The sequence below is a fragment of the Vibrio sp. B172a genome (assembly GCF_030248355.1).
Classification (GTDB): Bacteria; Pseudomonadota; Gammaproteobacteria; order Enterobacterales; family Vibrionaceae; genus Vibrio; species Vibrio owensii.
Genome location: NZ_JAHGAC010000029.1, coordinates 1 through 57,671 on the forward strand (window position 1 = coordinate 1; position 57,671 = coordinate 57,671).

Here is a 57,671-nt window from a genome sequence, read left to right on the forward strand (position 1 = left end):
ACCAGGGCAACGCAATTAATGCGATGGTAACACCATCTGTTCTAACGACCTTCGCCGTGAGAACGAGGCGTACTTTAACGGATTAAGATTTCAGGTCAACAATAAATTTATTCTTTTTGATTCAGATGGTTAAAAACACAACTGAACGTATGGGAGTTGAGCAATTCGATTAAAACTCAAACGGCTTATTCCACTATTTCTTGATAAAAAAAGAGCTTCTTGATAAAAAAAGAGCCACTGTTTAAGCGACTCTCCACATCATATCGGTTTAGTGCTTAAGCACAGCAGTTACAGTTGCGCTTGTAGCGATCCATTTTACCTATGCCTGGGTTAAAGGTGTTGGTTGGATCAAGTTGATGGTAGAACTTTTGCAGCGAGTTCTCCGCTTCGTACAGGTGCCCTACGTTGTGTTCTGCTGGGTATTTAGCGCCGCGACTGTTCAGGTGTTCCAACATTAGCTTCTTCATCAGCTTGGTGTCGGTGCCCTTTTTGAAAACATAGTCTTGGTGGAATACATAACACATAAAGTGACCGTAATAGAGGGATTTAACGAGGTTCTTACTTACTTCCTCAGGTAATGTTTCTAACCACTCTTCATCGTTACGTCGTAACGCAATATCGAGAGCCACAATGTCTTCTACTTCCTTGCGGTGAATGGTTTCGTAACGAATTGCTGCACCTGCCGCTGCAAAACGGTGTAGATACGCTTTCTTACCCTCTTCTGGAGTGCATTCGAAGAAGTCACTATCGTGCTCAGCTGCCCACACCTCTTTGAGGTATTTCTGCGCTTCGGCAATACCGCCGTCACTCATTTTAAGTACAAGATGGTGCTCGTACTTATCACGGTACTCCAACATGCGCTTAGGAAGGTGCTGCGGGAATAACTTGCTCGCATAGTAGAGAATAGTATCTGGCAGGTACTTGCTGACCAACGGAACACGCTCTAAGAAGTTTTCAACCTTAGCTTTAAGCGAGAACATCTTAGGCAGATTGTCTGTGCCTAATAAATCGATAGAAAGGAAAACGTCTTTACCGTACTTCTCTGCCATATTGAAGATGTCACGGTGAAGGTACTCCCCCATTTCTGGTAAGTTTTCGAATTGAGTAAGGAAGTCTTTTCTCAGCTTGGTCAATTTATCTGGATCATTAGTACCTAGGTAGAACACTTGCTCTTTCTCAGGGATTGGATAGCAATCGACTCGAACAGCGAACACGCCAAGCTTACCCGCACAACCGCTCGCCTCGTACAGACGGCGTTCGTCGGCATTAAAGCGCGATGGGATATCTGAAGTCACATCACGAACACGTTCGTCGTATTCTTTATCCGACGCCATGCGTTCATCATGAATCACTTTATCTGGGTCGAAATTACCATCTTGGATGTTCTGTAAGATCTCTTCAGGCGTCGAGCCTAATCCTTCAATACCAAGGTGGTTAACAAGATTGAGCTTACCGTCTTTGTCCACCTGAGCGAATATTGCTAACTCTGTGTAAGCCGGACCACGTTTAACCAAAGCGCCACCAGAGTTGTTTGCAATACCGCCCACGACGGTTGCGCCAAGAGAGGAAGAACCAATCACTGAATGCGGCGCACGATTAACCGCTCGCAGCTCTTTTTCTAACGAATGTAAACTTGCTCCCGGAAGACAAACTGCTTGCTTACCGCCGTCTAACAGATAGATTTGCTTCATCTTGGTAATATTGATCACCACCACATCACGGTCGTAATCACTACCACTTGGCGCTGAGCCCTCGGTCAGACCCGTCTTAGCTGCCTGCATGATGATGATGCAATTATTGTCGACACATTGTTGGATGACCTTCCACTGCTCTAGCAGAGTCTTAGGAAAAACCACCGCCAACGCCGTGCCGCTTCCTGAGCGAAAACCGCTGCGGTAATACTTGGTTTTGATTTGATCGGTAAGGACATTTTCTTCCCCGACAATGGTGACAAACGCGTCGATGAGCTGCTTCTGTTTCATATCCGTATCTCTAGTTATTATGCCCAGCCAATATAAATAGTCCGAATCTGAACGTCCATGCCACCAAAGTCCGATAACAACGCCCAGATAAAGTTAACCACATTAATTACCTATATATTCAATTACTTAAAATTCTCAGAACTGTAAAATCAACAAAGAAACTTATCGTTTCCAAAAAGAAACAATAGCAAAGTACATTGTTAACAAACGTGCACGATATCGAAGAAAAAGAAAGTCGAAAGGGTCAACAAGGCCTTATATAATTGACCTTGAAAGAATATTCAGTCAAAACAAAACCACAACATGTGAATACCATGACGTTATAGCAGCGTTATATGGCTGTGACATTGTCGAGCAATGAAGAAAATAGATAGATTGTAGAGTTTAAAATTTAGAGCGAATCCCTTCGGTCAAAGGAGAGTCACTCCTTTGAGAAAAGTTGAGCTACTAGAATTGATGGCTACGACGTTGAAAGCATTGATACAGATGCTCGATAAAGATCTTAATCTTTTCTGGTTGCTGGCGGGTGTATGGGTACACGGCATAAATACCCAAGCACTTAGCCGTTTCGTCTTTAAACAACTGAATCAGCTTCCCTTGCTGCAAGTCTTCATAAACCAGTACCCGAGGCACATAAATGATACCTTGCCCCAGCAAAGCGACGTTACGTAACGCAGATGAGTTATTGGTACATAGATTCCCGTCCACCTTAACCTGATACACCTCATCATCACGCTTGAAAGCCCACTCACGTGCACCTGTCTCTTGATAAGCGTAAACCAAGCAGTTGTGTTTAGTGAGGTCGTCTGGTGTTTTTGGTTTGCCATGTTTGACGACGTACTTAGGCGATGCACACACAATCCAGTTTGCATCAACCAGCTTACGCGCAATCAAGCTTGAGTCAGGCAAAACCCCGGTACGAATGGCAAGGTCAAAACCTTCGTTGACGATGTCGGCGAATCGATTGTCCAGCTCCATATCAATGTTGATATCTGGATAAGCTTGGTTGAATTCAGAAATAACGGTAGGAAGGATAAGTTCACCAGAGATGGTCGGGACGGTAATCTTGATGTTGCCGGATAGGTTCTTACCCAAACCAACAATGGATTCCTCAGCGGTTGCGACGGCTTGATAAACACTACGAGCATGTTCGAAGAAGGATTGCCCTGCTTCTGTCAGTTTAAGCGTGCGTGTGGTTCGATAAAGCAGTTGAACACCTATCTCCTGCTCTAATTTGGCAATGCGCTTACTGACGACCGACTTAGTGAGTTCCATTTGTCTTGCAGCGGCGCTGAATGAACCCTGTTCAACCAAATGATAGAAAATAATGTAGTCGTCGGTATTTCTCATGTGTCTTCACTGCTTCCTTGTCGAAGAAGACATTCTAAAGAGATTTCACACAGATTGCCGCAAGAAAGTTCACACTTGGCTTTTAAAGGCTTCCTCAACGAGAAAGGCGAGCTAATAAGGCTCGCCTTGTTTCTACTTAATTGAGTAACTTTCCTAGATGGTCTGTTTACTTCGTGAAGTGAATATCATTGATTTCAAACTCTACGCCAGCTTGGGTATTTGCCCATGCGGGGAAGATAGTGAACGTCTTAACAGTTTGAGCCCAGTACTTGTTATCAAACTTCTCGGCGAAGGTGGCCATTGGCACAGTCACTTTAATATCCGTATTCAGCATAATATTCTCCCCGGCCAATTCCGTGACAAAAATGTCACCGGTATCTCCATCAGCATTCGCCAGCTTCAACACCAATCCGGTTTGATCGTTGTCAGGCTTTTGTGCCCCTAACGTCGATACATTAACCGTAAACACCAACGAACCCGCTTCAGCAAAGTTTTCTAAGTTCTGTGCATCAAAGTTGAAATGCAACAGACCTTTGTAAGCCTCCGGACTCGCGCTGTTATAAGTAACCGATGCACCATCAGCAGTTTGTGTTGCCGTCATGTGAGTTTCACCATCAGGGATAGGTCCCCAGCCTTCTGTCGTGTATTGGTCTGAGGTATTTATCTGTGCATTAAAGTCGGTAACGATGTTGTACATATCCCCAGTCAATGGTGGTAGCGCTTCATCAAGCATGTCTTCACAACTAACTGCATCCTCAGGTAATCCATCTGGGTTCGGAACATAACGAATCTTACCTAAATCAAACTCCACAGCCTCAGTTGAATACATCAAGAAAGACGTGTTCAACATTTGAAAACTCATCCCTGTGTCCTTCAAACACTGGAGCGGTACTTTGACCGTCGTCCAAGTGCTATCTGACGGTTCAGGTAAGACTTTGTTGATGTTTACCTCACCACGGCAAGGATACTCACAGTGTGTCGACAGCACTAAGCTCTCTGGCGCTGTGGTTACCATGCGAATATCAAACTCCAAAGTAGAATCGGCATTCATGTAACTGTTGTAGTCAGACCCCTTTTCATCTGGTGTTTGCATGTAGATTTGCGCGGCTGAATTACCAACGAAATCACCAGTTTCTCCAGAAAATTTTACGTTGATTGCTGACTGCTGCATGCCATCGTAGTTAATGCCTTTCGTCGTTACTGAGCCAATTGTGGTGGTGTCTTTGTTGATTTCCACGCCAGCCCAACCATTCGCACTGCCTGACATTCTCGCAACAAACTCGCCTTTTGCGTCTTTACCGAAGATCTCTAATGGGAACTCAGCAATACCGTTGTCTGGCTCGTCCATACCACAGCCATAATCACGTGGGTCGAGTGGAATGTCGTTTAAGTCTTCATACAGCGCTGGGACATCGGTCTGGTTCGCGTAGTTCAAACCATAACCATAAGGGAATAACGGTTTATGTTCGCCTTCAATATCCTGCTCAATCAACTCACCGTTTATGCCATCAATTGGTGTTGTGTAGTTAGGGATATTAGGCGCCTTGCGGTTGATTGTGGTCGAACACTTCTTAGCGCCCCACGAGTAAGAGAGCTTACCTTTGAAATCCGCGCCATCTTTTGCGAACAGTACATCCGTAATACCTAAACCTTCCGTTCCCGGCAGCCAAGCTGCAACGAATGCATCAGAGTTGTTGATCTCTTCATTAACGTAAAGCGGACGCCCAGAGAAGAATACCGTGACCACTTTGTATCCCTGCTCTTTTAGCGCTTTGATCGTATCAAGATCCGCTTGATAAGAGGCTTTTAGCTTCGAGAATTCAAGTGTTTGTGCTTTGCTGATGTCACCAAACATTTCTGCATAAGGATCTTCACCGATAACCACAAGCGCAGTAGCTTCTTCAGGTGTTGTTGCAGAAGCATCGGTAAAGATGTTTTCTTCACCAACTTCTTGCTGCATTGCCATAAGCACGGTTTGTGCGTTCGGGAAGTCTTTCTCTATCGTGTTGCCATCACCTTGCCAAGTAAGCGACCAACCACCTGTTTGTTTGGTGATGTCGTTGGCAGCCGAACCCGTTACCAAGAATTTCGCATCTGATTTCAAAGGTAGAATTTGGTCTTGGTTCTTCAAAAGAACTAACGATTCTGAAACTGCTTGGCGCGCAATGGCAACGTGTTCTGGCGCACTAAGCACGGATTGGTCACCCGCTAACGAACGCTCAGATGGCTTAGGTTTCTCCCAAAGGTTTGCACGCATTTTGACGCGGAGAATACGGGTTACGGCATCATCAATACGAGACATTGGGATAATGCCTGCGTTTACTTGGTCAATCACATTTTGGTAGAACGCTTGCCAATCGTTACGCGAGGTCACCATAAACACATCATTACCTGCGATTACAGCTTGCGGACAGTTTGCTGCTGTACAGCCGTTGATCTCACCTTGTCCGTTCCAGTCTGTGACGACTAAGCCGTCAAAACCTAACTTGCCCTTTAAGACGTCAGTAATCAGGTATTGTGAGCCGTGGATTTTCTGGTTTTGCATGTAATCGCCACCATCCTCAGCACCGTCGATACCGACCATAGGATCGTAGTTCGCATCGTTCCACCATGAGTTGAACGAAGACATCACCACTTGTGCGCCTGCATTCAAGCCACCGATGTAGCCCATTGCATGAATGTTGCGTAGATACTCTTCTGTGTAACGGTTTTCACCATGGTCAACACCACCCAACGTACCACCGTCACCGACCCAGTGCTTCACGTTGGAGATTACGTTAGTGTCCCCTTTTAAGCCTTCTTCACCACCTTGAATACCTTCCACCATGCGCTTCGCGTATTCATACACGATTTCTGGATCTTCCGAGTAACCTTCGTATACACGGCCCCAGCGATAATCACGTGGCGTGGCAACGGTCGGTGCAAATGTCCAATCAAGACCGGTGGCAACAACCTCTCTTGCGGTCGCTTTTCCTATTTCTTCAATCAGATCAGGGTTACGAGCTGCACCCAAACCAATGTTATGAGGGAATACCGTCGCCATAAAAACGTTGTTGTGGCCATGAACCGCATCGGTTGCCCACATAAAAGGAATTCGGAACCCTCTCTCTGCGTAAGCTTCTTCTAGTGCAAGCCAGAACTTATCCGCTTCGTCTGCCCAATCTTGCGCGGTTGAGTATTTATCATCATTCGGGAAGCCGCCTCCGCCGTTTAGGATAGAACCTAACTTATAGGTTTTCGCTTCTTCAGGAGTGACTTCGCGAAGATCGGGCTGAATCATTTGCCCCACCTTTTCTTCCAGCGTCATTAACGCAAGGATACGTTGGATTTCTGCCTCCATTGCATCGTCTTTCTTAATAGCACTGTCGACATCCGTCCATTCTGCAAAATAAGGAATTGGACTGGTTGAAATCGTGTCACTGTCTGAGTCATTGCAGCCTGAGATCATCGCCATTGAGACGAGAATACTGACGATTGTTTTCTTTGTTCGTAGCACGTTATTGCTCCTGAAATATCTTGTTATCCAACGGGACCACACGTCAGAAACGTGCTAGTCACGACTAATTTTTCACTACAGGGGTTTTATTTAGACTACTGAAATAAATGATAAATAATTCTGTGTTAATCACAGAAATTAGCCGATCGGATAACCACGTTAGTTCATGAAACAAATAAACAAATTGCTGGTCTTGATGAGGTGCGCGAAGCTCTATGGCAAAAGGCACGTGGTACTTTTTAATGAGGTGAACGTTATTTCACAGATTCATAGAAATGTGATTTATTTTCAAATCTTGAAAAAACGCACTAGTGATAACTCTTCCATATTCAACAAATTAAATTGGCATGAAGTTGCATAACTTTGAAGCATATTCACACAAATGACGTCGATTATTTTTTACTGCGTTTTAAGTTGGTTGCCAAGTTAACATCAAGAGAAATGAGATTGGATGATTGAGCTTACCGAGAGGAATTTGAGGTATAAAAAAAGACGCCATAAAGACGTCTCTTTTTAAGAATTTGGAGGCGCCTCCCGGAGTCGAACCGAGGTCCACGGATTTGCAATCCGCTGCATAGCCACTCTGCCAAGGCGCCAAATTGTTTACGCTTAAAGGCTCTGCCCCGTTGCGTTGGTTGCTACTTTACGGATTCAGGAAATATAGTCAAACAAAAATCCAAAATTTCTGTTTGTTTGCTTTGTTTTAAACCAATCCGATGTTAATTCGACCTAAACCGTCCAGATTTATTCGTTTTGGTTAAAGCAAATCAAAATAGATAGGCAAAAGAAAAGCGGCAACCAGTGCCGCTTTTGTATCTCTATTATCGCGATTAACCGTTAGCAACACGTTTAAACAAGCGTCCCACTACGTTTGGATGGTAAGACCAAGTGTGGTCAAACATCGACATTAACGCTGGGTTGCCGTACTTCGACAAGCTAATAGCATGGAAGCGGTTCTTCTTCGCTTTTAGCGCATCGACTTTTGCAAGCAATTCATCTTGCTGTTTTGGCGCAATGAAGTCTGAAATAACAACCATGTCGGCGTTTTTGTATTTGTCGCTGTTCATCAAATCGATGGATTTAATCAACGTTGGCTCCAAATCCGTACCACCATGGAAGCTGTAAGTTAAAAAGTCGGCAGCTTCACGTAAGCCATCCTGACGCGTTAACTCGTAAGTAATGTGCTCCGTGGAGAAGATGATCACGTAGCAATCTCGTTGTTCAGCGAGAGCGATTTGCATCAGTGCATAAGCCATAGCCTTAGCACATTGCTCTGGGAAGCCACTCATCGAGCCTGATGCATCAACACAAACGATAAAAGGTCCTTTTTCAACGTCCACCGCTTTATGATCGGGTTTGTGCGCCTTCACTTTACGTAGTGTGCGAGACTTACCTTGCGTGCGGTAGTTCATCAAACGTTTATCGACTAAATGCTTATAGAACACGACTTCCAGTTCTGGATACGCCAAAAACATGGTTTCGTTCGGTAGCAGTTTGTTGAGGTCGTCACTTTCATGAATACCGACGATATCGTCTGTTGCTTCGTCACTCTTTTCCTCAACCATTTGCAGCTCTTCTGCTGGTGCGCGGTTGAGGTCAGGATCATCCACTTGCCCCGCCATGCGACCAAGCTGTTCTGCGATTTCTTGTAAGCCTTTGTGCTTTTTAAGGAACTCTGCGTGGCGCTTCATTACGGTTAAGTCGGTTTTACTCAACTTAGCGGACGCCATATCCCATAAGCGCCCTACGCTTTCTTCGTCACCGGACTCCGTCACTTTATCCATGTTACGCATGGTTTCCATACGTTGATAAAGATCGTTAAGGACTTTTTCTTTGTTCTCTTCAAGCTCAGAAACTTGCGCTTGTTTGATTGCTTCGGCAAGGCTTTGATACCACTGGTCACAGAAGTAATGAGGGAACATTGGGTTATTCACCCCCTTGTTCTTCTCCATCATGCGACGCGCTTGCATGTAAAACGCTGAGTGCCATTCAAGCTTCTTGATCACATCATCAATGCGCTCAAAGAACTCGTTCTCATCCCAATAAATCACTTCTTGGTAGAGTGCGAGCTCCTGCTGAAAACGTTCTGTCTCACAGACTTTTGTCATGCGCTTTTTCACGTTGCCACGCCATTTAAGCAGATGGTTTTTCACTGAGGATTTCATGCCTCGGTTTTCTGCCATCATCATGACTTGTGAACGCGCCATTAAATCGTTTACCGCACTATCAATGATGCCTGAATCCGCCACCATAAGCGCTAAGTTGAGTCCGTCTGCACCTAACATGTCGTCTCCTTAAGAGAAAAACTGATGTAAGTTTTTGAAGCGTTGAATGATCTTCTCGCTTTCACCTTGGATAGACTCAAGTCTCTGGCTCACCTGTTGCAGACTCGACTCCATTAGACGTGGTAACTCTGGATCCACGAAACTGTGCGGCAATGCGCCATGGAAGTTGGCTTTAACCTTACGCATATGATGTTCAGCTTCACTCAATTGGCTGACTGCTTCTTCGCTTTCTGCCAACCATTTTTGGTAAAGCTCAACGTCTAAACCTTGTTGGGTAACCAAACTCACCAACACGCCGCGGTTGGCAATGTCACGGATCACTAGGTTGTTGGCAGCATCGACATCAAAACGCAGACGACACATATTGGTGTTTTGGTTCACGTAACCATACACATCGCCATGACCGTCTTTGATCACTCGGTCAAGCTCGTCTTTTGGCACGTATACCCAGCGGCTGTCGCCCTTCTCTGATTCAGAGACCGACATGTTGCTTTGCAGAATAACCAGCTTAACCAGATTCACCGCCGCGCCTACTTTGTAAGTTTTCGCTTTGGATGTATCGAAGCTCATGGTTTCTTTGCGAAGCAGACCCGTTGCGGCTTCTGCGTTTAGCGTCATGCGATATTTGTCTTCAAGCTCATGCTGTACATCAACCAAAGATTCACGACAGTATTCGATCTCTTGCTCTGCTTCTTGCTGGTCAAAGGCATGTTTAAGTGCGAACTCTTGAATCACGCTGCGAACGACATCGCGTGACTCAGGGCTGTTCCATAAACAATCTTGAAGTAGCAGAAGATCAAGCGGATTGATCTCGTCACGCCCATTAAAGAACGCACTTGCTTTAAGCAGTTTGACCGCTTTCTTCCAACGGCGGTCAGACACGTACATGTCTGTTAATGATGCGTCGCCAAACTCAGACTCGACTTTGGTTTCCAACATCGTTTTTAGTTGGAAAAGCTTTTCGAATGCGTTGTCGGTCAGAGTGAGTTTGTCGAGCTGCTGCTGCCAGCGGTGGTATTCTTCGTCTGTGATCGCCAAGCCCTCTGGAACTTGCGCTTCTTGAGACGTACCCACTGTCAGCATGGATTTGAAGTTTTGTTTGTCCTGAATACGGTTTACAAACACGCGTACCAACATACGGTCGTAAAGTGCGTCTAAGCCGCTGTCTTCATCTGGCAGTTCATTTGATGCAGAAACCAAAAGGCGCATCGGTACACGTTCGATATCGCTGCCGTTTTTAAATGTCTTTTCGTTCACAACGGTCAATAGCGTGTTCAGAATCGCAGGACCCGCCTTCCAAATCTCATCAAGGAAAACCACTTGCGCCGTTGGTAAGTACCCTTGAGTAAGACGGACATAACGACCGTTGTCTTTTAGCTCTTGAATGCTCAATGGACCAAACACTTCTTCAGGTGTTGAGAAGCGTGTCATGAGGTATTCAAAATAACTGCTATTATCAAAAGCTTGGATAAGTCGTTTTGCGATTAAGCTTTTTGCGATCCCTGGAGGACCAAGAAGGAAGACGCTTTCGCCGGCAAGAGCGGCAAGAAGACAAAGTTTGATGGTGTGTTCGCGTTCGTAAACGCCATCAGTTAACGCTTTCGCTAGCTTGTTGATACGCTCTGAAAGAAGCGCCTTTTCTGCATTAGATGCGAAAGATGGTTGAATCATAGAAGCTCCGGCTGTTGAACTGAGGCTGTATATATAATTTTATACATTTGTTATCACTTTGTTACAAGTGTATTTTTTAGTGAACCTCGTTTATACCAGATGCTCTTTGCGCGCGTGCGCGAGCAACCATAGTTTTCATTTATGAGACATAACTCACTGAATGTGCTGGTTTCGCAAGAGTATGAAACCATTTTCTTCTTTTGTTTCCGGTGGTTTGTGGTTAATGTGCAAAGCACGTCAATGCGCGGTTACAGCTAGGATCCACAACTGCATGAGCAATACAATTCATAAATGGAAGCAGATTTCTCTAGTCGAAGAGGAAGTTAAACTACCAACTGGTCGGATGATCACACATACCACTATCCAACACCCCGGTGCTGCCGTTATCTTACCTATTACTTCAGATGGCAACATCGTTCTTGTTAATCAATTCCGTCCCTCTCTTAACAAATGGCTGCTTGAATTGCCTGCTGGTACACGTGAAGGCGATGAAGATCCTTTGCACTGTGCTCAAAGAGAGTTGGAAGAAGAAACAGGATACAGCGCCGAAAAGTTCATATCGCTGGGCCAAGTTACCCCTCTTGCTGGTTTCTGTGATGAAATCCAGTACTTGTTTGTTGCCGAACAACTGAACAAAACCAATCGATACGAGTGTGACGACGACGAAGTCATTGAAGTAGTGACATTGTCACGAGAAGAACTCGAACAACAAATTATTCAAGGCATTATTACGGATGCCAAAACTATCGCTTGCCTAAGCAAAGCTCGTCTTTGCGGTTATATTTAGGTCTTTTCGACCGAGGAGAGAATTATGGACTTTCGATCAGATACCGTTACGCAACCTACCCAAGCAATGCGTGAAGCAATGTTTACCGCTCCTGTCGGCGATGATGTGTACGGTGATGACCCAACCGTTAACGAATTAGAGCAATTTGCTGCTGAGCTTGCGGGCTTTGAAGCGGCAATGTTCACAACCTCTGGTACACAAGCAAACTTACTTGGCTTAATGGCACACTGTGAGCGCGGTGACGAATACCTATGTGGTCAGCAAGCGCATAACTACAAGTACGAAGCTGGTGGCGCTGCGGTACTGGGGTCTATTCAACCTCAACCGATTGAAAACAACCCAGACGGTACTTTGCCATTCGATAAGCTAGAAGCTGCTATCAAGCCAGATGACGCGCACTTTGCACGTACTCGCCTACTTAGTTTAGAGAACACCATCAACGGTAAAGTGATTCCTCTTTCTTACCTTGCAGAGGCTCGTGAGTTCGTAAACAAACATAACTTGCAGATGCACCTAGATGGCGCTCGCGTATTTAACGCAGCTGTCGCGCTTGATGTTCCAGTGAAAGAGATTGGTCAGTACTTTGATTCAATGACTATCTGTCTGTCGAAAGGATTGGCTGCCCCTGTTGGTTCGCTACTGCTTGGTAGCAAAGAGTACATCGCAAAAGCACGCCGCCTAAGAAAAATGGTCGGCGGTGGTATGCGCCAAGCGGGTATTCTTGCTGCAGCCGGTAAATTAGCCCTTACCGAGCAAGTAGAACAGCTAAAAAAAGACCACATCAACGCAAAAACCTTGGCGGAAGGTTTAGCGGAATTGCCTGGTTTCTCTGTTAATCCAGAATTTGTTCAAACCAACATCGTCTTTGCCAAGCTTGATCCACAAGTGGATATCGCTGGTATCGCAGAAAAGATGAAGGAGCAAGGCATAACAATTACGCCAGGAAACCCAATCCGATTCGTGACGCACAAAGATATTTCGGCACAAGACGTCGATACCTTCCTATCTAGCCTTAAATCTCTGCTTTAACTTGATTTTGATCATTGAGCTTCCCCTAAGGGGAAGCTTTATTCTATGCGCTTTCAAGAACTACAATGAGTGCATTTCATGCTTAGATACGTGCTTCTAACGTCTCTTCTTCTCTCTTCCTCTGTTGTGGCGAAACCTTTTGGTGACGTTGATAAAGGCAAACTTAAATCACCAAGCTGTGTTTACTGTCATGGTTCGAACGGCATGACAACAAACGACGCTTACCCCAACCTAGCCGGTCAGAATGCTCAGTACCTGTATGATTCTATGAAAGCCTATCAAGATGGGCTTCGCTTAGGTCCTTTGGCAGAAATGATGGCAGCCCAGTTACGCATGCTGAATGATGAAGATTTGCGCGATGTTGCCGCGTTTTATTCAGAACAAACACCTCATGCAGAAAAGTGAATAATTATGGGACTTGTGAATCACCACAAGTCCTAACTCCGTTTTCATTCGTACAACATCTAACCAAAACAATTAACCATTAAATCATTGATAAGCAACTCAACCCTCTTCAGATCAAATTATTGATGAATTTATAGTTCATCAACTCAGTTAATATTGACTTTTTATTCTATTTTATCGATATTTCATGCTTTCTATAATTCGACGTGAAATAGGTTATGTCTCACACACACGCTCAGCCATCGGAATCGGCGGCAACCCCAAAATCATGGCAGATGCCTGATACCCTCATTTTGATCTTCATTGTTGGTATTCTTGCTGCGATTCTTACCTACTTAATCCCTGCTGGTCATTTCGATAGCCAACAGGTGACCTACATGGTCGACGGTGCAGAAAAAACTCGTACTGTTATCGATCCATCTTCTTTCTCTTATGCAACCGACGAAAACGGTGAATTGGTTTACAACAAGGTTGGACTGTTCGCTTCAGGCGGTGGTATTGGTCTAATGAACTTCCCATTCGAAGGTCTGGTTTCAGGCTCTAAATGGGGCAGCGCGATTGGCGTTATCATGTTCATGCTGGTTATCGGTGGTGCATTTGGTGTGGTAATGCGCACAGGCACAATCGACAACGGTATCTTACGTCTTATCGACAAGACCAAAGGTAACGAAGCGCTATTCATTCCAGTTCTGTTCTTGCTGTTCTCTTTGGGCGGCGCAGTATTTGGTATGGGTGAAGAAGCCGTTGCATTTGCGATTATTATCGCGCCACTAATGGTTCGCCTTGGCTACGATGGTATTACTACAGTAATGGTGACCTACGTTGCAACTCAGATTGGTTTTGCAACGTCTTGGATGAACCCATTCTCGGTAGCGATCGCGCAAGGTATTGCTGGTATTCCGGTTCTGTCTGGTATGACTGTACGTATGGGTCTGTGGGCTGGCTTTACACTTATCGGTATTGCTTTCACTATGATTTACGCAGCGCGTATCAAAGCAAACCCTGAGCTTTCTTACAGCCGTCGTACTGACAAATACTTCCGTCAGCAAGAGCTAGGTGACCACGATTCTCGTTGGAACCTAGGTGACACGCTGGTTATCCTTACGGTTATCGCAACCACAGTATGGGTTGTTTGGGGCGTAGTGGCTAACGCATGGTACATCCCAGAAATCGCATCTCAATTCTTCACAATGGGTTTTGTCGTTGCGATCATCGGTACGATCTTCCGCCTAAACGGCATGACGCTAAACTGCGCGGCTGACGCATTTAAAGAAGGTGCAGCAATCATGCTTGCCCCTGCTTTATTGGTTGGTTGTGCGAAAGGTGTATTGCTTATCCTAGGTGGCGGTACTACTGATGAAGCGAGCGTACTTAACTCGATCCTGAATAGCGCTGGTGGCGTGATCAGCGGTCTTCCTGACGTTGCAGCGGCTTGGTTGATGTATGTTTTCCAATCTATCTTCAACTTCTTCGTGACTTCAGGTTCTGGTCAAGCAGCGCTGACAATGCCTCTATTGTCTCCTCTTGCAGACATCGCTGGCGTTACTCGTCAGGTTGCGGTTCTAGCATTCCAACTTGGTGACGGTTTCACTAACGTTATCGTTCCAACTTCAGCGTCTCTAATGGCAACACTGGGTGTATGTCGTATCGACTGGGGTGACTGGGCGAAATTCTGCTGGCGCTTTATGCTATTACTCTTTACCCTATCGAGCATTGTCGTCGTCGCAGCTCACGTGATGGGTTTTGCGTAAACTGATTACCAATATCCCCAAGCAACTTAAACGCGAGAGCGGAGTTTGGGTATAAAGAATAAGGCGAGACAAGTTCTCGCCTTTTTTAATTCAAGCCGTATGGCAAACAAGCATCGAAGTAAGATGTTTTGGAGTGACAACTTTAATGGCAACACAATTTCTGGATGACGTAATTCAAGGTCATCAAGTCATTCAATCTCTTGACGTAACAGACTTGCCTGCAGGCGAGCACAAGTTTTGGTTCCGTATCGCAACCAACGCCCTATCTCAATGGCAACATTTGCCTGTGTTGGTTTTCAAAGGCGAAAAACCGGGTAAGAAAATCATGATCACAGCAGGTGTTCATGGTGATGAATACAACGGTGTTTTAGCGGCGCAAAAGACCGCTCGTGAACTGATTGGTAAAGACATCGCAGGTACTGTAACTGTCGTTCCGACCATTAACCTAACTGGCATGCTGAACCACAGCCGTGACTTCTTCTCTGCGGATCCAGATGCATCTCCTGCAAACTTAAACCGTTTCTTCCCTGGCGATGCTAACGGCAACGAAGCAAACCGCTTCCTGTTTGCTTTATGGAATAACCTTTTAAAGCCAAACGCAGAGCTGGCGATTGATTTGCACACTCAAACTACTGGTGCTGCTTACCCGCTGTACGTGTTTGCCGATTTCCGTATCGAGCAATCTCTGGAAATGGCTCGCCTTATTAACCCAGACGTAATTCTTAACGATCCGGGTGACGCTGGAGTACTTGAAACCGTCTGGAACAACAGCGGCATTCCAAGCATCACCATTGAAGTGGGTATGGGTCGTTACACAGAACAGGACCTGATCGACCGTACCGTGACTGGCATCTTCAATATCCTTGCTCGTCACGACGTAGTAACCGGTGAAGTTGCAGAGATCACGCCTTGCCTAGAAGGCAAAGACATCATCAGCATTCGCGCTGAATTAGGTGGTTTTGTACTACCACAAGTGAAGATGATGGATAAGGTAGAACAAGGTCAATTGGTTGCAATTCAATACGACAGCTTTGGTGATGAGATTCAGCGTTACACTGCGCCAACTGAAGGTACTGTGTTGAGCCACAACATTGAATCGATCCGAGCGCCAGGTTCTTTGGTTGTTCGACTGATCAAGTAACACCTTTGAATTTAATAGCTTGTAATTTCAGATTGTTAGGCTCGAACAAATAACACAAAGCCCTGCATAACTTGCAGGGCTTTTCTTTTTTGGTATCTTCAACATGCTTCAGTTAAGCTTTACGTGACAATGTCACCAATAAAACCAATGCAGCACACGACATTAGAACAAATCCAAGGTTTTGAATCATTCCAGCTAAGCCTAGACCTGAACCAATCATCAAGTAGTACATTAATCCTAGCAATGCCCCTGCACTGCCCGCTTGTTGCTTGTAATCAACTAAAGCGGTGCTCAAAACATTTGGAATCGCGATACCAAATGCCATCACAATGAACAACATTGGGGCCAAGAACCAAATCGATGTTTGCAGCATAAACACACCGAAGCCTCCGATGATCAAAAATGCTGATGCAATCCAAAGCAAATGCGTTTGTGAGCGACCTTTTGCTAACAATGACTTGTTCATCAAACTGCCGATTAAGGTACCCACGCCTAATATCACACCGCTGTATCCGAACTGCTCAGAACTCAGTCCGAGCTGCTCAAAAGTGAATGCGCCCAATTGGTAGTATGCGAATAAAGCAATGTTGTAGAGCGCAACCAACAACGCAGATTGCCAGATTTGAGCATCTTTCAACATTCGTCCAAGTAATGAACCGATGTTTAGCGGCTGCTTTTGAGTTTGTGTTTCAGGTAGATTAACCGCGTTGTAGCACAGCAAAACAAGCGCCAAAATAAACAACGTAAAGAACACAACCTGATAGCCACCGAGTGCTGTTAACTGACCACCGAGCAACATGCCAATCACTGGGCTAATGGAAATACCCATGCCCATAACGCTAAATACTTTGCTTAGCTCATCGCCTGAAAAGCTGTCTCTTAGCATGGTTTGTGTCACGACCGACCCAACCGCAATACCGAAAGCACTGAACGCGCGAGCTATCATCATCACATCAAAGCTTTCTGTTTGCATAGCGACCAAAGCAGATAAGCCGTAGACCAGCAACCCTGCCAGCATGGTCGGGCGTCTGCCCCACTTATCTGCCAAGATTCCCCAAACCACCACGCCAATAGCAAATGCAGAAAAATAGATAGATAGGGTTTGCGCCGCTTGTGAATACGTTACAGCAAACGACTGAGCAATATTACCTAGCGCTGGGCTGTATATGGTCTCCACAATTTGCGGAAACATCAGCATCACCACCATCAACCCAATAGAAGGTTTCGTTTTCATTTTTACCTCTCTGTCCCACTCCTACAGATGTTTAAGTGGGTAACGAACTTAACTTGGCGTGCAGTATAGAAGGCGTTATGCTTTACCCATTAACAACATTAAAACCAAAAACATCAAGATTCGGACAAATGGCAATTATTGAAGATAATACTCGATTTGATGCGGACGCGATTGCCGCGAGTGTGGTTGGCATTGCAGCGGATGTCGGCAAACATGATTCCGGTATGCACGAACACAAGAAAGGACAATTGCTTTATGCGCCACAAGGCTGCATGACGTTCGCACTCGACAACTCTATTTGTATATTACCTCCAACCAAAGCGGTGTGGATTCCATCGCATACTTCTCACAGAGCCGTCATGACTAACGTTGTGGCTTACCGTTCACTCTATTTCGATTGCAGTGAATACAACTGCCCTGATGAAATAGTGATGATTGAGGTGAACGATCTTTTAAAAGCACTTATCGACAAAATGGCATTATGGGAATGGGATATTGAAGAAACGAAAACCCAAGCGACGAGCACTTTGTTTTGGGAAGAGTTTTACCAAGCGAAGCAGTTTGAATTCTCTTTACCCTTGCCCTCTGATAGGCGTTTAACAGGGTTTCGCAAGGCAATGACCAAGGGTGATTTTATAGCTCCTGAGTTAAACCAACTGTCACAAACCTTTGGCGCGAGCAGCAAAACTATCACTCGCCTATTTAAGGCTGAGACCGGCATGTCTTATCAAGATTGGCGTCAACAATGGCGGCTACTTAAGGCTATTGAGCTCTTATGTGAAGAAAGACAAGTCAGTGATGTTGCCCATTGTTTGGAGTTCTCATCAGATAGCGCATTTATTGCGTTCTTTAAGAAACAAACCGGACAGACACCACTGAGTTTTATGAAGCACAGATCGTTGTTATAAGGCGATCATTTCGTGTGTTATTTGGTTTGGTCTACGAGAATTAATTCGTCCAACGCAAAGCCTTTCTCTTTTGCTACTTGTTTGAAACGCTCGACCGTTGCTTTATCGACAGTTGGTGTGCGTGACAGTAGCCATAGGTAGTCGTGATTGAAACCAGAGATAAACGCGTAGTCGTAGTTCTCACCTAGTTCAAATACGATGTAAGACGAATAAAACGGACCGAAGAAAGACACTTTTAAATGCCCTGTGTTTTCACCATCAACGAAATACGCTTTGCCGTCAGCTTGCGTCCATTCTTTATCTTCTTCTGAATAGCCTCGGTTGATAACCGTTACGCCACCATCCTCACGGAGCTCGTATTCAGCCGTCACATTCGATAAACCGCGCTCAAAAGAGTGATCAAGACGCGCAATTTCATACCACTTGCCTAGATATGGTTGAAGTTCAAAGTTATTGACCGGCTCCACGCCATCCGGTTTAGACGTACAGCCAAACAACGTTGCAAGGGACAAAAGTAAAAGTGTTTTAAGAGATTTCATACAGCAACCTGAAATTAAATTAGTGTCTGATTTTACTATAGAAGATATGAATTCGATCAGAAATTAATGTATCGAAATTCTCCACAGGACAGTCCTACGTTTTGGAAACCTTGCAGTGCTTCAAACACATTAAAGTGGCTCACGACAACAACCTTTCGATATTGGCGGTAACGATCCAGCACCAACTCAGCCCGTGCTTTTAGCTCTTCAACATGTTCGTAGCGACTGTCAGTCATTGAAATCCCCGCTTTTAACAACTCTCGGTATTCGTGCCAGCGTCGGTCTCTTTCATTCAATGTAATGTAGCCGCCTTCTTTGTCTGCACGCCACTCTCTCAAGTCATGCTCAACAAACAAAGGCAAACCACGATGACGATTGAGAATTTCTGCAGTTTGAAGGGCTCTTGTATAAGGAGAGCTGATGATGATTTCAGCATCATTGAAGACTGGATGATTGAGTTTTTCTTGCAGCACGGACAAGTGCTCTCGGCAAAGCGGCGCATAATCCTTCTCAAGTTGGGTCATCTGCCGCTCATCCGATAACGTAAAATCTGGCACGCCATGCCTTACAAATACAATGTCCATATTGTTGTGATCGTCCTTGTTAAATTGCTATTGAGAAATTGGAGTCAGTTTTAGATAGGAGTGCACTTCTCCATTTTTGTATTCAATCGCAGAGTGGATGGAAGGTTCACGGTTTCCCACAACAGAAAGTTCGTAAGTATTTTCACCTTTGTAGATCGTGATATGAAGTACACCAGCCTCTAGCTCCCAATGCCCTTTGGTATGAAGGCGTCCAAACAAGGTGTATTCATCGAGTGAACCATCCGCATGCAAGTGCACCTCTGTGATGTAGCCACCCGTGCAGCTCTTGATCCAGCAACGATCACTGACTTCTTCGAAGCGTACTTCTCTTTTGCTTGCCTTCCATTTTGAGAAACGTTCAGACTCCGCAAAAGACGCTTCGATATCGGAATGTTCTTTTATGGGCGCCCCTTCAAGCTCGCGCAAGCAAAGCTGAATCCAACTAGTTATTTGCATGGAATGTCCTTAAGGTTTCAATTGCCCTTTTTACGCCTAAACGTGGGCTGCTTAATACTGGAATATCGACATCAACTAATGATGCAGCACCTGACATCGAAGCTTGTGCCAGTACGATTACGTCATAATCACGAGCCTTTTGTTCTATTACCGCTTTTATCTTGTCGTAATAGCCTTGGTTATCTTGGTCGAGAAAGCGTTCCCAAGCACCTTCAACCACAAACGTATCTAACTGACCGATACAATTGCCCTCACTTGTCTCAAGTAACGCCAAGCTGGGCTCAATGGTTGTCGACAATGCCGCGAGTAACAACACTCGCTCATGAGTGACAGCTTGGTCACCCATCGCGCGGTCTATACGATGAACGTTTACACCCTGCTCTGTAAGCGATTCAGCAAAGCGACCAATTGAGGAGCAGGTACAAACCACCAACTTTGCTTGTTTAGAAAGCTCGCGTACTTTGTCTTGTACGGATTGCTCCACCTTAGATTCGTCCTCTCCAGCAACCAAACGCTCCAACAAGTCAGCATCGGCAAAGTGTGCGACTTTTAAATCAGGAGCGAGCTCTGTCATCAGTTCGGAGAAAGGTGGAATGTGTACGGGTGAAGTATGAAGAAAATATAGGTCGTATGGCTTCATGCTAAGTTGTCGATTTTTAGTTCAATTTCGACAACTTAGCACAAGGCGATGGGAATTAATGCGATCAGAGTTACTGTTGTGCTTCCCAAAGACCAAGAAAGTACTTGCCGTAAACCACTTCAGTTTGCATATGCATAATCAGTAAAAATGCAATCAAAGCTAATATAAAGCGATTGAAATAACGGCTGACTTTGGTACGGACTTTGATATCGAATACTCCGATATGAATACCAACATAGGCAAAGGGGTAAACCAACAAAACAGCGAGTAACCAACCTAAGTAGCCGGATATCGCCATTTCCTCGTAACCGATCATAATACCTCCACAATGAATACGACAGGAACGTGGTTAGTATTCATCATCTAACGGAGGCGGAATGTCAGGATTTACACAGCTGCGAGCCGTTGCCAAAAAGTCCTTTAAATAAGTTACTTATCTATTTATAAAATCCTGAGAACCAAGAAAATCTTGTGCCATTTTTGGCGAAGTGATGTGGATGAACTCGATAGGCGAACCTTTTAAGTCCTCTTTCAGTTTTAGATAACGCTTTCGATTCTTTTGGTAGTTCTTAACCGACCACCAAATAATCGAATCCTTACTCAAAAACGCTTTTCTAAAACTTTCTCTATTTCCAGTTCCTTCCCAGAACTCTTCTTGAGTCCATGCCCTTTTGATAGCACGAGTTACGGAGCGATAAGTGGTGATAGAACGTGAATAATCGAGCCAGATGATGGTATCCACCCTTTGCCATTTGTACGGTTGTGTTCGGCTGTAGTTCCCGTCGAGTACCCAAGCGTCTTGTTGAGTTACGTCCACGACTTTATCGAAGAACGTCTCATCATCGAGTTCTTTCCAATCGGGAAGCCAGAACAACCCGTCCATTTCTATGTACGTGACACCTAATTTCATTGCGAGCTGCTTTGAAAACGTCGATTTACCGCTTCCGCTGCTGCCTACTACATTGATCCTTTTCATTAAATCCTCCTAGGTGACCGTACCAAATTGACAAAGAGCGACGCATTCCAACTATAGGTAAGTCTGGAAAATGCGGAGGCGGGATACTAATGATTCCGTTTTAAAGTTCTAGTGTAGGTTCAATAAGATGTGAAGTCACGCGCATAAAAAAGCCTCCAATGAAGGAGGCTTGCAATAATTCATGAGCTAATTACAACTTATCCCATGCGTCTGACCAGTAAACGGTTTCACCAGGTGCATAAGAAGGGTTTGAACACCAGCCCGTGTATGGCCACGGTTTGCACTGATACAAGTTGCCATCTGAACCTGTGACAATGTCACCTGCCTCATAGGTTTTTCCAGATTCATACGGAGGGTAACTGCTGCCATCAGAAACAATCACAGAGCGTTGAGCTGTCGTAGTCTGATTTGCACTATCCGTTACTCGGTAAACCAAGTCGTAGACACCTAGCACGTTAACATCTACGCTGCCCTCTACACGAACTTGATCAGTCAAATCACCGTCTTCTGCATCCGTCGCTTTTACGCCTGCCATTGGGTCAAATGCGTCACCAAGCTGTATGGTCGTATCCGTTACACCTTCAAACTCAGGCACTAGGCTGTAAACAACAACTGTTCTGCTTTGCTTGGTTTCATTGTTGTCGCTGTCTTTTACACTGTAAACCAAAACATATGTGCCAACGGTGTTCACATCAACTGAACCTTCAACAGTAATGCTGTTAGTTAGGTCGCCATCTTCTTTGTCAGACGCGGTAACACCTGCATACGGATCAAATGAACTACCGTGATGTACGCGAACATCACTGATACCGCTGAACACCGGTTCGCCTTCACTTGGCGGTGGTGGAGTCTGGCCATGGATAAACGGGCCGTAATCCTTCACAAACTTTTCACCGTACGCCTGACCATTCTTGTCTGTGCCCATATCCCAGTTCACCGACCATGTCATTACGCCACGAAGTGCCTGCCCTTGCGCTTTAAGCTGGTCAAACGCGTCGTAAAGATCTTGAGGGTCTTGCACAAAGCCCGTTGCCGCTGCATCAATGTTAGATGGAATACCAAACACCAATTTGTCATGCGGAATTTTGTGGAAACCGCGTGTACCGTTCGATAGAGAGTCTGAAATGTAGTAAATGAATTCATGTTTTAGCGCATCATTGTTTTGTGCAATCCAACCCACACCTTCAACCCAAATTCCATCACCACCTTGGTTGTAAAACTGAGGGTTGATCCAATCGTAATACCCTTCTAATCCAGTAATATAAGGAACGTATTTGCCACCTTCTGTTAAGTATGGAAACTCAGGCGCCATCGTAATTAGGAAGTTTTTACCCTGCTGTTGGTAGTGTTCTTTTACAAGGCGAAGTGCAGCTGGGATTACGGTTTGGTTGTCTGACGCGGTTACTGCGGATTGCTCTAAGTCGATATCCAGACCATCAAAGCCGAACTTATCAGTCAGGCGGATGATCTCTTGAGCAAATGCTTGCTCATCGCCAGTTTTCAGCTCAACGTGTGCATCTGCACCACCAAGCGCAATAAGAACGGCGCGTCCTTGTTGGTTTAGTGCGCCAATTTGATCAATAAATTGTTGTTCTGAAAGACCAATATTTGGATCGAGCTTAAAGGTTGGAATACGGCCTTCACTGGTATTGAACACCTTCATAAAGGAAACGTTAACCACATTGTACATAGGATCAACTTCATCCAGTGTCACACACGGTGCATTACCGCCCTTGTAACCAGCCCCATCGCACCAGTTATGCCAATAACCGACTAAGACACCACCATCTGGATTCACCATCTCATTAGCGGATGCTACGTTTGAAAGACCACTCAAACCCAATGCTACTGCTAGATATAGCGCTTTTTGCTTCATCGTGTTACCTCTCATCCATTTTGCTTCATCACAACAATCATTCAGCACTTTCTATTGGTGCCTAATGAATTTTGATTGGATTATATGGCCGTATTGAGAAAACAGATACACGTGCAAAGTTATGTTTTCCATGTCTATTTTATAATTGTGATCTTAATTCACGACGCGAAATGAATAGGAAATTAGCGTTCGCTCTCAAGCGTGACTTACTATCAAAATCACGCAAAAAGTTAACCAAAATCTATTTTTTGGAGGTCACTCGCAACGATTTAATCAGGATTTAACCCAGTTCATATAAAAAGTTTGCACAACGTAGACATTGGGCTGGAATGCCAACCTATATAATGCGGGCTTACATAAATAGAGGTTATTTTTATGAAATTAAAAACAGTGTCAGCTTGCGCAATCTTGGTTTTGCTTGTCGGATGTCAGCAAAAAACTCAAGATGAAGCGACACAGCCAACAACCTCGGCAGATGTATGTAGTACACAAGGAAATATGCCAGGTGGGTGGAACGAATTCGATGCTACCCCAGACGCTCAAAAGGCAATGGCCTTTGTCCTAAACAAAATGGAAACTCTCTCTTCGTTTAAACAGATCTTATCCGTTCATGCACAAATTGTGAGTGGTGTGAACTACGCGATAGAGTTTGAATTGAATGACGGCTCAGTTTGGAACACGGTTGTTTACCGCAACCTTGATGGTGAGTATGCGATTACGCAGTCACCGAAAGAAGGTCGCTTCTGCGAACAATAAATGCTTCGAGACTGAGAACCAAAAAGCCCCGCTATTTTACACCGTAATCTAGCGGGGCTTTTTGGTTATCAATGTTTACCAGTACCGTTGACCGTTACCGATTAAGAATCAAATGCCATCTGAGACTTCACAGAGACTGTAGAACCAAGTCGCGACGGTTCAACATCAATGCGCTGCGCCATTTGCTCTTTCAACTCAGATACGTGAGAAATCACGCCAATCATACGACCCGTTTGCTGTAAGTCGACCAAGGTTTGAATCGAAAGATCCAAAGACTCCGGATCTAAGCTGCCAAAACCTTCATCAATAAACAGTGTATCTAAACGAATACCACCACTGTAAGACTGCACAACATCAGACAGACCGAGCGCTAATGCCAATGCTGCCATGAAAGATTCACCGCCTGATAATGTCGCGACATCGCGCGTTTTACCTGTGTAGCTATCCTCTACTACCAAATCCAAGCCTCGCCCTGCTGCACCTTTAAAGCCTTCGGTTTTACGAGCCAAGATATAGCGGCCTTTACTCATCAGACTTAAACGCTGTGAGGCTTGAATCAGTACATCGTCTAATAACACACCAAGGACAAATCGGTGCAGACTAATACGGCTACCCGTTTTACCGCTTGCAACGTCATACAAGGTGCCAAACACTTTATATTCGTCTTCTAACTTAGTGTTCTTATCATGCAACGTAGCGATGTCATTACGGACTTTCTCTAGACGTTCAAACAAAGAGCGCGTGCTATCAAGCTGATTGCGCGCTTCAACGTAACTTTGCTGAATGCTGTTTAGCTTAACGTTAAGCCCTTCCAAATCTGGCAACGCCAAGTCTTTCAACTCTGAACTCAAGTCTGCCAATGTTTGTTCTAACTTGATTTGAGTCTGTTTGAATACATCAATTTCTTGCTGCCAAACCTGCATTTCAGCTTCATCAACTTTACTTGCTAGGAATTGTGCTTCATCCTCGAATGCGCTCGCCTGCAACGCTTGCGCCCAATCAGTTTTGGCTGTATTCAAACGCTCTAGTGCCTCATTCAACCACTGTTGATTGGTTGTCAGTTGGCTTTCAATATTGGTCTTAGCCAGCACCGCTTGTTGCAAATGGTTTTGTGCAGCCTCGAATGTGGCATTTAACTCCGCAATCTGTTTTTGAATCGCAACAATGTCTTGCTCCAGAACTTCAAGAGATGAGTACTTGGCATCTAACGAAGCAGACAGTTTAGCCAGTTGCTCTTGGTTCACTTTTATCGTCGATTCATTCGCTGCCATCTGATTTAGCAGATCATTGATCTTACCTTCCCCAGTAACACAACGTTGGTTTAACTCATTGACGCTTTGTTCCAGCTGAACCAAGTTAATCGATGACAATTGCTGTAAACGTTCATTGAGCTGCTGCATGGACGCTTGTAACGCGCTTAAATCCATTGATGCGTTTTGGCCAAGTTCAACGGATAGTTGCTCAATCTGCTGCTTGTATTGTCCGACTGCGATATTGTGCTGCTCCAACTGATTGTTCAATTGGTTAAGTACAACTTGCCCTTCTCGCTCCGTGTTTCGAGCACGCTGAACTTGCTCTTTTGTTACCTCTTCACCAACAAATTGAGCGGGTTGAGGGTGTTCTACACTACCGCACACCGGACACATTTCACCGGCTTGTAAACGCTGAGCCAATACAGCGGCTTGAGCATTGTGCCAGCTCAATTCAAGTGTATCTGCTGAGCGTTGAAGTTCTACGTATCGCGCTTTTGCTTGGTCAACCGAAGCTTGTTTGCTAAGCGTCAATGCATCCAATTTCGCTAGCTCTTGGTTTAAGCCAGTTAGCTTCTGTAGGTCTTGCATCAAACGTTGTTGCTGTTTTATCTCAGCTTCTACACTGCCAATACTAGCAACATCAACTCGAGCTTGATCCAGTGACTTCTGACCTTGTTGCGCCTCTAGCGTTAACTTCTCTTTCAGAGCGATATATTTCTTAAGCGTTGCCTCAAACTCCGACTTTTGCGTCAAACCTGCGTTAATGGCTTTCTCTAGCTCTGACTTTTCAACCAACTTTCCTTTCATGCCTTCAAGTTGGTATTGCTGCTCTGTCAGTTTTGGCAATTGTGCGGCTTGTTCTTTCGCGGTTTGCAATGCGCCTTCTTTGGATTTTACCGCGTCATTTGCCACAGTAAGATCTTGAGAAAGCTTAGCCACCTTTTGCTCAAGTTCTTGCGTTTGCTTTGAGGCATTTTGTAACGTGACATAAGGCAACTCAACCTTGCTTGCCTTCTTCGCATTGTCTAACTGCAATTGACGTGATGAGACAGCATCGCTCTGTTCCAAATGTTGCTTCAATGCAATTTCGGCTTGCTCGCGCTTTTTAAACTCATTGCTCAGCGCTTCTGCTTTCTGCAGATCAGTTTTTACCGCATTTAATTGCGCCAGAGATTCTTTCTCTTGCTTTTGCACGGTTTCAAATTGAACAGATAACGCTTCACGCTGCTCTGTTAACTCCGCTTCGGAAGAAACACCAGCCACCTGCAGTGCGCCTCGAATTTGGTTATCAAACTCGTCTTTGGCTTTGCTAATGGCACTCGCTTTGTCTTTCAGTGCGTATTCAATCTTCTTGTAGATATCCGTTTGGAATAGCTGACCAAAGATCTCTTCACGCTCTTTGGACGTCGCAAGTAACAACTCTCGAAACTTACCTTGTGGCAAGACCATCACTTGGCGGAACTGAGTTTCGTTCAAGCCAATAATATTGGTCACTTCTGTCTTTACTTGCGTTGTTTTGCTAGTGATGAGCTTTTCTTCGTCCGTAATCTCATACAAAGCTGCGGTATGCTTACGCACCGTCATGCCCTCACCACGCGCCTTTGGTGCTTCTTGTTCTGGTGAGCGAATCACTCGATAAGATTTGCCGTGTAAAGAGAACTCAAGTGTCACTTCAGTCAATAGCGTTGGCGCTGCCATATCGCAACGCATTTGAATGCCTTGACGCTCGTTACCCGTCGTTTCACCATAAAGAGCAAAACAAATCGCATCGAGAATTGAGGTTTTACCCGAACCAGTAGGACCATTGATAAGAAACAGAGGGTTAGTTCCCAGCTTGTCGAATTCAATCGTTTCTGTTTGAGCAAACGGACCAAAAGCCTGCATTGTCAGTTTAATGGGTTTCATGTTTGGTCCTTACTGAGCTTGCTGAGAAAGTTGTTTGATGATGTCACTGATCGCTTGATCTTGTTCTTGCGATAATTGGCTGTCTTGCGCTTCCGTGAAGAAGTCTCGGAACATATCTATCTCACTTCTCGCCAATTTCGCTTGCGCCATTTCCTGCTCGACACCAATTAACATGCCCGGTTTTTCTAGGTGTAAAACATTCGGGTAAACAGTACGTAGCTTTTCCATTGGGTTTAAGATTGCGTGCTTATCCATCAAACGTACCAACAAGTAGTCTTCGTTTTTCGGATCGGTTTTGCCCTGCTCTATTACTTGTTCAAGTTCACCTTCAACGATTCGCATCTCATGAGGTGCAGCAAGGTCAACATGCTCTGCCGAGACAAAACCGTTTTGGTCGATTTCCACCAGCGTGAAACCTTTCTTCTGGTTTTGTTCACCAAAGCTGTATTTCATCAGTGAACCAGAATAACGAATGTACTCTTCGCCTTTTTTCTGTGGCTGATGCAAATGCCCCAACGCCACATAGTCAAAGTTGAGGAAATGCTCGTGACTGACGCGGTCGGAACCGCCAATCGAAAGTGGACGCTCAGATTCAGACTCAATAGCACCATCGACAAAGCAGTGGCTGACTAAAACGTTGCGTTGCTCTGATTGGAACTGCTCAGTGATTTTCTCGGCAAGTAACTTGTGCGCTTGATCGTGGGTCGAAACGGGTTCTTGATAGGCAAAACGGACTTGCTCAGGGTCGTTATAAGGCATGCCATAAAAAGCAACTTGCCCTGCGCTTTCGGTTTCAATAACAACAGGGGTAAGCATGTCTTCGAAGTTACTGATAATGTGAAGGCCCGCATTTTTCATCTGTTCTGAACCAAAACCCAAGCGCTCAGCACCGTCATGGTTGCCAGAAATCAAAATCATCGGCGTGTTTAGCTCACCACAGATTCGCTTCACTACTTTGTTAAGTAGTTCAATCGCGATGGTTGGTGGGACAGAACGGTCGTAAATATCACCAGCAACAACCACTGCATCAACAGGGTTGTTTTCAATGTATCGGATTAACTGGTCAAGAACGGCTTGCTGATCGTCAAGCAAAGAGACGTTATGAAACTGTCTGCCAAGGTGCCAATCTGAGGTATGGATAAACTTCATTCGAATTCACTTTCTGCCATCTACATGGCGCTATCTTATTATCCCCCTAGGATATCGTGAGTTCGTAAGCTTTTCATGTGGTTTGTGTGACCAGCTACCGTAACGAATCAATTTTTCTATCTAACCACGTGTCTGGCCAATTACTCTTCATTGTTTCATGCCTTGCCACCCAACAAGACATGAAAACCGCCAAAGTTAGAGTCTTTTTATCTTTTCCAGTAAAGGGTCGTTACCTCCGGTAACTTCAACTTTGAAATCAGCATAAGCTTCTTCTAAATCTTTATACTTTCCTAAAGCCCCTTCCACAAATAAGTAACCACAGGGAACATCACTCCATCGAAGCGGAGATGTTATTTCACCAGACATAGCACTCTCTAATAGTTTCCTTAAGCTACTTTGCGCTTTTGCTGCCGTAGTATCTGACTCAGAATATCTTTTGAGCAGGAACCACAGTCTCTTAGCTTTTCTTCTTACGAGCAAAAGCTTCATAAAGGTCCCCGAATAAAAGTTGATTCAAATGAGTAGAGAGTTAAAAAAAACAAAAGGGTTATTTAAGAAAGAGAGCTCCTACATGCCTTCTTAATTGACTTTCTTCATGTATTGTTTTTAATTCTTACGATAATAACTCTGAATAAATCTATACTTTGGCCCAAATCCCTCTATACGGAGGATCTGGTCTAACTAACCGCCACATAACACTACTAGTCCCGTTCAAGTACCAATATTCCTCTAAACCCACCGGAGAGTATGGATTTTGAACCTCGACCTGTACGAAATCGTCAGACAGGTCTAAAGCTGTTTTTAAAAGGTCAAATTCAACTAAGTCGTTAAATACAACTGATTCTGAAGGAATTCTGTTCATTGCAGTACGAGTCTAGATAAATGAACCTCTATCCGAAACGCGTTATCACAAATAGCGTGGAAAGAGCGCTTGGGACTACTCAATAGTACAACGATAATTTCCTGGGGCGGTCCAACTAATCTTTGTGTACCCCCCTTTTAATAGTTCTAATTGTCTCAAATATTCAAATACGTCTGATGGGCACCATTCTCTACCACCAGAAAAAGCTACTCCCAAGTCTCTGAGTTTGCGAAACAACTCAGCCTTGGCGTCATTTCCAGAAGTCAGAAAAGTGTACTCATCGTAGTCATTATCAAAAGAAAACCCAAGTCCAATAAGTTCTTTTTTGAATGAGTCATCCAGCAAACTAACGCGAACCAGTTTACCGTCAGCCTTTGTAACAAATGCCATTATTGAATCACTCATCATTTACAAATACCTCTAATAACGTTTTAACGTTATCATTATCAACCGTAGGGATAGAATTAATTACCATTTCAGGAGCCCCCCCTGGCAGGTGATTACCTGGACCAAGAAAATATTGATTGCCTTCCAAGGGACTTCTCGTCATTTGTTCAACGATACCATCTACTTGTCTTATCTTAAAACCTTCTTGAAGTGCTCCTTTCTCAAGACCAAACGCTTTCTCTAAATCGAATATCTTTGACTTTTCAATAGACACACTAGAATGACCAGAGAAATCACCAATGACATCAGTAATACCTTTGCGATCAGAAATGAAAGTGCCGTTTAAGCCTATGCTAGGGTACTCATCCCATGATGTAGGGCTTATATTGAAGCCAATGTTGTCTTCTAACATTGAGTGCTGACGTTGTCTGGCCTGTAAAATTTGAGCCGACATACCACCGTCTTGTGTTTCAGGGATTCTTTTAACAGCACCAAATACTTTTCCAATATCCTCTGCATATCTACCGGGTATTACAGAGATGGCTATATTTGTTGCGCCGGCAACCGAAGGATTATTAATAAACGCTTCACCAGCATCTATCATATCTTCTATACCTTCGACCATCATCGACATTGGATCTATATTGACTGGTTTAAGTCCCTGTAATGTCGGATCTGCGATGAGCTCCTCAATCGTAGGTCCAGTAATATTAGTTACTGATCTTTCATACACTGCTCTCTCAGGCGAGTTATCATTGTGTCCAGCAAGAAGTGTCGGCGTATCTTCTTTTGCACACAAACCTAAGGGGTCAACCCAAGAAACTGGATTTGGCGCAAATTGATAGTGGTTAGTTCCACCAAGCAGTCCTAGGGGATCGGGTTGGATAAACCGACCTATTTGAGGGTCGTAGTAACGTGCTAAGTTGTAATGTAGCCCTGTCTCAATATCGAAGTACTGCCCCTGTAAGCGAAGGTTGTTTTTAACCGTCTCGATTTCAACATGAGCAAATCCAAAGGTATCGTATGTTGCTTGCCAAACTACCTGCCCATTCGAGTCCACCAAACGTTCTGGGGTTCCGATTTGATTGCATTGGAAGAAATAACACTCGCCGTTTTCAATAAGTGCAAGCGGAACAAAACTGTTTGGTTGATATAGATACCACCGATAACCTGAACGAGAATACTCGCCGACCACATGACTTCCTTGCCAAATAAATTCGGTGGTCCCGTTTTCGCTGATTTTCTTCGTTCTTCGACCTAGCGCATCATATTCAAATTGACATAAATGCCCTTCGCTTTCGACAACAATCAGTTGCCCTTTAGCATCGTAAGTGCAGTACTGCTCTAGTCCATTTCCTTGACTACTAGTTCTATTTCCTAGTTCATCGTAGTCGTACCTGATACCATGGTATTCAATAAGACGGTCATGTTTTTGCTGCACACTTTCGTCATTGAAGTTGCCAAAGCTGTCATAGACATATGACTCTTCAGAGGTTTCTGTCTTTACTCTTTCTAAGTGACCGAGATCATCATATTGATAATGTTGAGCTCCCTTCTCACTGTCGATGATAAGCGAAAGAAAATGCTGTGTGTTGAAATGGTATTTACGCTCGAAACCAGTCCATGTTTGGCACTTCAAGCGACCTATTCCATCGAACTCTCTTCGTTCTTTTCCCGCGCTATACGTGATTATCGATAAACGTTGTAATTCATCGTATTCAAACTTAATTGACTCTTCTCTTTCAGAGCCGTTTGAGTGAATAATTAACCCACATATCGTGCCAAATTGGTCATGCTCATATAGTACCTCTGTGCCGTCGTCATAACGTTGAGAGCGGAGTAAACCGTTATCTTGGTAATGATTGACGAAAGAAAAGCGTCCCTGCTCTTCACTCACCAATTTTGTACCTAGATACGTATAAGAAACGTTCGAAAATCGGTTGTGCGCGCGAATTAACTTGCCGCCTAAGGTGTGTTGGTAATGGTCCTCAACACTACGATTTTTACCATGGGCTTTCATCCTAGCGATGCGACCAACTTCGTCATACTCAAAAGAGATGCGGCCACTACAATGCAAGATTTCACTTAATCTTTCAGCGCGGTCATAGCTGTAGTTTGTTTTCACTTTATCGAAGCTAATTGTCTGGCTGATCTGGCCATCTGGAGTGTATTCAAACTCGTATTGGCAACCGTCAGAACGCTTGATAGATATCAGTTTCCTTTCCGCATCGTACTTGAAGGAAAAAGAGCTTTGATCTGGTTTAACAATTTCCGTTGGTTGAGCAAAGTTCCCCCAAACAATTTGGGTCGTCCCTCTTGGCGTATTAAGCTGTTTAACTCGCCCAACTTCGTCGTATTGGTAGCGATGCTCTCGAGACGTGCCATCTTCTGAGCTTTGGAAATATAGGCGTGTGAGTAAGTTGCTTTCGTTGCGCTCAAATCCGCTTATAAGGCCATGTGGGTAAGCGACTCCGTTCACTCGATCGCGCTCGTCATAGCTATAGCGAATCAAGCTTTGATCGACTTTTTTTGCTAACAGCTGATGCGACTCATTCCACCACCATTGTGTACGAGATCCAGTATCTGCACTCCTTTCTACTTGTCTGCCATATTTATCAAATACGGCGCGTTCTTGAAGCCCATTACTGTGTTGATGCCATACGAGCTGACCAAGTGCATTGAACTCTTTAAACTCGATTTCACCGTCAGGAAATTGATGCTTAATGCATTGACCAAATTCGTTGTACTCAAAACCCTCTGTAGCCCCAGACGAGTGTGTGTGTTTCTCGAGCAAACCAAATGGGTTGTAGCTATGATGGGTGTATGTCTGATCTGCATTGATAGTACAAACTAATCTACCGAGTGAATCGTACTCAAATACCCTACATCTCGATTCAGGGCTTACACTCTCAAGCAGCTTGCCTTGTTCATTGTGTTTATAGTGCCAACAGTGTCCAAGTGAATTTCGGTATTTGGATTCGCTCCCATCAAACTCAAACGAGTAATCATAGACGCTTTCATCCGCCCAATTTTTCATGCATTGCGCATCAGGCCCTCGCCCAGACCATGTAAAGTAGTGAGAAAGTCCGCTAGCTCTCGTTCGTTTAACAATTAGGTTTGTGTCATCGTATTGGTATTGTTCGATTAAACCGTTTTCATTCTGAGCAGCTATCAATCGCCCATCAACATCGAAATCGTACTTGGCCAGCAAATGTTGAGTCTTTGGGTTTCTAATCTCTATTAATTGGCCTTGATGATTGTATTGGAGCTCAAGCTGGTTTTGTCGGTTGACGCATATATGGGTGATACGGTGATTTCGAGAGTATTCGAGATTTACCGTTTTCATATGACCTAGACGGATTTCAGTGGCAACCCACTGCTCATTCTTTAAGAAAAACTTGATTTGAGCTTCATTACTTAACGTAACTAATCGATAACCGCTATGATGGTTCTGGCAACTCGCACCTACATAAGTTTGGTAACTAATTCCGCCTTTGGCGACATTTGGAAATTGGATTGTGTCCCCCATTTCGTCGATGAACAACCACCCCGTCACATTAGATTTTTCATCCAATACGTCTGTTAGCTCATATTGAAAAATATGTCTCCAACCAAAGCCAAGCGTGGTAGCAGAATCGCACAACGATGAGCGATACGTTCGTGACCAAACCAATCCATTCGGCAGTCCGACATCAGACAATGAGAGGTTTTCTTCCCCTGTGACCATGGAAACAGGATCGCCTGCTTTTACATGCCTTTTGCTACTTTCTTCCAGAGGAGCACTGTTACTTGCGACAGTGTTGGTACCTGAATGAGTGGCTTTCGAGTTATTACGCTCAACCTTCGCCAGTTGGTTTATGACTTGGGAAGGTATGTTAGCCGATGGATAAAATGTGCTTGGTGCAGTCTTAGGCAACTCAATAGCAAAAAGGATTTTTTCTTGTAATCCTTGAGCAATAGTTTGAAGAAGTTCAGACTTAGTCTTTGTCTGGTATTCATGTGAAAAAGTCACACTCATGCTTGTCCATGACGCAATCTCACTGAGCTCCTCTAAATCGGAAAAATGAAATTGCTCAATAAACGCTTCTGCACTTCGAGCGGTTGCAAAGCTTTGTTCCGAGCCGGTACTAAGTCGCTGCGTGGAAAAGTAAAACGTGATTCCGTTTAAAGATGTGAGTTTGACAATCCTTTGTATATTCATTTTGTAAGTTACTCACTACCCCAGCGGTAAGTGGCACCAACGGCATACCCACCACGCTCAATATCAAGCTGAATACCTGAATAATTTTTATCGTGTGTTTCTTTCGGCTGCAAGCAAGCACAAATCGCCTTCAATACCCCTCCACTCGCTCCCAAAGAGCCAGTCGTGGTACCTATTAGCCGATAGGAGGTGTCTCTATTAACCCAAGGAGAAAGGAATTGAATTGAATCCAACCACACAGGCTCATTGCCTTCGGTTGACAACATCAATTCATCCAACTCCTGTGCACACGAATTTCCGAGTTGCTTAACGACATGTGAAACCGCGGTGTTGCTACTATCGAGTTGAAGATCAATTGCAATCTTATTGAATATAAGTCCCTGTTTTTGCGTGGAGCAACGCGCGACAACTAATGAGTCATGTTCCCCTTTAGCATCGGCAACATGTAAAGAGACAATCCATAATGGTTTAGTTTGTTTTACTGCTCGTTGGATCCGACTCAGCGCCATCAAAAAAGACGCGTTCCCATACGGATATAACGCCAAATGTTGTGGTTCTACTCGTTGAAACACCGAAAGAAGCAGCGTTGTAATACGTTGAAGCTCAACCTTGTCCGATAGCTTTGGTAACAGAAGATAAACTTGCCCTTCGACACCACATTCAGACAGTGCTTTTGAATAGTGAGTTAATCTGTCATAGGCAGGCAGGACTGAGCTTTCCCTGGCTTGTGGAATCAGTTCGTTTTTTTCTGATGGCCTTAGCGTATTGTTTGCCAATTGCTCTATAGAAAACGCTTGATCGCCCAGCATGCAAAGGTGGGATTGAAAAAATAGCGCCATTTACCCACCAATTAATATTGCTGAGTTACCGGCAACAATTTTACCGCCATGCGCAGTGGAGTCTCCCAGCCTAGCCGCAGGTTTTCCGTTGATTTTGACGCTCGAAGACCCGGATGAAATAGTGTCTGGAGGCCCCACACAAGAAAGCTTGTCTCCCTGACGCGCAGCCGGAATACCTGAAATCTTCACGTTTGGAGAACCGACAACGACAGGACCACCTACATGAGGGACTTTGTTTGTTTTTTTGGGGCACACATGGTGACTCCCCAATACCGCGGCTGGTTTACCCATATCTGCTCACCTTTAGTTAAGAGAAATTTGACCAGCTTTAAGTGCTATGGCTGAACCATTAATAGAGATCTTGTTGCCTTTAATGTTGATCTCGCCAGAACTCGACATTTGTATGGACGCCCCTCCTACCTTTATTTCAATGCTCTTACCCGCTTTAACGACAAGAGCTTCACCGATATCAACCCCTTGGTTCTTGCCTACTTTCTGACTCGCGTTATTACCAACCTCTTGCATGAAATCATTGGTAATCCTTTCACTTTTATTGTTCTCTACAGCAATCTCGGCATTGTCTTCCACCACCATTTGAAAGAGTTTCTCAGCATGCAAATACACATGTTCTTCGCCGGGTTTGTCTTCAAAACGTAGCTCGTTGAACTTATCGCTACCTTTTTGTACTGAACGGGACTTATAGCCGCTTTGGGAAGCTTGAGCAGGTAATTGATAAGGTGTTAGCTGGGTACCGTTATAAAGAGCCCCAGTTACGATTGGCTGATCTGGGTCTCCATTTACAAAATCGACGATAACTTCTTGTCCGACTCTTGGATGGAATACACTCCCCCAGCCATTGCCAGCACTGGCTTGAGCGACTCGAATCCAACATGAACTGTTCGCATCATATTGACCTTCACGATCCCAGTGGAACTTCACTTTAATTCGGCCAAATTTATCGACGTAGATTTCGCCATCTTTGTTTCCTGTCACAATTGCGGTTTGCAAACCTCTAATCTGCGGTTTAAACCTCTGCATTTTTGGGCGCAGAATGGTGTTTGAGTCAACGCAATGAAACGAAACCCTCACACCTTGTGACGATGTACCTCCCTGTCCCGTTTGGTTAAATACCGCAGCAGAAAGTGCGACAGAAGAAAGCACATACTCTTTTCCTACTCGAGTCTTATCCTCATGTTTTTTAAATTTAAAAAGTTTGCCGACAGCAAATGTTCTGCAACTCGATTCACCACTGCATTGATAAACGTCTTGCTGAAGTGATTCAATCGCGTGTGTATTTCGCAACACAAACTCATCGTCAGTTTCTGCTTCAGCTAAGTATTCGTAGCGCTCACTATTTGGCACCGAAAACAGTTGTGCAGACCCACTAGTAAGATTCTGTGGAGGTGATAAAGGCTTGAGCATGTTAAAGCCGGACTTGTGTGCGGCTTTTGTCGTCAGTATTTGCGTTTCATTCCAAGAGTAAATGTGGCTTGCTTGACCTGTTCCCGTCGTATGTTCGACAAGAAACTCTGAGCCTGGTATGTAAAAGTTAAGATCATCAAACAATTCCAGTATGTGTGCTGAGTTTGTATGTGAGAAGCAGTAAGCAATCCCTTCTTCAGACAGAAGTCGTTCAACAAATGCCAGATCAGATTCTTCATATTGAACTTTATAAGTATATTTAGAGTACGACTTGGTAAGCTTTAGGCTAAAGCTTACGTCATGCTCAGATAATACTTCCGACACAATTTCTTTAATGTCTTTGTTTTGAAAAATACGGGAGTGGACTCGATAATCGGCAAAGCGAACTTTAGGCTCAATAAGTAAATCGATATTTCGATAGTTTTCACCTTGATGAGCTGTGGTCACCCGAGATCCTGTTAACTTAGCTCGTGAGACGACACCATGAAAGTAACGGGGTTGAAAGCTAACACTTGGATCATTGTCCATAGCGATAACAACCTCTTGGCCAATAATATTATTCAGCTCTTCGTGTTGCCCGTTGAAATAAGCTTGCGCATGTAATGAAAAAAGATCTGATACTTTTTCCTTATATTCAAATGAATTTAGAATAATGGCATCTGTACCAAATGGTGTAGAAATACGAATAAAGTTATTTTTCTGTGTCGCTTTTTTCATTAGATACTTCTTTATAAAATAGCGGGAAGCGTTGACTTCCCGCAATTCAATTACATTTGTTGACCTTTCACACCGCTGTAGCCATATACTAATGGTGCAGATGTGTTGTTCTTATCGTCAGTTGGTGTCACTGTCATCATCATTTCAGTGTATGAAATAGTGATAGTTTCAATTGGGCGGTCATCTTGAATTGACACTGAGTAGTTTGAAATCATTGCATCTGTAAGCTCGATTTTCATGATTTCTTCCACTTTCTCACCTTGCTTGGTGATGTGGAATACAGCTGGTTTACCTTTACCAATGGTCGCTTCTTTAAATAGATCCGGTGACGCGCGGTCTTGAAGCTTAGTGATAGTCAGGTCGTATAGACGTGTTGCACTTGCTTCACGGTCCATAGCAGTACCAGTGAATGATGAAATTTCACGACCAACACTCCAATCTACAGATAGTAGTGTAATTAGATCCTTGTACTGCTCAGCAGTTGCTTCACCTTTAATATCTGCATATTTAAGATACGTGTTAGACTGCATGCTAATCTCCTATAGCATTATTAATGACATATTGCTTAATGTTTTAATTATCTATTCTATTTTGATAATTAATGATTGATGTATCAAAAACTTTATTTTAAATACGCTCTTTTATATCTTTAATTAAGAATTTAATTAAGCGCTATTTCTGATCAAAAATGTTTATTATGAAGCGACTCTCAAATAATTTTTACTTTAGAAAAACTGTTAAATAAGTGAGACGTTCAATGAATTAACAGAACCTTCGACATTAATTATTTCAAATGTCTTACCATTAAGAATGGCGTTCAATATTTCATGAGAAACTTTCGGTAATAGCGTATTTTCAATGGTTGTTTGCACGACTCTTGCCCCACTCCCAGACGCGTTACTGCTATCAACAATATCTGTTACAAGGGCGTCACTGAAATGAAGTTCAGCCGAATAGTGTTTTTCGATCCTGTCTGACACTTTTTTCAGCTTGAGGCGTGTAATTTGGGTCAGTACTTCCTTATCCAAAGGCACATACGGAAGGACATTCACTCTCCCTAAGAAAGCGGGCTTAAAGTCGTTGAGTAAGTCATCATGTAGTGAGTCTTTTAATGTACTTGGATCAGGGGCTAGTTTTGGGTCATCGAACAGTGACATGGTGGTATCCGTCCCTGTATTCGCTGTCATGATGATAATCGTGTTTTTGAAATCGATATCTCTGCCTTCGCCGTCCTTAATTATCCCTTTATCAAAGACTTGGTAGAAAATATCTTGGACTCCTGAGTGTGCTTTTTCCATTTCATCCAACAGTATTACACTATATGGCTTACGTCTGACGGCTTCGGTTAATACACCACCTTCACCATAACCCACGTATCCTGGAGGAGAACCTAACAACAATGAGACCTTGTGTTCTTCTTTGAACTCCGACATGTTGATTGTCGTAACGTTGTCCTCACTACCATACACTTTTTCTGCAATCGCTAACGCAGATTCCGTTTTACCCACACCACTTGGACCAGTTAATAAAAACACTCCGTTTGGCTTGGATTCATCAGTCAATTGCGCACTCGCCGTTTTGATCACCTCAGACATGATTTCTAACGCATGGTCTTGACCAACAACTCTCTCAATCAAGCTCTCTTTTAGATTTAGAACGGCTTTTATTTCATCATCTTGCAGTTTGCCTAATGGAATCCCTGTCCAGTCCGATATCACTTCAGCAATCAAAGCCTCGCTAACATGGGAAAACACTAAAGGCTGCGCACTCGCGTTTAAGTCGCTTTCGATTTCCATTAATTTTTTCTTATCTTCACTTAATGGTTCTAGAGCAATTTTTTCGCGTAACGCTATCGCTTGTTCAACCCAAGTTTGTTCTTTGCTCCATTGCAACTCCAAGTCAGAGACCTGAGTTGATAACTCATCAATGTCTCGTCTTATGCGCTGGGCGGATTCAGTATTCTCCGAACCAAATTGAAACTCTTTCTCAAGCTGCTTTAACTCTGCTTGTTTAAGTTGAACAGATTTCTTTTTGCTATAGAGCAACCCCGGAATGGCATTTTGGCTCAAGGCCACACGGGAACATGCGGTATCTAAAACGGACACGGCTTTGTCTGGCAACTGTCTTCCATTTATGTAACGCGAGGAAAGCTGTACAGCGGCTTCTAAAGCATCGCTGGTTATGTAAACACCATGGTGTTCAGCCATAGCACTCAATAGCCCACGTAGCATGTTTACGGCAACCGCTGGCGTTGGCTCTTCCACCTTGACGACTTGAAATCGTCTTGTCAGAGCAGCATCTTTCTCGAAGTATTTTTTGTATTCCGCCCAGGTCGTTGCTGCTATTGTTCGCAGCTCACCTCTTGCCAGAGCGGGTTTGAGAATGTTCGCAGCGTCACCTTGACCGGCTTGCCCGCCACCACCAATCAAACCATGCGCTTCATCAATGAAAAGGATGATTGGCGTGGAAGACTCGTTAACCTCTTTGATCACGTTTTTTAATCGATTTTCGAATTCGCCTTTCATGCCCGCTCCGGCTTGAAGCAGAGCCATATCAAGAGACTTAATTGAAACGCCTTCTAGCGCTGGAGGGACATCTCCGTCGACGATCTTTTGAGCCAGTCCTTCGACAACCGCTGTTTTACCGACCCCAGCTTCACCCGTCAGAATTGGGTTGTTTTGACGCCTTCTAAGCAAAATATCAATCATTAGACGGATTTCATTCTCTCGTCCAACTACTGGATCAATCTTCCCTGCCTTTGCTTGTTCAGTGAGATCCACGGTGAACTGATCCAACGCCGCGTGCGACCCTTTAGTTCCAGTAACGCCAGCTTGATGTGGTGAACTCCCCTTTGAAAATCCAAGGAGTGCACTTGCCTCTACTTTGTCTAGCTCTGTGCTGACTTGGTTCATCACGTTCGCCAAGCTTTCATCGGACAAATAAGCACTTAGCAGGTGGATACAATCAAGATCCGTTGCTTGAAACTCAATCGTCGAGACCATCATGGCGTTTTGCATCACCGAAACTGTATGTGCTGAAAGCCCCGGAACTGACTCACAACCTGTTTTATACTTTTCTAGTTGAGATAGTAGCTGTGATTCAACTACCTGCGCGTCGACATTAAATTTATCGAAGACTTCAGCATAGATTTGATTGGGATTTTGGACGATGGTGAGTAACCAATGCGTCATTTCAATACTATGGTGAGTACGCGAACTGGCCATAGCGGCAGCTTGCTCAAGTGTTTCTCGTGCAACAGGTGATAACCTTTCGACCAACGCTGAAAGTGAGAGTAAAGCCATTTTGATTCCCTTAAATGGTAATTGTTATTTTTCGATCTTTGGTTCGTTTATGTTTTGCCAAAACGGTTCCTATCCCTAATTGACCAGAACCTTTAACAAGACGAACTTGAGGTAAATGTTTATGACGTGTTGTGAGCTTCCAATTAATGCGCTTATGCTTACCAACATAGTCCTGCACAATTGACTTTACGGTTGCTAAGCTCGATTGATTTGGCAGTAATTGCTCAACCTGTAATGTGTTCGTCGGAAACAGCTCAATCGTAATTCCTGCATTGATATTCCATGCCTTAGCACCGATAGAAGCTCCTCGCCCCAATTGAGCAAACTGCCCTTCAGGCGATGATCCCCCAGCTAGCTTCGTTTGTTCATCTTGCGATACACTCATCCACTGCCCCTGAAGCTCGTGTAACTTAGCTTCACAATCTGTGAGGTGCTCAATTAAGTCTTTTAACGCACCTTTACCGCGACCTTTCTGCGCAAACAATCCTGCATAGTAATTGTTCAGGTGCTTTTCGTGCCCAGTTACCGCTTCAAGACTGCTCAATAGAGGTGCTCGATTGCCCTTATTGTGCTCACGTGCTTGCACCGCAAATTGACTTAGCTGCCAACTTCGGTAGTACAGTGACAACAAGCGATGATTGAAAATGTTATAGAAATCGACCATTGCACCATCACCAGCCTTTTCACGACCGATGGCCAATTCACTGTAGTAGCTTGGTAAAACACCTTGCTCACCCGTTAAGCCAAGCAAGTTCGTTTCTAGGAAAACTTTATGCTCAGAAAGTGTCGCATTAACCAGTTGTGCATTCTCATAACCCAATGAGGCGTTTACTTTTAACTCAAGCTTCTCTTTCTTGGGTAACTCATCCGAACCTAGTTGAGCTTGCGAACGAAGTAACGCTTGCTCGATTAGGTGAATCGCTTCGAACAACGGTCGCTTTTTCAGCTGAATTAAGAATTCTTCTGGTTTCATAACAAAGCTTTGTTTCCGATCAGTGCTGGCCACCGATGAAATAACTGGCCTGTCGATTTAAGTTTTACCTCTAACTGCGTAAAAATGTTTACTTCCGCAAACTGAGAGAAGTACACCGACAAAACGCAACCTAAAAGGAAGACTTGCTCTTTAGATATCATTTGATCAGAGACGGTCAATATGAGCTTTACACCATGAGCAAATCCAACTTTACCTTTTTCGTTGACCCTTCCCGTTGTTTGCTGATACTCGAAATTTACGAGAGCATCGATCAGCGATTTCGTTTCCGCATTACCTGTAAACGCATACAAGTTGAGTAATTGCTTGAGCGTAGAGAGCCCGTCCTCATCGGTAAAATGAGTCAGGGTAAGCAGTTTGGTTAGTTGCCAACGCGTGCTCTCATCCATTTCCGGCCTCACCGTTTCTGACAAAGAAACAAGGCATCGAAGCTCAGCAAAATTGTCATTGACACTCGGTAGCGAGACCTCTGGCAGGCCGCCACCAAAAGGCAGTTTCTGCGGTAAGTTTCGATTGCAACATTCCGCCTGTACGTACATCAGCCAGTTTTCACGACTTTCAGGAGCAAATAATCGGTGCTTTTTATCCACGAATGAAATGTAGCTTTCTCGGCCCGGTTCATCGAACCCACCTGCCCAATTCTTATCCTCTCGCCTCATGACCCAAAAAATCTCGCTTTTGTTCATGTAATGGGTGTGTTCACCGGCAAAATAACTGGGCAAGTTCTCGTATGTTTTATTCCAATTTCTAAGCGTGACATTCGAAATAGACACCACTTCGTTGCTCTCTGCTTCTTGGTATTGTGGAGACAGTTGGTATTCGTACTCGGCTGGCTCTAGTCGCTTTGGCTCCATGGTGGTTTTGAACAGATTGATGATGGGAACACAGCCTAATAACACACTGTCTTTGTCAACTTGCTTTGGGAGCCAGTCATCATTGCCGTCAAAGTAGAAGTTGAGTTCCAACTCCTCGTTAATACCTAGCTTTTCGAGCTTTAAGTCAACGACATCAAAGAACATAAACTTCTCGGGGAAGTGTAAATATTCCACCAACATCCTCGAAGAAGAAAAGCTTCGCTTGCTGTAGGGCACGACTTGTTGACTATCGATAAAACCGACAGCTTTGCGGTGACGTGGAGTGTACGAAGCCTGTTCACTACCATTCACCGAGACAGAGATCCCGATTAGGCTTTGGAACAATAGCTGATATAACCGCTGAGTAAGCTGTGCTTGGCCATTGAGGTAGAATCTCAGCGTCTCGACGCCCATCTCACTTAATGCAGACTCACCATCATTAGCCTTGATCTTTACCTTAAGTACAGATTTAGACGAACGCTCCCAAGGAGAGCCAATCGGCTGTATCGGGGCATTTTCAAAGGTTCCTGCCGATATATCGAAGGGATGCAATCTTGTTTCATAACACGTTCTGAATTCACATTCTTTGTAACCCGGCGCGCCAACCATCACCTTTTCCCCCTTAGAAACATCAAAGGGAGCAGAGGTCGACTCATTACATTTCATTTTAATGATCGACATTGAAGGGATTGGCGCATGAAAATCCGGATGCAACTGCCCCATCAAAGATTCCGTAAACTGCGGATAACTGTTATCGAGACTTTGACGTATGCGAGCTGTCATGAAAGCACAGCCTTCAAGAAGCCTCTCCACATGAGGGTCATCGACTTGCTGTTCGCTGATCCCCAATCGAGAAGCAATTTTGGGGTACTGCTCGCCAAATTCTTGCCCTTTATGGCGCAGGTAAGCTAACTCTCGGTTGTAATACTTAAGGAACTCGTCACTCATTTCATTCTGCTCAACTTCATGCCTAAACTTACGGGTTCTACTTCTGAGTTAAATGTCACTTCGTGTGTGTTATTGCCAATCAGACAAGTCGCGCTGATCTTTAGTCTCAAGGTTCTGTCTACTGCGCTCTTTTCATCTAGAATACTAACGTTCGGGCTTTCTAGGCGAGGCTCAAACTCTAAAATCGCATCACGAACGATCTCACACAGTTGATCTTGCCCCTGCTTGCTGCTGTATGGCATAGACGAAAAGTCAGGTAATCCATAATTTAAAATTGAGGACTTCACTTCTCTGAGATCATCCGAAATTTCCGTCCAACCGATACGGCTGTTCAGCATGGACTCCAAATCTCTTAGAAGATTGTCGACCAATGCTTGCTGACCCAACGGAAAATCCTTGTCTTCTCTAAGATGTGGATCGTTATCGATAAGCTTGTCGAGTAAAGAAGCGACCAATGGCATAAAAACCTCTATGTCAATGCCTTGCTTTCTGACAAGGTGTTCAGCTCAAAGATAGGTAGTGCTTTATCACCGACAAGCCAACATTTTTGACCTAGGCCGACAAACAGTTCACTTTCACCTAATTGCCTCCAATCTGTTTCTCGGCCGAGCTTTTGCGCGTCGGTAATGGAATCAATGTAAGTCAATGGCATATGACCCTCACCTTCACCCAAGCCTTCAATATCAAACTCAACAGGTCGCCAGACATGTTCAAGCATCGAGCCCGCTTGTTTTATGTCTAGCTGCTTAATGTTTTTGATCGGCACCAGAAAGTAGTTACCTGCCGTCGAGAAGAGTTCGGCGTATCCGGATAAACGATCGTCAATATCTCTTACATCCTCAAACTTTCGAGCTCCTTGTAGGAAAGGCTTTTGCTCTCGCATGTTTTCCAGTGACTGAGCAAGTTCATAGCCATGGTCAAACTCTTCATTTTTGATGGCTAAATTAAGGTCTACAACAAGCTCGTTGGCCTGCTGATCAAATTCAATAAACTGTGCAGTGGCAGCCCCACCTGTAAAGTCTTTTCGCGCTTGTGCCGCTTTCACCATATGGCGTAACTGACTCGCACCAGATAAATATTCAGGGAACAATTTAATAGACTGTATGAGCTGATCGTCAGCACGTTCAAAATCACCGTCAATACACAACAGTTCAATAAAAGAACTGCGTAACCCTGCATCTTTTGGTGAAGCTTTAATGTCTTCGATAATCAGTGTTATAGCCTGTTGTAAGTTGCCCTCAGAAAGCGCATTTTTCCATGTTTTCATTGTCTTCCCTTACACCACTTGTTCTGGTGATAATTCCGTAATAAGTTTGACCGCCGACACCATCTGGTCGAGTTGAAAATGAGGCCGTAAATGAACCACCGAATAATAGTGTCCGGGGGAGTCACGTTTTTCTTTAACGCTGATGTTTGCCTCATTTAAAGGGTACTTTGCCCTCAGTTCATCCGAAGCTTCGTCAGAGGCTGTTGTGTATTGATGAAGCCACTTTTGGAAGTCTCGTTGGATTGAATCTGCATCTTGATAACCACCGATTTTGTCTCGCCCCATGACCTTTATGTAATGGGCGATTCGTGAAACACAAAGCGTGTATTGCAGCATCGAAGTCAACTTGGCGTTCATAGTGATATGCTGCTCTTCGAACTGTCTTGGCTTATAAATGGACACGCTGGATGTCATCCCCACCATGTAAGTTTCTGCAACTGGTGACATGGTGATAAATCCACAATCCGATATTTCTTTTTCCTTGCGCTCTGAAACCTTTAAGTTCAAAGGACTTCTATCGCGGGTATTTTTGCTAGTGAAATGCACTGAACTTCGCGTGGGCGCTAAAATTGTTCCTTGTGTGTAATCGCCTTGCTTAACGCCCCTCATGTGAGTAAACCAGCCATGTTCTTGATACGTTCGAATTGCAATCGCAGCGAAACAAAAAGCGGCACTTCCCCACTGCAATTCGCGCTCAGAATCATTGATAGCCTCTTCGAAATCAAACCCTTCTATACGAGAACCGTCTCTGGTATAAGGCAAGCGAAACAGCACGTTTGGTGCAGCAATACCGATGAATTTCGCATCTTCCGATTCTCGTAATTTTTGCCATTTTATGTACTCAACTTGTTCAAACTGAGCACCGATATCAGTGGTCGATGACAGCTCTGAAAACCGATTAACACCAAACACACTTGGTTGAGCAGACAGAATGAATGGACTGAATGCCGCTGCCGCAGTTTGCGCAACCTTACTTAACACAGTTAAATCTCGTTCAAAGTGATTTTTCGCTGGGTCATGTCTTAGTTCGTAATCACCGACCACCACCCCAAAAGGCTCACCACCCGGCATGCCATATTCATTCTGATACAACAATTTAAACAGCGCAGATTGATCAAACTCGATGGCTTTCAGTGCATCTTTGCTGACCTCATCCCATGTTGCCGAAAGAACTTTTATCTTCACAGGCTCACTGGATTGGCTGGCAGTTTGCTCGCACAGATAGCGAACACCTAACCATGATTTTTCCAATGCTTGAAATGCTTGATGATGAATAATCTCATTCAATTGCTCTTCCAATATTTGGTCAATCTGATCGATTGCCATCAACACGCTATAACGAAAATCATCAACAGTTGAACTTTTTGTTCCTTCTAACCAAATTTTTGCCGAATGTATTGAATCTAATGACTCGACAAACTGGGTAATCCAGTGACTATCAAGTTCCGCACACCCAAGTGGACTGAACTCGTGTTTCAGTTCACTTGGGTCTAAGAAATTCAATGTCATATCGTTAGCCATTCCAAATAGTCACTTTTAATACTCAATCTCTATCCCCAAGCGTGAAAGGAGTGGTTGACCCAAAGGCCAACCACCTATTATTTAGCCACCCGATTGAGGGATTTTTGCGACCAAGCGCAATGATGTGGTCAACTCTTCCATTTGCAGCCAAGGCTTCAACCATGCCACAGCATTGTAGGAACCTGGCGCACCCGGAATTTCTTTCACCTGAACACGAGCATCGGCAAGCGGGTATTTCGCACGGATTTCTTGACCACCACCTTCTGAGGCATTCACGTAGCTTAAGATCCAACGGTTTAGCCACGACTCCACGTCTTCAGCTTCCATAAAGCTACCAATCTTATCGCGTGCCATAACCTTCAAGTAATGAGCAAAACGTGACGTTGCCATCATGTAAGGTAAGCGTGCTGAAATGGCCGCATTCGCAGTCGCATCAGGAGAATCGTGATTGGCTGGTTTTTGGCAGGTTTGTGCACCAAAGAAAACCGCGTAATTGGTATTCTTATAGTGGCACAAAGGAAGGAAACCAAGTTTACCTAGTTCCGCTTCACGTCGGTCCGTAATGCCAATTTCTGTCGGGCATTTCATATCTGGGTCGCCGTCATCGCTCATGAAGAAGTGCGTCGGTAGGTTATCTACTCGGCCACCACCTTCTGCGCCACGAATAGCGGTGCAGAAGCCATATTTCGAGAATGCATCGGTAAGCTTAGCACCCAGCACATAAGAAGAGTTCATCCAACAGTAATCATTATGTTCAGCATTCGTTGCAATACCCGACACTGAGTCAACGTCAAACTCTTCAAAGCCAAACTCTTCCACCGGCGAAGTTGCTTGTCCATAAGGCAAACGCGCCAATACTTTTGGCATGGTTAAGCTTACAAAACGAGAGTCTGCGCTTTCACGGAAAGAACGCCATTGAGCATATTCCAGTGATTCGAAAACTTTGTCCAAATCGCGAGGTTTAGAAAGCTCTGTCCACTCATCAAAACCAAACAGTGCAGGTGAAGCCGCAGATAAGAATGGAGAGAAACCAGACGCGGCCACATTAGACATTAAGCGAAGTGATTCAATGTCTTCTGGATGGTTAGTAAATTCATAATCACCAATCAGTGCACCATATGGCTCACCACCGGCACTGCCGAATTCCGACTCATAAACTTTTTTGAAGATCTGGCTTTGGTCAAACTCAACCGCTTTACTCAAATCTTTATGAAGCTCTTTCTTCGTCATGCTGATCATGCGAATTTTCAGTGTCGAGCTGGTATCTGAGTTCATGACTAAGTAGTTCAAACCACGCCAAGAACCTTCAAGTTTTTGCAGTTCTGGATGGTGCATGACTTCAGACAGCTGTTCAGAAATCTGACGATCGAGTAAGTTGATCGCTTCACGGAAAGTCACGGTTAGGTTCTTATTCCACGAGACCGTGCCTTTCATTGCTTCTTCAGTTAACGTCTTAATCAGCTCTTCAGCACGTGAAGCTTCTGTTTGCTTTGTTGCGCCAATCGCTTGCTCTAGGAAAGAGGAAGTCTGCTCACCAACCGTAGGATCAAGCTGCTTTTCAATTTGCGTTGTCATCACTTCACCCCCTCTGGATTATCCGTTGGGTGAGCGTCACCTAGTTTTAGCTCGCCTGCCAGCTTGGTTAAGTTATCCGTGTTGTTTAAGACATCTTCAAGGATATTTTCCAACTCTTCTGAACGATCCACCTTGGTCATTAGGTCACGTAGCTTATTGCGTGTTTCCATCAACTGGCGCAGTGGGTCGACTTGATTAACGATCGCTGCTGGCTCAAAGTCTTGCATCGACTTGAAACTCAGATCAACTTCAAATTGAGAGTCATCTTTCGCGAGTTTGTTGGCAACCTTAAACTTCACTGATGGGTTCATTTTCTTTAGAACGTCATCGAAGTTATCTCTGTCGATCTGAATAAAGCGACGGTCTTTGAGTGGCTTCAGCGCTTCCGTATTTTGTCCTGCGAAATCTCCCATTACACCAACAACAAAAGGAAGCTCTTTTTTCAGCGTTGTACCTTCAGTTTCAACATCATAGGTAATGTGAACACGAGGCTTCCTTACTCGTGACAGTTTCGAGTGGATACTCGTCATACCGTTCTCCCTTTCTTAATTTTCATTTTGTTCTGCTATGCCAACTAAACGGAAATAGCTTCTCTTTGCATCTCCGTCGGAGATCAATTCCGCCAGTAATTCCGGCAGAGGCATTCCACACCAACGAATGATTTGTTCGATGGAGTAAGAAACTGGTGAATGAGGCTCACTTTCTCTAAAGAAGTCTGCCACCTTTTGTAACTGCTCAATCGCTTGCTCACGCGATTGCATGTTTGTCATCAATAAAGCGCCGTTTTTCCCCTGTACCGTTGGTGCTTCCTGCTCCTCAGTCGGATCGAGCGTAATAACTTCAGTCACTTCTGATGGAGTTTGAAAACGAACGCCCAATAGATGCTTTAATGCCGAATGTATTGAATCTAGTTTTTTGGAAATGTATGAGCTCGGGGTAACATCCCCAACCGCATCATCAAGCTTTTGGCTAAATTGGCCAAACGCAGCCATCGCAAACTCAAGGTCAGAGATAAGTTCACGGTAAAACTCGTCAGATGTAGATTTCACCGTGTCGTTAATCTTGGACATTTCAACAGCACCCTGCTCAACCTTGTAGCGGCGCTTGTCTTCATCAAGTCTCTCTAACTCAATCGCTTGCTGATATTCCCAAAAGGCGTACGGTTGCTCTACACCCATGTCAGTCAGGGGAATAGATGCTAAAGGAAAAATTAACGTTCCTTCACTATCGATGCCATTTAGGCCAATAATGGAAGAGATACGCGTCTCCATTCCGTCTTCATCAGGCATTGGGTGCAGTTGTTCCCAAAAATTGTCGATGAAGTTTGAGGCGATTTCATAGCCAACCCCCATGCCACGAAATCCATAAAGACGCGTGAGGGCCTCAATTAACCATGCAACAAATTCTAAGTCTTTTGATTGATGAGAAAGAATGTCCGGAACTTCGTCAATAAAGACACGCCACAAATTAGTGTGCGTTAATATGCTCTCTTCTTCGATAATCGCATTACGCTCAGCATTGCGTGCCGCCATTCGACTGTCTTTTAAACGGTAGTATGCCGATTGAGGTGACACGTCTTCGCGTGGGTCTACACCTGTTGGGCGCTCTTCTGATACTGGCAATAGAACCGGAGCCAACCAATCGAATACTCTGTTAGAGTCAGATACACTTTTTGAATCAACCATTCGCCTTGCTCCTCAAGAATACTGGGATAGTCGCATCGTCTTGTGTTCGTCCTTCTAGTTCGCTTCTCTCACAACAGGCTTTGATTAAAGCACACGTGACGTTGTCGCTTGCACCTCTCACTAATGCAGAATGCATCAAAGCTAAGCCCGCCTGGTTAACCGAGTCTGCATGAAGTGTCTTGTGCATCTCTTCGTTGGTTAGTTCTTTTGATAATCCATCACTGCACAAAAGAAATTGGTCTCCGTCTGTGAGCTGGCCTGATACTTGGTCTATCGTGACTATTTCGTCCACACCTATCGCTCGTGTAATAACATTAGCCAGTGGATGTGACTCTGCATCCTCAAAAGCCAATAGACCTTGCTCAACCAAATCCATGACTTGACTGTGATCTCTGGTTTTTTGGGAGAAACGACCTTCGCTGAGTTGATAGATGCGGCTGTCTCCTACCCATAAACAGTGGAAGTAGCCATCTTGCATAAACAATAAGACAAGAGTCGTTCCCATGGTTTTGCCCTCTAAGTGGGCTTGGGCGTAATCAAAAATCTCTTTGTTTGCTTGCTGGACAACCGTTCTTAGTTCATCGATATTCGTCGTTTTGCTGTCTTTAATATGGCGAGCGATACGATCCACTAACATCTGACTCGCAATATCCCCCGCACTGTGTCCACCCATTCCATCCGCCACAACCCAAAGCCCAGCTTCAGACATCTCAAGTAAGGCATCTTCGTTATAAGGTCGTACTTTTCCTGGGTGCGTCTTAGCAAAAGTAAAGTAATTCCAATTCATTCTTCGCTTCCTACCAGTTCCACTTTTGCCAATTGCCGTCTAGCATTGCGGAATATTGTCCTATCGAGGGCAAGCCAGACGTCACCAACATGCACGGTTCGATGTTGTCCGAACCGTCTGTCCACCAAAAGCAAGGCGTTTTGTAGTCCTCACCAATCATTCGATTCAAGAGGCTGTTCACTGATAGCTGCGTCGAACGCTGATAAATGACGGACAGTTCACTTTCATAAACCATCGTTGGAACTTGGCTTACACCTGCTTCTTCGGTTGGTAGGTTGTCAGAGTCTGTCAGCCCTTGTGCCCATGCATCGAAAACAAACTCATCACTCAATACGGCAACTGCAAGGTTTTGGCTATGCTGTGTCCAGTCACTCTGTTGCCAGTAGTTCACCGCAGGTCCCTGTACTGCGCGCGCCACCGTAAAAAAGAAATAACGACCTGACGAATCCACGCTCGGAATGACACTGCCGATATAAGTGGCGTCTTCCATGTAAGAAACATCAAGCGCAAAATGCCAGATAGGAGCTGTCAAAAAATACTCGCTCCAATTTTCACCCAGTTGCTCACGGCTAACGGCAATCACCGCTTGCTGCCAATCGTGCCAACGACCAGTAAATTCTTGGGACAAACCGTCTTTAACGAAATCTCCTTTAGCCGGCATTTTCCCTATGTATCCCCAAGAAGAAGTTAAAGCGTTTGTGGACATCGGAACCTCTCCATTTCATTTGACCAGAATGGGTTTACCGTACTCGAAGGGATCAGCTCCAACTGAACTTTGTTACCATTGAGATCAATCATCACGATGTTGTCTTTTCGTGACTCCGGACGCGCTTTAAGCGATTGGTCTAGCAATCTAAAGATGCCCCATTCACCTTCATATGTATGAGCAATTTCTCGCTTTGATTCCGGCGGCGTAAATACGATTCGAGTTTGATCTTGACCTGCTGGCCAACTTAACGATTTAGCACGTGCTGGACCATGTTTATAAACGAGGTCTTGTTCACCTAACTCCAATACAAAGCGAGTGATATGTTGGTCTAGATAGACTGGCTTCATTCCAAACTCGACTCTCAGCGAGTTATCAGATTCAAAGAAGGTTTGTCTAATGCGCTTTGCTTGTTGAAACACCGCTAGTGTTTCAGGTCTCACACCGATTTCTTTCTCAAGTTTCCAGCGTCTAGAGGAGGTGTCCACAAATGGTTCGAGATACTCTTTAAAGAAAGAGTCCATCGTTCCACCGTAGCCGAAGAAACGTTTAAAATCTTTAAGTCGCACTTCCTTGGCCGCATTTGAAACAAAAGGATAACGTCCCGCGATAGAACGACGATACGGTTTTACTACTTGCGTTTGCCAAAGTTGGTTTAGGTGATCTTTAGAACCACTCTCTGCAAATTTTACTGACTCTTGAGACAACTCACCTAACCATTGATTAAATGGCTTTGGTAGCAACTCTCGCGCCCGTTCAAAAGAAGCTGCTACATCTTGGGTAACCGTTCCATCCAGAATACTCTTGTAAGCAATCTTTTGATTGTTCCCTGAGCTTGATAGATCAGACAAGTAAGAACGCAGATTAACCATTGCTTGCTGAATGTCGTCAAAATCTTGCTCATCCAAACGTAGAATTTCAGTAAAGTGTTGCTCCACTTCTTTCCCGGGCAAGGCTACGTTAAATGCATTTTCCTCAGGTAAATACAAATCGAGCTTGTCAGCCGTATTTGAAAACTTCACCTTTGCCACATTTCCCGCAACCTCAGAGGCGGCTTTTTGGTTTTCTGACAAAACCACTTTCGTTAAGCCCACTTCTTTTTGAATCGCACGCAGTAGTGATTCAATTGGCCTTTCGACACCAGAGAGCACCCTCGCCTGAGCGGAAGCCAACTCTAAACTTGGCGCTTGTTTAAGCTGGATGTCTTCAATCAGGTTTTTCCACTCATTGATATAATCTTGGTAATAGCGCTCTTGTACACCTCGAATAGCGCTTGCATGGTCAATTTCATGCGCTTTTAAATCGTCCCCATAGACCCAGTTTTCCTCCATCAAGCTCTTTACCGTGCGGTTAATTTGAATTTGAAAAATGCTATGGAATCCGTTGTAAGTGTAAAAACCAGAAATACCTTGCGATAGTGGCTTACCACTGTTTCGTTCGAACTGATCTAAACCCTTCGGTCCCAGAACGTCAGTCAACCTAAATGAAGGCACATGACTTTTCGCAAACTGCAACTTCATACGTTGGTAAGCACGTTCCGGCAAAGACATTTGTGTTAAGACTTCTCGAACCTCTGCTACCGATGATTCGTCGTAAGAAAACCCTCGCTCATTGCTGTCCAGCAAGTTTCGAGTGTGCGTCATTAAGCGCTCTCTTAGCACCTCATTAAGTACACCTGGATAATGACGTTCATAGTAGAAACCAAACCAACTCAGAACTTCCTCTTGCTTATATTTATTTGGGTTAAACAGCATCAAATAAGTTTTGAGTGTTTCGTATAGATATTGACGATGCTCTTGGTTTCCTTCCATTTCTGAGACAAGACTCTGGAGCACCATTGGGGCAAAGTGCTTATTTAACGCAGAGGTATAAGCGTTGTTCGCCGCTTGAGAGACCTTATCCCCTTGATACAGGCCAAACTTTTTGATCGCCGTTTCGTCTTCATAATCGCTTTGTTTACCGAGCGGTAACATCATGATGCGATCAAGCGTTTCTATTGCACTGATAATATCTGAATCAAAGTCCAAGCTATCCGCGCCTATCATTGCGTTGATATGGTCAGTCTCCTTATTGGTTTGACTAATAAGGTTCACGTTCCACTGGTAACTGGTGAACCAAACGCCCGAGGCACCGGCCAGTGCTACTGCACATCCGATATAAACGCCTCGGTGAAGCCAACTAGACTGTTTTTGATAATGACGATTCACCGTACCAAGCAATTGCTCTTTGAAAATCACTCGATCAAATAGGTTTTTGATAAAGTAACTATCAGAACTTCGACTGTTCATTGATAGCCCAAACTTGCCAAGTCCCAACCCACTTGTGGATTCATTCATTAAACGGCTAACAGGTATCCCTTCTTGAACCGAACTCACCATAAACACACCGCGGATGAGAGTCGGTTCTTCAAAGCTGTTTTGAGCAAAAATATCGGTTAGAAACTCGTCTAAGTTTGCCTGTAGTACACGCAGCTGTTTCGGAAACTCGAAGATAAGCGCACGCTTATCAAGATCATCTTCAGTTTCAAGGATCCTCAACATTCGAGCATCAAGACGTTCTAGTAGGTGATGAAACTCTTTATTAAAAAGAGAAATAACGCCTTTCTCATCCTCGCAATCTTGAGGGAACATAAAACCAAAGAGATCGTCTCGTTCTTCTTTACTCAAGTCAGAAAAAAACTCATTAAACCCCGCGACGAGATCCATCTTAGTAAGCAGTATGTAGATTGGAAATTGCATGCCTAATTGATTTTTCAACTCTTGTAGACGAGCCTTAATTGCTCTTGCGTGCAAGCTACGCTCAGTGCGAGTCTGCGACATCATGCTGGCCAAACTCACCGTCACGATAGCACCATTGATTGGTCTCTGAGTTCGGTATTTTTTGAGTAGTCCAAGGAACCCATGCCAAGCCTTTGAGTCGACCTTTTCCTGACTGTCTTGCGTGGTGTAGCGCCCTGCAGTATCAATTAACACCGCTTTGTTTGCGAACCACCAATCGCAATGTCGAGTGCCACCAACCCCAGCGACCGAATCTATACCCATTGACTCAGCCAAAGGAAATTCCAAGCCAGACTGCTTGAGAACCGTTGTTTTACCCGTACCAGGAGGACCAATCAAAACGTACCAAGGCAATTCATAAAGGCTGCGTTTTCCTTTATGCGTTTTAGTCACGACTTTAATTGCCTTTTCAATCCTTTCTTGCAAGACATTGATTTCAGAGGCGGCTTCTTTATCCGATTGAGAGTCAACTTCTAACAAAGTCTGAATACTCTCGTCTTCTTTTACTTTTTGCTTGTGTTGTTTAGTAAGATTGAAGATCCCCCAAACGAAAACCAACACCAAAATACTGACGAGACGTTGAAAATCCGTCTTTAAAGGTTCATAACCTGCAACGGTAATTAGTGGCCCAACAGCCCATATAAAGATTGAACAAGCTGCAACACCAACTAAGCCAATAAACCAGCGTTGAGTGAAGATTTTGCCTACTTCTCGGATACTCATTTATCTCACTTTCCTTAGTTCACAACCATTAGATCAATTTCGATTCGGCGATTAAGCGCTCGGTTCTCATCGCTAGTGTTCTCGACCAACGGCCTCGCGTCCCCTAACCCCTCAGGCAACACACGCCCTTCTAAAGCGCTATTCGCGATTAACTGCTCAGACATCGCGGTAGCTCTTGCCAGAGAGAGGTGCCAGTTAGAAGGATATTTGCTGGTAAAAATTGGCTTGTCGTCGGTATGTCCTGCGACCAAGATTTTCCCTTCTGTCGCCTCTAAGGTTCGAGCCAATTTGGATATCACGGGTTGAATGTACTCAACAACCTCGGCACTTCCAGACTCAAAGAGATCTTGAGCTTTGATGGAGATTCGAACTCGGTCTGGAAGCGCGTCGACCGTGACTAAACCTTTACTTATTTCTGTCGCTAGATACATGGAAACACGTTCAGCAATATCGGTAACTTGAGAATCAGTTTGAGGCGTTGACTCGACTTGTGCCGGAGCGATCAAGTTGATTAAGTTGGTAAAGGTTTGGTTGGAGGCTTTGTTGAGGTCATAACTAAAGTACATAAAAATACACACCAACAAAGCAAGTGTGACCGAGCAAACAACCCATAAAGGCGCTCGTTCGGAGATTTGCGCACCATTAAGAAGACGGGCTTCAACATTATCATTCAAGCCTTGTTGCAGACCTCGGCCATGATTCTTGAGCGTCACCATCACCTGCTTTCTCAAACGACGGTGCGCTTCGAGTCCGTTCTTCTCTAATCGATATTGACCGACAAAGCCCAAGGACAAGCAGACATACATTAATTCAAGAAGATCTAAATGAGACTCAGGAGAAGACATACATTTCTCAAGGTGTTGATAAAATGCCTCACCACCTTGGCTGCTAGAATAAAACGACGTTAGTAATGAATCGTGGCTCCAAGCAGATTGGCTACCCCAATTTGTATTCAATACCGCTTCATCAATAGCACAACACAAACAGTAACGTGCCGTATCTATCGTTTCTAAGTTAATGTTTTTCTGACGTAGTCGATTCTCGTAATCTCTTAATTTCTGCGCTAACGTTTCTTTTAAAAAGAACACATCAGAGTGCGTCGCCGTTGCTCTTATCTGACCAATGATAGAAAGGATGCCATTGGCTTCCGCCAGTATTGGGTTGGTACCAAAGGCGATTACCGTGTCATTGTTCACAACCTCGGTGCTTTTTGAAATTACCACTGTGCTGTCTGCCGATTGTGGCTGAGATACTTTGGCGCTTACTGGCCTTCCGCCTGGCGTTGGCTTAATAATTGTCTGTTCCATAGTGACGTCACCCGTTATTGGTTAATGCTCCAAAGCTCAATATCTGCATTTGGAAATTGGCCAGATAACTGTAGAGCGATGCCTCCACTCTCTTTTAGCCGGTTCCAGAAAGGTCCTTTTTTGATGACTTCAAAATAGACGTACCCGGTTTGATAAGGAATCTGCCTCGGAACGACATTGAGTGGCGCAACATTGATGCCATTGATCTGGTTGTTAATGAGGTCACGAATTTGTTCTGCTGGCCCAAACTTGAGTTGCGCTGGTACCAATCGTCTAATCTCGTCAGTGCTCGTATCAGCTTTAACAGCCAATACGAACTGACTGGAATCAAGTAGTCGCTTGTCTGGCAATGGTGTGACGTGTATACCGAGTTGGCGAGCTTCTAACGGTAACTTATTAGCAGTCTGGTCGAGTACAACGCTTAAGTATTGGCTTAACACTTGGTTAAGTTCCTGAACAACAGGAGTGAGGTTTATATGATCATAATCAGACAACTCAGGGGTACGCTTCGTTTTGCTAGAAAATGTTGAGAGTTCGCCGACGTAGCCCTTCAATAAAGTAATAAGCTCGAGCGGATGAATTTGATCTAATTTTCCTAGGTGCTTAAGAACCATCTCATATCGGTTTAGCATTTGTAGCATGATGAAATCCACCGCTGATGCAGAAGCCATCTTTCCTTGAAGCAGACGTTGAGAGACGACATCAGCACGAATCTTAGTCATTGCAGAGACGTTTTTAAGACAGCTCATCATGGCTTGATCATTAAGCGCATTTAGGTTCGGTGGCGTGAATTCATCATCCAAGATAACAACACCTTCACTTGTTACCTCTTTAATTTTTAGAATGGGCAATTCAACAAAACCAGAAAGCTTTTCATTGCTCGCTTTCAACGCCATGTTCAATGATGCGACTTGAATACACTCTTCGTCTTGACCTGTCTGAACATCAATAACATCAATATCTTTCAACAAATATCGCGACACCAAGCCTTCGCTAACATCAGCGACCACTTTCTCTTTCAAGCTCTTCGCCGGTACGGTTAGCTTAACGAGCGTGTCTTGCGTACCTTTTTCAACGCTCAAAGGGTTGAGCTCAGCGCTCGTACTCTGTAGTTGGACGACCGTCATATCAGGCAGAATTGCGTCTACACTCTCAACCTCCACCAGCCCTTCTTTAAGGCTGTTTGAGTTAACACGGACTTTGTAAACGCCCCAATTATAGGGGTGTTGAAAGCGATTTAGCCCCTTGAATTCTTGTTCTATCGCACGTTCGCTTTGTTGAAAATGTTGAGGACGTAAAAACATCCCCTCACACCATGCTGTGCGGGAGTAATGTGTCATGGTTTTATCGCCAATCAAGATTAGTTAACGAACAAAGACAAATCGTCTAGTTGAATTTGATAGGTGTTGTACCCGGTTTGATCAACCTTAATCACCTGTCGCCAATTTGAATTTTCTATATCTCGAAAAGCCGCAACTAAGCCGAGATATTTCGTCTTAGCAGACATACTTGCGTGATAAACCTCTCGTTGGCCAGGCGTTAGCGATATCTCATACTTGTTCACTAAGTCTGGCCCCAAAACCGTGTCGTAGTTTTCATATATTGAAAAGAAATCTTGGCTTTCAAACACCGTCGAAGAAGTGAGCTCAAACACATAAATAACGACCGGAGAAGGTCTGCCATTTGAATCAGGGTTGATGTTGTGTTTTGCAGCTAGCTCTAAATCAGCGTAAGGGGCAACTACAAGGTTTGCAGCGGAGCAGCCCGCAAGTAGTGCAGTAAAAAATAGAACTAGAGTTTTCATTATCGCTTTCATCATCATCCCTTAAATTTTAGTTTTTAGCGCGCTTTCATAATGCTTTGCAAAATCTTCTAAATAAAATGGCGATTCTTTATTTATAACTTCATCTGTCAATTGATGGTGAATACCTTCAAATTTTTTCCAACTGCATGCATATTTTCTCGCCGGAATTAACTTATTTAAGACACTATCATTGGACATCGCATCAGAATAAATCGTTGCTGGCTCTACTAATGACATAACACTTGATACAGTACCCTCGACACCTTTCATTAAGGCACGCTCATGATTTTCAATATCAAAGAATGCCTCTTTTATCGCAATATCAGCTCGCATAAAACTTGCCGACTGGCGATTATATAAATTATGAATTGCGTCTTCTAAATTAGCAGAGAACTTTAACGGGTTATTTTCAGATTTTCTAAATGCCGTATGATTCAAACGATTATTTTGTTTAAACTCGGCACGATTGTGTAATGTTTCCATTAAGCCTAATAGCATCAGGGAAAACGATTGACCTAACTGCTCAAACCATTGCTCACTGCCTTCATCCGGGACCATATTTGGGTTGATACCCAAACCTCTAATAAAAGCCTGTACGTTTTTCTCATCGAACTCATGTGAGATTGGAGTATGGGAAGGCAGCTTTTCTTCTTCTCGGTCATCTTGAGAGTGAGATGTAGGTGCATCTAAAAAGTCATCCATGAAGCCGATATCTAGTTGAAACTCGGAAGAAACGCTCTCTTTTAATAGATCTGAGGCATTCAAACCAAAGTTGTCGTGAGCCAAGTTTTCAAGAGCAACTTTCTCACCTACTTCATTGATT

At 44.2% G+C, this 57,671-nt stretch carries 45 protein-coding genes and 1 tRNA gene (1 of these 46 running past the window's edge); 7 read left to right on the forward strand and 39 right to left on the reverse strand.

The window, feature by feature from the left end:
* Positions 1 to 275 precede the first annotated feature (275 nt).
* From dld to KIT90_RS22705, 6 genes are all read right to left on the reverse strand, one after another.
* The gene (gene dld, locus KIT90_RS22680) at positions 276 to 1,982 is read right to left on the reverse strand and encodes a D-lactate dehydrogenase (RefSeq protein WP_285378838.1); all 1,707 of its coding nucleotides are present in this window, start codon (positions 1,980 to 1,982) and stop codon (positions 276 to 278) included.
* A gap of 447 nt (positions 1,983 to 2,429) precedes the next feature.
* Complete coding sequence (locus tag KIT90_RS22685) at positions 2,430 to 3,332, reverse strand: LysR family transcriptional regulator (RefSeq protein WP_285378841.1); 903 nt, start codon at positions 3,330 to 3,332, stop codon at positions 2,430 to 2,432.
* A gap of 166 nt (positions 3,333 to 3,498) precedes the next feature.
* Positions 3,499 to 6,786, reverse strand: a complete 3,288-nt coding sequence (locus KIT90_RS22690; RefSeq protein ID WP_285378981.1) for a glycoside hydrolase family 3 protein — start codon at positions 6,784 to 6,786, stop codon at positions 3,499 to 3,501.
* 564 nt (positions 6,787 to 7,350) lie between these two features.
* Positions 7,351 to 7,424: transfer RNA gene (locus KIT90_RS22695), tRNA-Cys, on the reverse strand.
* Between the two features lie 234 nt (positions 7,425 to 7,658).
* Entirely contained in the window at positions 7,659 to 9,113 is a 1,455-nt protein-coding gene (gene viaA, locus KIT90_RS22700) for an ATPase RavA stimulator ViaA (protein ID WP_285378842.1), read from the reverse strand.
* 9 nt (positions 9,114 to 9,122) lie between these two features.
* Positions 9,123 to 10,784, reverse strand: a complete 1,662-nt coding sequence (locus KIT90_RS22705) for an ATPase RavA domain-containing protein (RefSeq protein ID WP_285378844.1) — start codon at positions 10,782 to 10,784, stop codon at positions 9,123 to 9,125.
* A 271-nt stretch (positions 10,785 to 11,055) separates the two neighbouring features.
* On the opposite strand from KIT90_RS22705, the gene KIT90_RS22710 reads away from it, so the two are divergent.
* From KIT90_RS22710 to KIT90_RS22730, 5 genes are all read left to right on the forward strand, one after another.
* Complete coding sequence (locus KIT90_RS22710) at positions 11,056 to 11,571, forward strand: NUDIX hydrolase (RefSeq protein ID WP_285378846.1); 516 nt, start codon at positions 11,056 to 11,058, stop codon at positions 11,569 to 11,571.
* A 24-nt stretch (positions 11,572 to 11,595) separates the two neighbouring features.
* Positions 11,596 to 12,600: a low-specificity L-threonine aldolase gene (ltaE, locus tag KIT90_RS22715; protein ID WP_285378848.1), complete on the forward strand. Its 1,005-nt coding sequence runs from the start codon at positions 11,596 to 11,598 to the stop codon at positions 12,598 to 12,600.
* A gap of 78 nt (positions 12,601 to 12,678) precedes the next feature.
* A complete protein-coding gene (locus tag KIT90_RS22720) occupies positions 12,679 to 13,005 on the forward strand; it encodes a cytochrome c (RefSeq protein WP_017190809.1) in 327 nt (108 codons plus the stop codon).
* A gap of 218 nt (positions 13,006 to 13,223) precedes the next feature.
* Entirely contained in the window at positions 13,224 to 14,756 is a 1,533-nt protein-coding gene (gene yfcC / locus KIT90_RS22725) for a putative basic amino acid antiporter YfcC (RefSeq protein ID WP_005443800.1), read from the forward strand.
* A gap of 145 nt (positions 14,757 to 14,901) precedes the next feature.
* Positions 14,902 to 15,897: a succinylglutamate desuccinylase/aspartoacylase family protein gene (locus KIT90_RS22730; RefSeq protein WP_285378851.1), complete on the forward strand. Its 996-nt coding sequence runs from the start codon at positions 14,902 to 14,904 to the stop codon at positions 15,895 to 15,897.
* 112 nt (positions 15,898 to 16,009) lie between these two features.
* Here the strand turns inward: KIT90_RS22730 and KIT90_RS22735 are convergent, their stop codons facing one another.
* A complete protein-coding gene (locus tag KIT90_RS22735) occupies positions 16,010 to 17,131 on the reverse strand; it encodes a multidrug effflux MFS transporter (protein WP_180826182.1) in 1,122 nt (373 codons plus the stop codon).
* A gap of 128 nt (positions 17,132 to 17,259) precedes the next feature.
* Between KIT90_RS22735 and KIT90_RS22740 the strand changes: the two genes are divergently transcribed.
* Complete coding sequence (locus KIT90_RS22740) at positions 17,260 to 18,039, forward strand: helix-turn-helix domain-containing protein (protein WP_285378854.1); 780 nt, start codon at positions 17,260 to 17,262, stop codon at positions 18,037 to 18,039.
* A 17-nt stretch (positions 18,040 to 18,056) separates the two neighbouring features.
* Here KIT90_RS22740 and KIT90_RS22745 read toward each other — a convergent pair whose 3' ends face one another.
* The 7 genes from KIT90_RS22745 to KIT90_RS22775 form a co-directional block, all read right to left on the reverse strand.
* A complete protein-coding gene (locus KIT90_RS22745) occupies positions 18,057 to 18,578 on the reverse strand; it encodes a lipocalin family protein (protein ID WP_005444070.1) in 522 nt (173 codons plus the stop codon).
* Between the two features lie 56 nt (positions 18,579 to 18,634).
* A complete protein-coding gene (locus KIT90_RS22750; protein WP_132697195.1) occupies positions 18,635 to 19,162 on the reverse strand; it encodes a histidine phosphatase family protein in 528 nt (175 codons plus the stop codon).
* A 27-nt stretch (positions 19,163 to 19,189) separates the two neighbouring features.
* A complete protein-coding gene (locus KIT90_RS22755) occupies positions 19,190 to 19,618 on the reverse strand; it encodes a hypothetical protein (protein WP_042606073.1) in 429 nt (142 codons plus the stop codon).
* On the reverse strand, positions 19,605 to 20,258 hold the full coding sequence (locus tag KIT90_RS22760) for an aspartate/glutamate racemase family protein (RefSeq protein WP_180826181.1): 654 nt from the start codon (positions 20,256 to 20,258) through the stop codon (positions 19,605 to 19,607). Before KIT90_RS22760 ends, KIT90_RS22755 begins: the two co-directional genes overlap by 14 nt.
* A 70-nt stretch (positions 20,259 to 20,328) precedes the next feature.
* Positions 20,329 to 20,574, reverse strand: coding sequence for a hypothetical protein (locus tag KIT90_RS22765; RefSeq protein WP_020196267.1), 246 nt, complete (start codon positions 20,572 to 20,574; stop codon positions 20,329 to 20,331).
* 117 nt (positions 20,575 to 20,691) lie between these two features.
* A complete protein-coding gene (locus KIT90_RS22770; RefSeq protein ID WP_180826180.1) occupies positions 20,692 to 21,234 on the reverse strand; it encodes an adenylate kinase in 543 nt (180 codons plus the stop codon).
* A gap of 190 nt (positions 21,235 to 21,424) precedes the next feature.
* A complete protein-coding gene (locus tag KIT90_RS22775; RefSeq protein WP_285378860.1) occupies positions 21,425 to 23,110 on the reverse strand; it encodes an immunoglobulin-like domain-containing protein in 1,686 nt (561 codons plus the stop codon).
* Positions 23,111 to 23,485: 375 nt separating this feature from the next.
* On the opposite strand from KIT90_RS22775, the gene KIT90_RS22780 reads away from it, so the two are divergent.
* Positions 23,486 to 23,866: a cystatin domain-containing protein gene (locus KIT90_RS22780; protein WP_032802381.1), complete on the forward strand. Its 381-nt coding sequence runs from the start codon at positions 23,486 to 23,488 to the stop codon at positions 23,864 to 23,866.
* 101 nt (positions 23,867 to 23,967) lie between these two features.
* Here the strand turns inward: KIT90_RS22780 and KIT90_RS22785 are convergent, their stop codons facing one another.
* The 25 genes from KIT90_RS22785 to tagH all read right to left on the reverse strand — a co-directional run.
* A complete protein-coding gene (locus KIT90_RS22785; protein ID WP_180826178.1) occupies positions 23,968 to 27,024 on the reverse strand; it encodes an AAA family ATPase in 3,057 nt (1,018 codons plus the stop codon).
* 9 nt (positions 27,025 to 27,033) lie between these two features.
* Positions 27,034 to 28,173 carry an exonuclease SbcCD subunit D gene (locus KIT90_RS22790; protein ID WP_285378863.1) on the reverse strand — a complete coding sequence of 380 codons (1,140 nt, stop codon included), beginning with the start codon at positions 28,171 to 28,173 and terminating at the stop codon, positions 27,034 to 27,036.
* Positions 28,174 to 28,368: 195 nt separating this feature from the next.
* Entirely contained in the window at positions 28,369 to 28,662 is a 294-nt protein-coding gene (locus KIT90_RS22795; protein ID WP_285378864.1) for a hypothetical protein, read from the reverse strand.
* 448 nt (positions 28,663 to 29,110) lie between these two features.
* A complete protein-coding gene (locus tag KIT90_RS22800; RefSeq protein WP_032802379.1) occupies positions 29,111 to 29,443 on the reverse strand; it encodes a hypothetical protein in 333 nt (110 codons plus the stop codon).
* Entirely contained in the window at positions 29,433 to 33,623 is a 4,191-nt protein-coding gene (locus KIT90_RS22805; protein ID WP_285378866.1) for an RHS repeat-associated core domain-containing protein, read from the reverse strand. The genes KIT90_RS22800 and KIT90_RS22805 overlap by 11 nt, the downstream gene beginning before the upstream one ends.
* 8 nt (positions 33,624 to 33,631) lie before the next feature.
* Positions 33,632 to 34,462: an NAD/NADP transhydrogenase beta subunit gene (locus KIT90_RS22810; protein WP_285378868.1), complete on the reverse strand. Its 831-nt coding sequence runs from the start codon at positions 34,460 to 34,462 to the stop codon at positions 33,632 to 33,634.
* A complete protein-coding gene (locus KIT90_RS22815) occupies positions 34,463 to 34,753 on the reverse strand; it encodes a PAAR domain-containing protein (protein ID WP_020196276.1) in 291 nt (96 codons plus the stop codon).
* Positions 34,754 to 34,765: 12 nt separating this feature from the next.
* Positions 34,766 to 36,601 (reverse strand): type VI secretion system tip protein TssI/VgrG, encoded by a 1,836-nt coding sequence (tssI, locus tag KIT90_RS22820; protein WP_285378870.1) that lies wholly within the window; start codon positions 36,599 to 36,601, stop codon positions 34,766 to 34,768.
* Positions 36,602 to 36,651: 50 nt separating this feature from the next.
* Positions 36,652 to 37,131 carry a type VI secretion system tube protein Hcp gene (locus KIT90_RS22825; RefSeq protein ID WP_005426862.1) on the reverse strand — a complete coding sequence of 160 codons (480 nt, stop codon included), beginning with the start codon at positions 37,129 to 37,131 and terminating at the stop codon, positions 36,652 to 36,654.
* A 207-nt stretch (positions 37,132 to 37,338) separates the two neighbouring features.
* Complete coding sequence (gene tssH, locus KIT90_RS22830; RefSeq protein WP_285378873.1) at positions 37,339 to 39,903, reverse strand: type VI secretion system ATPase TssH; 2,565 nt, start codon at positions 39,901 to 39,903, stop codon at positions 37,339 to 37,341.
* 10 nt (positions 39,904 to 39,913) lie between these two features.
* Complete coding sequence (gene tssG, locus KIT90_RS22835) at positions 39,914 to 40,876, reverse strand: type VI secretion system baseplate subunit TssG (protein WP_285378875.1); 963 nt, start codon at positions 40,874 to 40,876, stop codon at positions 39,914 to 39,916.
* Positions 40,873 to 42,696 (reverse strand): type VI secretion system baseplate subunit TssF, encoded by a 1,824-nt coding sequence (gene tssF, locus KIT90_RS22840; protein ID WP_285378877.1) that lies wholly within the window; start codon positions 42,694 to 42,696, stop codon positions 40,873 to 40,875. Before tssF ends, tssG begins: the two co-directional genes overlap by 4 nt.
* Positions 42,693 to 43,157, reverse strand: a complete 465-nt coding sequence (gene tssE / locus KIT90_RS22845) for a type VI secretion system baseplate subunit TssE (RefSeq protein WP_005426975.1) — start codon at positions 43,155 to 43,157, stop codon at positions 42,693 to 42,695. Before tssE ends, tssF begins: the two co-directional genes overlap by 4 nt.
* A gap of 8 nt (positions 43,158 to 43,165) precedes the next feature.
* The gene (locus KIT90_RS22850; RefSeq protein ID WP_285378879.1) at positions 43,166 to 43,963 is read right to left on the reverse strand and encodes a type VI secretion system accessory protein TagJ; all 798 of its coding nucleotides are present in this window, start codon (positions 43,961 to 43,963) and stop codon (positions 43,166 to 43,168) included.
* A 9-nt stretch (positions 43,964 to 43,972) separates the two neighbouring features.
* Complete coding sequence (tssC, locus tag KIT90_RS22855; RefSeq protein WP_285378880.1) at positions 43,973 to 45,484, reverse strand: type VI secretion system contractile sheath large subunit; 1,512 nt, start codon at positions 45,482 to 45,484, stop codon at positions 43,973 to 43,975.
* A gap of 81 nt (positions 45,485 to 45,565) precedes the next feature.
* Positions 45,566 to 47,059, reverse strand: a complete 1,494-nt coding sequence (gene tssC, locus KIT90_RS22860) for a type VI secretion system contractile sheath large subunit (protein ID WP_005426776.1) — start codon at positions 47,057 to 47,059, stop codon at positions 45,566 to 45,568.
* Positions 47,059 to 47,589 carry a type VI secretion system contractile sheath small subunit gene (tssB, locus tag KIT90_RS22865; protein ID WP_005426987.1) on the reverse strand — a complete coding sequence of 177 codons (531 nt, stop codon included), beginning with the start codon at positions 47,587 to 47,589 and terminating at the stop codon, positions 47,059 to 47,061. Before tssB ends, tssC (KIT90_RS22860) begins: the two co-directional genes overlap by 1 nt.
* Before the next feature lie 15 nt (positions 47,590 to 47,604).
* A complete protein-coding gene (gene tssA, locus KIT90_RS22870; RefSeq protein WP_285378881.1) occupies positions 47,605 to 48,744 on the reverse strand; it encodes a type VI secretion system protein TssA in 1,140 nt (379 codons plus the stop codon).
* A complete protein-coding gene (locus KIT90_RS22875; RefSeq protein ID WP_285378882.1) occupies positions 48,737 to 49,531 on the reverse strand; it encodes a PP2C family serine/threonine-protein phosphatase in 795 nt (264 codons plus the stop codon). Before KIT90_RS22875 ends, tssA begins: the two co-directional genes overlap by 8 nt.
* Positions 49,532 to 49,541: 10 nt before the next feature.
* Positions 49,542 to 50,237 carry a type VI secretion system-associated protein TagF gene (gene tagF / locus KIT90_RS22880; protein WP_285378883.1) on the reverse strand — a complete coding sequence of 232 codons (696 nt, stop codon included), beginning with the start codon at positions 50,235 to 50,237 and terminating at the stop codon, positions 49,542 to 49,544.
* Positions 50,219 to 53,737 (reverse strand): type VI secretion system membrane subunit TssM, encoded by a 3,519-nt coding sequence (gene tssM, locus KIT90_RS22885; RefSeq protein WP_285378885.1) that lies wholly within the window; start codon positions 53,735 to 53,737, stop codon positions 50,219 to 50,221. The genes tagF and tssM overlap by 19 nt, the downstream gene beginning before the upstream one ends.
* Before the next feature lie 14 nt (positions 53,738 to 53,751).
* Positions 53,752 to 55,044, reverse strand: coding sequence for a type VI secretion system protein TssL, long form (gene tssL, locus KIT90_RS22890; protein WP_285378887.1), 1,293 nt, complete (start codon positions 55,042 to 55,044; stop codon positions 53,752 to 53,754).
* Positions 55,045 to 55,058: 14 nt separating this feature from the next.
* The gene (tssK, locus tag KIT90_RS22895; protein ID WP_285378889.1) at positions 55,059 to 56,384 is read right to left on the reverse strand and encodes a type VI secretion system baseplate subunit TssK; all 1,326 of its coding nucleotides are present in this window, start codon (positions 56,382 to 56,384) and stop codon (positions 55,059 to 55,061) included.
* A gap of 20 nt (positions 56,385 to 56,404) precedes the next feature.
* A complete protein-coding gene (gene tssJ, locus KIT90_RS22900; protein WP_285378891.1) occupies positions 56,405 to 56,860 on the reverse strand; it encodes a type VI secretion system lipoprotein TssJ in 456 nt (151 codons plus the stop codon).
* Positions 56,861 to 56,869: 9 nt separating this feature from the next.
* Positions 56,870 to 57,671, reverse strand: the 3' portion of a protein-coding gene (tagH, locus tag KIT90_RS22905) for a type VI secretion system-associated FHA domain protein TagH (RefSeq protein WP_285378893.1). The gene runs 368 nt beyond the window's last position; the window shows 802 of its 1,170 coding nt (coding positions 369-1,170); the start codon falls outside the window, past its right edge — the gene reads right to left on this strand; it ends in the stop codon at positions 56,870 to 56,872.

Bases quoted from the DNA above. Each gene is read 5' to 3' on its own strand.
- KIT90_RS22720 (WP_017190809.1), top strand. From the start codon at position 12,679: ATGCTTAGATACGTGCTTCTAACGTCTCTTCTTCTCTCTTCCTCTGTT.
- KIT90_RS22760 (WP_180826181.1), bottom strand. From the start codon at position 20,258: ATGAAGCCATACGACCTATATTTTCTTCATACTTCACCCGTACACATT.
- KIT90_RS22815 (WP_020196276.1), bottom strand. From the start codon at position 34,753: ATGGGTAAACCAGCCGCGGTATTGGGGAGTCACCATGTGTGCCCCAAA.
- KIT90_RS22740 (WP_285378854.1), top strand. From the start codon at position 17,260: ATGGCAATTATTGAAGATAATACTCGATTTGATGCGGACGCGATTGCC.
- KIT90_RS22875 (WP_285378882.1), bottom strand. From the start codon at position 49,531: ATGAATTGGAATTACTTTACTTTTGCTAAGACGCACCCAGGAAAAGTA.
- KIT90_RS22810 (WP_285378868.1), bottom strand. From the start codon at position 34,462: ATGGCGCTATTTTTTCAATCCCACCTTTGCATGCTGGGCGATCAAGCG.
- tssA (WP_285378881.1), bottom strand. From the start codon at position 48,744: ATGGTTGATTCAAAAAGTGTATCTGACTCTAACAGAGTATTCGATTGG.
- KIT90_RS22785 (WP_180826178.1), bottom strand. From the start codon at position 27,024: ATGAAACCCATTAAACTGACAATGCAGGCTTTTGGTCCGTTTGCTCAA.
- viaA (WP_285378842.1), bottom strand. From the start codon at position 9,113: ATGTTAGGTGCAGACGGACTCAACTTAGCGCTTATGGTGGCGGATTCA.
- KIT90_RS22735 (WP_180826182.1), bottom strand. From the start codon at position 17,131: ATGAAAACGAAACCTTCTATTGGGTTGATGGTGGTGATGCTGATGTTT.
- KIT90_RS22710 (WP_285378846.1), top strand. From the start codon at position 11,056: ATGAGCAATACAATTCATAAATGGAAGCAGATTTCTCTAGTCGAAGAG.
- KIT90_RS22690 (WP_285378981.1), bottom strand. From the start codon at position 6,786: ATGGCGATGATCTCAGGCTGCAATGACTCAGACAGTGACACGATTTCA.
- KIT90_RS22805 (WP_285378866.1), bottom strand. From the start codon at position 33,623: ATGAATATACAAAGGATTGTCAAACTCACATCTTTAAACGGAATCACG.
- KIT90_RS22775 (WP_285378860.1), bottom strand. From the start codon at position 23,110: ATGAAGCAAAAAGCGCTATATCTAGCAGTAGCATTGGGTTTGAGTGGT.
- KIT90_RS22795 (WP_285378864.1), bottom strand. From the start codon at position 28,662: ATGAAGCTTTTGCTCGTAAGAAGAAAAGCTAAGAGACTGTGGTTCCTG.
- tssG (WP_285378875.1), bottom strand. From the start codon at position 40,876: ATGAAACCAGAAGAATTCTTAATTCAGCTGAAAAAGCGACCGTTGTTC.
- KIT90_RS22750 (WP_132697195.1), bottom strand. From the start codon at position 19,162: ATGGACATTGTATTTGTAAGGCATGGCGTGCCAGATTTTACGTTATCG.
- KIT90_RS22780 (WP_032802381.1), top strand. From the start codon at position 23,486: ATGAAATTAAAAACAGTGTCAGCTTGCGCAATCTTGGTTTTGCTTGTC.
- tssM (WP_285378885.1), bottom strand. From the start codon at position 53,737: ATGAGTATCCGAGAAGTAGGCAAAATCTTCACTCAACGCTGGTTTATT.
- tssF (WP_285378877.1), bottom strand. From the start codon at position 42,696: ATGAGTGACGAGTTCCTTAAGTATTACAACCGAGAGTTAGCTTACCTG.
- tssE (WP_005426975.1), bottom strand. From the start codon at position 43,157: ATGCCATTGGTCGCTTCTTTACTCGACAAGCTTATCGATAACGATCCA.
- KIT90_RS22685 (WP_285378841.1), bottom strand. From the start codon at position 3,332: ATGAGAAATACCGACGACTACATTATTTTCTATCATTTGGTTGAACAG.
- tssH (WP_285378873.1), bottom strand. From the start codon at position 39,903: ATGGCTTTACTCTCACTTTCAGCGTTGGTCGAAAGGTTATCACCTGTT.
- KIT90_RS22765 (WP_020196267.1), bottom strand. From the start codon at position 20,574: ATGATCGGTTACGAGGAAATGGCGATATCCGGCTACTTAGGTTGGTTA.
- ltaE (WP_285378848.1), top strand. From the start codon at position 11,596: ATGGACTTTCGATCAGATACCGTTACGCAACCTACCCAAGCAATGCGT.
- yfcC (WP_005443800.1), top strand. From the start codon at position 13,224: ATGTCTCACACACACGCTCAGCCATCGGAATCGGCGGCAACCCCAAAA.
- KIT90_RS22790 (WP_285378863.1), bottom strand. From the start codon at position 28,173: ATGAAGTTTATCCATACCTCAGATTGGCACCTTGGCAGACAGTTTCAT.
- KIT90_RS22770 (WP_180826180.1), bottom strand. From the start codon at position 21,234: ATGAAAAGGATCAATGTAGTAGGCAGCAGCGGAAGCGGTAAATCGACG.
- KIT90_RS22730 (WP_285378851.1), top strand. From the start codon at position 14,902: ATGGCAACACAATTTCTGGATGACGTAATTCAAGGTCATCAAGTCATT.
- tssC (WP_285378880.1), bottom strand. From the start codon at position 45,484: ATGGCTAACGATATGACATTGAATTTCTTAGACCCAAGTGAACTGAAA.
- tssK (WP_285378889.1), bottom strand. From the start codon at position 56,384: ATGACACATTACTCCCGCACAGCATGGTGTGAGGGGATGTTTTTACGT.
- dld (WP_285378838.1), bottom strand. From the start codon at position 1,982: ATGAAACAGAAGCAGCTCATCGACGCGTTTGTCACCATTGTCGGGGAA.
- tssC (WP_005426776.1), bottom strand. From the start codon at position 47,059: ATGACAACGCAAATTGAAAAGCAGCTTGATCCTACGGTTGGTGAGCAG.
- tssB (WP_005426987.1), bottom strand. From the start codon at position 47,589: ATGACGAGTATCCACTCGAAACTGTCACGAGTAAGGAAGCCTCGTGTT.
- KIT90_RS22800 (WP_032802379.1), bottom strand. From the start codon at position 29,443: ATGATGAGTGATTCAATAATGGCATTTGTTACAAAGGCTGACGGTAAA.
- KIT90_RS22705 (WP_285378844.1), bottom strand. From the start codon at position 10,784: ATGATTCAACCATCTTTCGCATCTAATGCAGAAAAGGCGCTTCTTTCA.
- KIT90_RS22850 (WP_285378879.1), bottom strand. From the start codon at position 43,963: ATGAAAACATGGAAAAATGCGCTTTCTGAGGGCAACTTACAACAGGCT.
- KIT90_RS22745 (WP_005444070.1), bottom strand. From the start codon at position 18,578: ATGAAATCTCTTAAAACACTTTTACTTTTGTCCCTTGCAACGTTGTTT.
- KIT90_RS22825 (WP_005426862.1), bottom strand. From the start codon at position 37,131: ATGCAGTCTAACACGTATCTTAAATATGCAGATATTAAAGGTGAAGCA.
- tssI (WP_285378870.1), bottom strand. From the start codon at position 36,601: ATGAAAAAAGCGACACAGAAAAATAACTTTATTCGTATTTCTACACCA.
- tssJ (WP_285378891.1), bottom strand. From the start codon at position 56,860: ATGAAAGCGATAATGAAAACTCTAGTTCTATTTTTTACTGCACTACTT.
- tagF (WP_285378883.1), bottom strand. From the start codon at position 50,237: ATGTCCACAAACGCTTTAACTTCTTCTTGGGGATACATAGGGAAAATG.
- tssL (WP_285378887.1), bottom strand. From the start codon at position 55,044: ATGGAACAGACAATTATTAAGCCAACGCCAGGCGGAAGGCCAGTAAGC.
- KIT90_RS22755 (WP_042606073.1), bottom strand. From the start codon at position 19,618: ATGCAAATAACTAGTTGGATTCAGCTTTGCTTGCGCGAGCTTGAAGGG.